The organism is Paenibacillus sp. 2RAB27 (assembly GCF_052115445.1).
GTDB lineage: Bacteria > Bacillota > Bacilli > Paenibacillales > NBRC-103111 > Paenibacillus_E.
In genome coordinates, this window is record NZ_JBFRGR010000027.1 from 1 (window position 1) to 57,671 (window position 57,671).

Genomic DNA, 57,671 nt, shown 5'->3' on the forward strand with positions numbered 1-57,671 from the left:
GTAGAAGTAGAAGTAGAAGTAGAAGTAGAAGTAGAAGTRGAAGTRGAAGTRGAAGTAGAAGTAGAAGTAGAAGTAGAAGTAGAAGTAGAAGTAGAAGTRGAAGTRGAAGTRGAAGTRGAAGTGGAAGTGGAAGTAGGAGTATGGATGGCTGGATCTGAATTGTGATTTAATGGGATGAAAATTTCGTAATTCCCCTATGCKCCATATGAATAGATGGATTTTCTCCAGTTAAATAATGGGATTTTCCGAGCAAAAACAAAATAGATGGAAAACCTCCAGTTAATATGAACCATTTCACCCGATCTGAGCAAAAATGGTCGTTTTAACTACATGTTTTACAGTTAAATGCAGTTTTCGATGAAATTCATCTGAAATAGTTGTATGTTTTCCAGTTAATGCAAATTTGTAAGTAAAGTAGACATCATGGATGGAGTTATCCTTGTCTTGTCTTGTCTTGCCTCACCTCACCTTGCCATTCCCCTCAACCATCATTTATCCTAAAGAGATACAAAGAGTGTAATAAAAAGCAAGGTTCGCAAGAATGTCCCGTTTCGAGCCATGCTCTAGTGATTCTATAATGAAAACGTATCCAGTTGGAATAATAGGCGAACGAGGGGGAAATGGCCATGAAGCAAGGGAGAAAATACGGGGCGGTTTCGATAGGCTCCATTATGTTATTATCAGTTGTCGCAAGTGCATGCAGCAATTCGACGGATCAACCAGAGGCGTCCAAATCCGCAACGGCATCGGCTAGTCCAGTGGCTGCTCAAACGGCAGCAGTGAAAGTAGACCCGTTGGCGAAATATGATCCGCCAATTGAAGTGACGACGGTGCGTTCGGTCGACGCAACTTTCAAATATGCAGCTGGCGATTCGATCGACAGCAATATTTGGACCAAAATTTTCGAGCAAGACTACGGGATTAAAGTGAAGAATACGTGGACTGTCGATTCAACGCAGTACCATCAGAAGCTGAATGTGTCCATCGCATCAGGCGATATTCCAGATTTCCTTGAGGTAAATAAAGAGGAAATGAAGCGTTTGGCAGATGCGGGTCAGTTAGAGGACTTAACAAAATTATGGGCACAATACAGCTCGCAGTATTTGAAAGATATGTTGAACCAAGATGGTGGCGTCGGGATTAAGGCTGCTACAATTGATGGCAAAATGCTTGGCATTCCTCACACGTTCAGTAATGGCGGTATCTCCACAGCTGAAATGATCTATGTACGAACGGATTGGTTGCAGAAGCTGAATTTGCCTGAACCGAAAACGATGGATGATGTGATCAAAATTGCAACGGCATTTGCCAAACAAGATCCGGACGGTAACGGGAAAGCAGATACAATCGGGCTTGCGGTGAATAAAGATTTCTGGGATTATGGACACGGTTCATTGCGTGGCTTCTTTAACGGCTATCATGGGTATACCGATATTTTCATTAAGAATCCATCAGGTAAACTGGTCTATGGTTTTGTTCAAAAAGAACTAAAAGCGCCTTTAAAGAAGCTCCAAGAGCTCTATAAGGATGGCGTGATTGATAAGGAATTCGGCGTTAAACCGCCAGCAAAAATCCAAGAAGATGTAGCAGCAGGACGTGTCGGGCTTGCCTACGGATTAGTATCAGATGGCGGCTATATCCAGAAGGAGAATCACACGAAGGATCCGAAAGCGCAATGGAAAGTGTTCCCAATTGTATCTGCGGATAGTCAGCCAGCTGTACCGCAGCTTTACGATACGGCTGGTACCTTTTATGTGGTGAAAAAAGGATCGAAGCATCCGGAAGCGGCTATTAAGTTAGCGAATATTTATATCAATCGTTTTTACGAAAAATCGTATGCACCGGATCCGAACCCATTCATTACCGATTCGAAAACGGGGATTATGGCAGCGAAATATGCGCCAGTTACGATGGATTCGCTGAATACGAATCTAGATGCCTATCACCAGGTGCAAGAATCCTTAAAGACCGGCGATGGCAGTAAACTTGGATTCCCAGCAAGTGTTCATTTTGATCGCATGACGAAGTTCAAAGCTGGTGATGACACCATGTGGTTTAGCAATATCGTGATGGGCGATGGCGGCAGTTATAGTGTTATTGATCAATATAACAAAGCAAAGATCGGACAATATAATCTGTTCCTAGCGCCAGCAACACCGACGATGTCCGAGAAGCTGCCGACTTTGAAGAAGAAAATAGCGGAAACGTTCACTAAGATCATCATGGGGGATTCCTCCGTCGATGAATTCGACAAGTTCGCTGAAGAGTTCCAAAAGCTTGGCGGCGATAAAATCGAGCAAGAAGTGAACGATTGGTACGCGAAGAACAAATAGGACGATGATGAGCTGCCCCGAAAGTAGAGGAATCTACGGACGGGGTATTTTGTTGTAGGATGGGACAATTTTATCATGCTTGCTTTTTATTATCTTATGGTGAAGCTCGTATATCCAAGCCGCTTAATCTTTTGTATAGTGAGAAAAAGGACGTTTGGGTGGGGAGTTATGCGGATGGCAGGGAGACAGCGACGATTCTCAATACTAGGCAAATTAATAGTTACTTTTCTCATCGTTCTTTCACCTATGTATGTGATCGGTACACAGATTAATGAATGGGGTGCAGGGCTTGTCCGCAAGGAAATTTCCAAATCACTCGAGTCGCAAATTCAGTTCTATCGCTCATCACTCGAAAATGAAATTGACAGAATGGGACGTATCCAACGGCAATACATGAATGATGAAGATTTGGAAGCGCTCAGTGTGACGGCCGATAGTTTAACGGAATATCAGAAACTTGTTATTTTGAAAAGGTTTCAGCAACGTCTCGTCCTATTGAAGGAATCGAGTATGTATATCGAGCGGGCAAGTGTGTACATTCCGCCTATTAATAAAATTATTACATCGACGGATTTAGCAGACAGCTTGCCTCGAGAGCGATTGGATCAATTGAAACGAGATTCTTTCTCGCATAAAGGATTATTTTATCGCGATGGCGACCATCTTTTCCTACGTGAATATTATCCCAGCAACCAGTTGGTGGAAGGGCGCGACCCGATGTTTGTTCTGGAACTGGAGCTTTCCATGCCAGCCATGCAATCGTATTTAGCGCAGATTTCTAATTATGACCAGGGCGGCGCAGCGATCGTTAAAGCAGACTGGGATATCGTTCATACGCAAAATAAAGAGGCATACGCCCCCATTCGTCAGACGGTTCGGGAGCAAATATCCACGTTGCAGATCAAGACGCCACAGATCGTTCAAGCAGCTAATCAGCTTATTAAAATCGGGAATCAACGTCTTCTTACGGTTTCCACGTATTCACCGGCATTAGATTTGATGTTGGTTGCTTTTGTCCCGGAAAAGGCTGTTATGGGGCCGCTTGATCACTATCAGGTTTATTTATATCTCATCTCCTTATGTGCGCTTATTGTCATCGTCCTGTTCTCTATCTATGTGTATCGCATCATTCATCGCCCGCTCAGCAGGCTTGTCCGAGCCTTCCGCAAGGTAGAATCCGGTGATCTACAAGTCGAGCTAACGTATAAAAGCAGTGATGAATTTCATTATTTGTATGCCCAATTCAATAACATGGTCGCACATTTGAAGAAACTGATTTTCGAAATTTACGAGCAGAAAATTCGTACGCAGCAATCCGAACTGAAGCAGCTGCAGTCGCAGATCAATCCGCACTTTTTATATAACAGCTTCTACCTTTTGTACCGCATGACGAAAGCGCAAGATTTCGAGAACTCTACCCGATTCACCAAATATCTCGGCGATTATTTCCAGTACATGACCCGAAATGGCAGTGAGGAAGTCCCGTTGGAGCGGGAGTTAAGCCATGTTCGTGCTTTTGCTGAAATCCAAACCATCCGGTATATGAACCGGATTTCATTTGAAATGGAGCCTTTGCCAGAGGTATGCAAGCAACTTGTTGTTCCACGGCTTATCTTACAGCCAATCGTGGAGAATGCGTATCATCATGGGTTTGATCAGGATCATCAAGATCGTCATCTGCGGATTTCGACCACATGCCATGAGGATGATGACGGTGAGATGCTTGTTGTCATCCAAGTTGAGGACAATGGCAAAGGGATGACCGACGTGGAACTGCGAGATTTCCAGGCTAAGACGCAAGAGGGGCAAGCAACCGAAGAAGTAACAGGGATGTTGAATGTGCATCGACGCTTACAATTAAGGTTTGGCGAGAAGGCAGGTGTGCGGATTCTCAGACGAGAGGAAGGCGGTCTGGTCGTTTCGGTCGTCATTCCATTCGTCGTATAGGGAATTCAATTTGCAAAAAGAGGACGTGATGTCATGCTGACAATGATGATCGTGGATGATGAGCCGCTGGCCGTTCACTATTTGACAGAAACTTTGCTTGAGCTGGAGGACATGGATTTTGAGATGGTGAAAGCTCACTCTGGCAAGGAAGCGATAGAGAAGATGGAAGCCGGGAAAGTGGACATTCTGCTCACGGATATTCGAATGCCGGGGATGAGCGGGATGGAGCTTGCCGATTATACGCGTAAAAGATGGCCGCGCTGCCGCATCATTTTCTTGACGGGGTTTGATGATTTTGCTTATGCCCAGACAGCAATTCGCAACGGGGGCATCGATTTCGTTCTCAAAACAGAGGGCGATGAGGCCATCATTCAAGCGGTGCAGAAGGCAACACAGGATATCGCTCTCGAAATCAACCGTGAAGAGATTCTGAAGCGCTCCCGAGCGCAGCTGCACGCCGCATTGCCGACAATTCGCCGTGATTACTTGCGACAGCTCGTGCAAGGCGAGTCAGAATCGCTAGCCGCTAGGGCGAGGAGGTTCAAGGAGCTGGCCATCGGCCTGCACGCAGGGGGTCCTGTTCTCCTCGTCATCGGACGTTTGGATGAATGGGGATCCTTCGCCGCACCGTCCGATCAATCGCTTCTGTTTTATTCCGTGCATAATATTGCGGAGGAATATTTGAACGGCTCACTCAACATGATAGCGCTTCCGTATGATCGTAATCGGTTTATTTGGCTCGTTCAACCAACCGAGCCAACCGATGAAGGGCAAGAGGAACAAACGATTCGTACGCTTTCCGGCAGCGTAGAGCTTGTTCAGGCGGCCTGTCGGCGGCATCTGAAGGTGCCGGTTTCCTTCCTGCTGGCCTCTAGCTTCTGCACATGGGAAGCCATGATGCAGCGGATCGAGGGCATGAAGCTGCAGTTGGCCTATGGCATCGGGAAAGGCCATGAGATGCTGCTAACCGAGCAACGCAAGGAAGACAAGGAAGAACTGCGCTCCAGTAAGCAATTCTATGAAGAGCAGGATTTGCGAATTCATTTGCACAAAATGGATCTGTTGGAGACTTATTTGGATAACGGTGAAAAAGAAGGTTGTGAGTACCTGTTTGGTGAGGTCGTTAACGCGATCAAACTGTTAGCGTACAACGATAAGGGAGCGGCGCTCGCGTATGAGGCGTTCTCGCATCTTGCTGCTTTTCTTTTATCGTATATCAATAAGCGTCATTTGATCGCACAGCTCGGTGAAGCGTTTCGTATGGAGGAGCTTCTGAATCCTTTTCAGCACAACAGTACGGTAGGGGCCGTTCAATTTCTGGCAGGCATTGCGTTGTCGCTGGCGGACTATAATGGGCTGAAAAAAGCAGAGAGAACAACGGATATGATCGGTCAGATTCATCATTATGTGCATGCTTTTCTGCAAGAGGAGCTCTCATTAACGCGCTTAGCTGAGCTGGTGTATTTGAGCCCGCCATACCTCTCACGCATGTATAAACAAACAACAGGGCAAGGTCTGCTTGACTATATTACGGATGTGCGTATTCAGCGAGCGAAGACCCTATTAATGACGACTGAGCACAAAATCCATGAGATYGCAGCCATGGTTGGATTGGAGTCTGCGGCTTATTTTACAAGACTATTTAAGAAGATTACGGGTCTTACACCACAGGTGTATCGCGACTCGAGATTAACTGGTTAATATAAAGCAAGGGCCGCAATAATGTCCCGTATCGGTGGCATGTTCGTTAATTTTATAATGAAGACATGGAAGAGGTTGGCGATAATCCAGCTTCTTTTTTTCATCCGGTAAGGGGGAGAACATGTGAACAGAATAAAATGGAAAGCACAAATGCCCCTGCATTTGATGCTCATTCCCGGATTGATTGCCATCCTTATTTTTCAGTATTATCCGATGGCCGGCATTGTCATTGCGTTCCAGAAATACATGCCAACACAGGGGCTTTTTCATTCCAAATGGATCGGGATGGATAACTTTCGATATGTAATGGAGTTGCCAGATTTCTACCGTGTGCTTTGGAATACGATCTATATTGCCCTCATGAAAATTATTGTAGGTCTGATCGTACCGATTGTCATTGCCATTTTGCTAAATGAGATCCGAAAGAATGCGGTGAAACGGATTGTTCAGACGCTGGTATATCTGCCGCATTTCCTTTCGTGGGTCATTCTAAGCGGGATCTTATTGGATGTCCTTTCGCCAAAAGAAGGGATCGTCAATGCGGGGCTTCGTGCCTTGGGGATGCAGTCGATTTTCTTCTTGGGAGACAATCAATGGTTCCCGTTCACGTTGGTACTGACGAATGAGTGGAAGGAATTCGGTTTCAGCACGATTGTGTATTTGGCGGCGATCCTTGGAATTAACCCAGCGCTGTATGAGGCAGCGACGATGGATGGCGCGAATCGGTGGAAGCAAACCTTGCACATTACCTTGCCTGGGATGGCACCGATTATCGTTCTCCTGGCGACACTCAGTATCGGAAATGTGCTGAACGCGGGATTTGAACAAGTATTCAATTTGTACAGCCCTATCGTGTATGAAAGTGGAGATATCATCGACACCTTCGTGTATCGGATTGGGATGATCGATGCGCAATACGGGGTAGCAACTGCTGTTGGTCTCTTTAAGTCACTCGTTTCACTTATTCTTATTTCACTCTCGTATACGATGGCGTATCGGTTTGCCAATTACCGCATTTTCTGAGTAGAAGGAGGAAATTCAGCATGATCAAGACAGCGTCTTGGGCATATCGAGGGTTCACCATTGCGAATTATGTGTTTCTTATTAGCTTGTCTGTCCTTTGTGTACTGCCATTAATACATTTGCTGGCGATGTCGCTCAGCTCCAATAATGCCGTTGCCACAGGCTCAGTCACCTTCTGGCCCGTCGAGTTCACATGGAAATCGTATCAATTCATCATGGACAAACCAGAGTTTATGGCTTCTTTCATCATTTCGATCAAAAGAGTCGTGTTAGGTGTCATCGTGAATATGGTGCTGACCATTCTAGTCGCCTATCCGCTGTCCAAGGAAGCAGCGAGTTTCAAGGGCAGAACGGTGTATGTATGGATATTCGTGTTCACCATGTTATTCAGTGGGGGGATTATTCCAATCTATATGACAATGCGATCGCTTGGGTTGTTAGATACGATTTGGGCCTTAATTTTAACGCATGCCGTGCCTGTGTATAATGTTGTTATTTTGCTGAACTTCTTCCGGGCATTGCCCAAAGAATTGGAAGAAGCAGCCCTGATGGATGGTGCTGGGCAGTGGCGAATCCTGTGGAACATTTACTTGCCATTATCGACGCCATCCTTGGCCACACTAACGCTATTTGCGACCGTTTCCCATTGGAATTCGTGGTTTGACGGCATTTTATTCATGAACTCGCCATCGCATTATCCACTTCAAAGCTATTTATATACGGTCGTTGTAGGTTTGGATACATTGATCAAAAGCAACACGGATCTCGAGATGCTGGCGCTCATTTCGGATCGTACGGCCCGTGCCGCACAAATCTTTCTGGGAGCAATACCGATTCTCGTCATCTACCCGTTTCTGCAACGGTATTTCACGAAGGGAATTATTCTTGGCAGTGTGAAGGAATAGCGAATATATAAAGTGCTGCTAATTGTATAAATCGATTGTGAGGAGATGACAGAGATGGCGATAGATCATGTTACAAAAAAACACTTCAATAAAATCAGGCTATTCCAACGTGGAAGCGTCAATCTAGCAGTAATCTGACCGTATGGAATTTGAAAGATGCTAATCTCACGTTGTTTCCACCAATTGAGGCTATTGCTGCTGGAATCGTAGAAGTCAGGGTAAACGAGAAAGAGTATCTGGATCTTACGGATGCTTGCCAAGTGGATCGGATTTATCTAGAGGGAATTACAGGTCGAATAGATCTACTTTGGTAAGTGTGAAAAGGGGGAAATGAGCGATGGAGCTACGAAGTCAGCTAGGGGAAACGTTCGTTTTCCCCGGTACGGAGAAGCAGAAGATGCGTTATCGACCGCATTATGGTGGCAGGGATGTGTCGCTGAGGAGTCATCCGGATGCCACACATCCTGATAACCAGGTATTCCAGCAAGGTATCGACTACGTCGTGGACGGGGAAGATGGAACGATTTCTCGGCTGGCAAGTGGTGCGATTCCGGATTGGCGAGACCATCCCTTGTAAGGACTTGAAAAGTATTTTGAGCGAGGAACGACGAGTAGTAGGCTGTAATTAGAATTAACTGGAAAATGTACTGCTAATTTTGATCGTTTCAGCATTCGGGATGGATTAACTGGAAAATATACAGTTATTTACTGAGGATTCACTCGTAATCGCCAAATAGCTAAAAATTAGCTGGAGGTTTTCCATCTATTGCGCATAATTGGCTCAAATGCAGCAAATTAACTGTAGTTTTTACAGGCATGGTGGTTGCACCTCCGCCTGCCCCAAACAGAAACCGATTAAACCCCCAACCTGAAGCGAACGCTTCAAGCTGGGGGCTTTATGTTAACGAAACCACCAATAAATCGGCACAAACAATACCGATGTTATAATCCCAGCAGCACCMATCGCAAAGCCGCTCATGCTGCCCTCAAGCTCCGAATCCTTCAGCAGTCGTGCTGTTCCGATGCCATGCGCAGCGGTACMCACCGCGATGCCAATGGATAGCGCATCGCGGAAACTAAGCCAAGTCAAAAGCCTTCTGCCGATCATGCTCCCGAACAAGCCTGTGAGCACCGTCAGTACGGCTGTTAGCTCTGGCAATCCGCCGAGATGGCGTGATATCTCTAGGGCGATCGGCGAGCTGACGGATTTGGGCAGCATGCTGAGCAGAATCTCGCGGCTTCCGCCGAGCAGTCCAACAAGTGCGGCGGCGCTGGCAATGGCGGTCAATGACCCTAAAGTCACGGCTGTCAGAATGCCGGCGATGTGCTTTTTGATCAAGCCGGCGTTCTTGTACAACGGAACGCCGAGAGCCACAGTAGCTGGACCTAAGAGCAGCGTGAGTACATCGCCGCCCACTTTGTAGGCGGCATAAGGGATGTGGAAGCTCAGCAGTACCAAGGTGATGAAGCCTGAGCAGACAAAAAGCGGATGCAGCCACCGCCAGCGCTGATGAATAAACTGAGCAGCCGTATAGGCTGCAATGCTGAGCGTGATGCCGAACGCGGGGTTCGTGAGCCAATCGGAGGTGTTCATTTCATCCCACCTTCAACTGTCTTTTGCCCATTTGCACCAGTAGGCATCCGATGCCCTTTATCCTCATTACGTTRCATTTTCGATGTGATAAATGCAGTTACGAGTAGGACAGCCACAGAACTCCCCATAACGCCAACCCCGATCGATAACCAATTTGCCCCGATCAGCGGGAAGAAAGCCATGGTTCCCACGACAAAGGGTAGAAAAAATAGCATCATATGGCCTGTGAACCAATTCGCCGTCGTTTCCACCCATTCTAACTTAATGAGCTTGGCGAAAAGCGCGATGGTAAAAAGAATAAGTCCAATCACATTGCCAGGAAGCGGGATGTGAAAGCTCGTTTGAAGCCAAATGCCAATAAGGTTAAAAGCAAGTAAAATCGCGAGTCCTAGCATAAGGACCTCCTGTCTGTCGTCTGTCGTCTTGCTCTGTCGTGCTGAAGTGGAATACTCTACCGCGCAGGCATGCGTATCCGCACGATCGTCCCTTCACCCGGTTGACTTTCTATGTCAATCCCATACGGATCTCCGAAGTAGAAGACGATACGATCATGCACATTTTTGATGCCAATATGTGTTTCATCGAGTGTATCTGAAGGTTGCGCAAGCCGATTTCGCAGCTGCGCAAGCTTGATTTGATCCATGCCAACTCCATTATCCTTGATCTGGATCAATAAGTCATCCCCCGATATCTCGGAAGATACTTCGAATAGTCCTGCTTGACTGCTCCGTTCCAGTCCATGCACGAAGGCATTCTCGATTAGCGGCTGCAATGAAAAATGCAGAACCTGCAAAGTCTCACTATTCACCGAGAGTTCCTCGCGATACTGAATTTTATCCCCGAAGCGCAGCTGTTGGATTTTGACATACAGGCGAATGTGGATCAATTCTTCTTGCAAGGTAACCGTTTCTTTCCCCGTTTGGATATGAATTCGGAACAAGCGGCCTAGGATACCGACCATTTCAGCGACATCTCGTTGTCCGCTGATAATCGCCTTCATCTGAATCGTTTCCAGCACATTGGCCAGAAAATGCGGATTGATCTGACTTTTCAAAGCGCCATATTGTGCGACTTTTTGCTGTGCTTTGGCCATGGAGGAACGTTCAATATAGTTCTGCAAGTCATCTAGCATTTTGCGGATACCTTGATACAACACACCGAACTCATCCTGCCGATTCGAGTTAAGATCGACATCGAAATTGCCTAAGCCAACCATTTTCACCTTACGGCTTAGGAGAATAATAGGTTTCGTCACGCGCGCGGATAAAATGAACATGAATAATACCGCAGTTCCTAGGGATAGGAAGGCTAGTGCTAATATGATTTTGATCAAAATCTCGGCTTGCTTCGTCATTTCTTTCTCATCGATGGATTGAATGACCTTCCAGCCCGAATAAGGCGAAGTCACGAAGTTAATGTACGAATTGGCCCCGGCAAAATACGCGTAAAAGCTTCCATTTTCAGCATGCAAAACGGTCTGAAGCTTCTGACTCTCTAACGTGATCGGTACATTGGCATTCGCAGTCGACCTTTCGGAATTATAAATACTAGCACCCTGACTATCTATTATGGTGAAGTTGCGTTTACTCGTCTCGGACAATTTCAATATTTCTCGCAAAGAATCCAATCGAATATCGATGAGCATAACCCCGAGTGGCTGCTTACTTCCTACCTTATTAATGACTCTTGCTATGGAAATAACGGGATCCTTGGCATTCACACGATGGAAGGGGAGGTGCGTTCCGAACAGGACGATGCCACCTTTACTTTGCTGTGTCTGCAAGTACCAATCCTCATGGGTGAAATCCTCGACATCGTAATCCGAGCGATTGAAATTAGCTGAGTAAAAGACACGAGAACCTGCGTAAATTTGCACGCTGTCCACATTTTTAATCGTCATTTCGATGGAACTGACAAAGTGTTCAATGGTGTTCCCGTATTGAATGCGTTGATCATTGCTGTTCTCGTCGCCATCCGCAACCCAGTGCTCCAAGGCATTCTGCAGTTGCCCATCCATTTGAGCGTTAAGCGTTCCTTTCTCGATACTCTGTAAATATTGGTCGATGTTGAAGGACAGATTCGTGAGAATCAGGTTCGAGGAGCTCTGGTACTCATTTTTGACGGCTTGGATGGAAAAGAAATAGATAATGACCGAGATAATCAATAAGGGAACGGTGATAATTAGGATCATAAGTACGAATATTTGATGGTTAACATRCTTCATCCGGTATTGCTGCGAAAGCCGCCGCCATGCATTCAAAAGTCTACCACCCCCATTTCTTCCTATAGTCGGATGGCGTCATATTTGTAATGCTTCGGAAGGTTTTGACGAAATGCTTATAGCTTTTATACCCGCACATCGTGCACACATCCGTCACCAAGTACTCTGGCTTCTTCAAGCATTCTTGCGCATAGTGGATACGAATTTCGGTCACAAACCTCATGTAGTTCTTATCTAGTTTTCTCTTGAAAATACGGCTTAAATACGATGGATTATAGAAGAAACGATCTGCCACCATTTGCAGCGTAATATCTTGGTCGATATGCTCTTTAATATAAGCTTCAATATGTTCAAAAATAAGCACATCCTGGTGATTCGTTGAAGAGAACTCATCTCGGTATACTTCGCTGACTTGCACCATCCAAGCTGTTAACCAGCTGAAAAGGGCATCAAGCGTTGGGAAATCATCGACACATGTTAGCTTTAGCAGTTTTTCACTGTAGACGCCTTCGACAGGAATGCCATTCCGGTGGGCAAATCGAACGGTGGTGGAGATGATTTCTTGAATAAAAGCGAATCCACGATCCATTGAAGTGTGGGGCAGATGTATGCGCAAGTCATGTGCGAGTCGTTGCATCAGCTGCTCGATATCCGTAGGATTAGCGCTTTCAAGAGAGGCAATGATACGATTCTTATCCGCTTCTTCAAGAAGTAAACGTGAATCTTTGGCACGAGTCGGCGACTCATTGGCTATGATCGGAAAGAAGATCTGTCGTTTGTCCTGATAAAAGCGTTGATATAGCGCTTGATCCGTTAGACGAAGCAACTGTGTTAATTGCGAGCTATCTGTCGTCATTTTACCAATAGCCATGAAAACGTTGGAATCGCAAGCTGGAAGTGAGACCTGATCGGTATCGTACGCACTTGGTTGATCATCCAATATCGCTACAGCATGGCATTTGGTTTTATCTATATATAAGAATAGTTGTGTGGGAATACTGGAGCTAGACATCGTGTCTAAAGTCGACCGAATGATGCGTTCAGCGAGTTGTTGGAACTCTCTTCTTTCGATAGTTTGAGAGGGATTCGAAGGTAACCAGGTTACCACAAAAGGTTGATACCACGACAAATGATCGAAATCGTTGAGTTGTTGGCGTACGCCTTCCTCCCAAGCTGCATGCTCGTCCTCGAGTAAAAATTTGACTAGCTGGTTGCTTTTATAGCTTTTGTTTTCGTTGGCTTGTTGTTCTAAATCGGTACGTTGGGTCCGTTCATTTCGCCTTTGTTTAAGTGTCGCCATACAGCTAAGAATAGTTGCAAAGCTTTCTTCATATTCCAGTGGCTTTAACAGAAAGGCATGAACGCCGCCAAGACGAATCGCCTTTTGGGCATATTCAAAATCATTGAAACCAGTCAAAATAATAAAGAGGGTATCCGGGAGTGTCGCTCGAATGTGTTCAATCATCTGAAGTCCGTCCATCTCGGGCATGCGTATATCGGTAATGATCAGATCAGGTTGCTCATGAAGTGCTGCGAGCCAGCCTTCCTTGCCATTCTCAGCTTCAACAATCATAGTGACACCAAGCGCTGTCCAGTCAAAATAGTGCTGCAAGCCAGCTCTGATTAGAGGTTCATCCTCGACAATTAGTAGTTTATACATGAAGTTCCCCCAGCTTGTTAGGACTTGAAACCGTGCGGTAATTCAAGTATAACATTAAAATTATCGGAAATGAGGCTCTCATTTGCTAGAAAACGAACAGGTCAGAATACGACTATGAATGTAAAGATACGGGGATTCTCCCCGATTTCAATATCACGTATGCTTAGTGCACGGAATGAAACGAAGCACGTTTATTCCACAAACAATAACGGGGGTGCTCAAATGAGGGCTATGAAAAAAGGATTAATGACATTGATCGGCGTTGCTCTTGTCGGGTCGCAGTTAGTTGCATGTACCAATTCATCTACGAATACACCAGCGAACACAGCCACGAGTACTGCCGAGAGTAAAACAGTATCACCAAGTCCAGTGGCTGCGAAGCCTGTCGAAATTACTTGGTGGAACTTCCCGAATTTTCAACCGCTGGATGGGGAAGTTGGGAAATATGAGAAACAGATTATTGCAGCTTTTAACAAGAAGCATCCAGAAATTAAAGTCAATTTAGAGATGATTACCTTTGAAGGTGGTCCGCAAAAGCTGAATGTTGCCATCGCTTCGAACTCGGCGCCAGATGTGATTTATGATGCTCCGGGACGTATTATCGACTGGGGGAAGAAGAAGTTACTCGCTCCGCTGAATGACATCGTTTCCGAAGAAGTAAAGAAAGATATTACGCCTGCGCTATGGAAGCAATCCATGGTTGGCGATCAGATTTATATGTATCCGATCAATACGGCGCCATTCATGATGGCCGTAAATAAGACGGTATTTGAGAAAATCGGTGCGCTTGATTTGCTACCGCTAAGTCGCCCTGATCGGACGTGGACAGTAGCTGAATATGAGAAAGCGCTTCAAGCAGTGAAAGAGAAAGCACCGGAGATTATTCCAACGGGCTTCTTCGCGAAAAGTACAGCAGGTGATCAAGGAACTCGCGCCTATATTGCCAACTTAGGCGTATCGAGATTCTTAAGTGAAGATAACTCCAAAGTAGCCATTAATACTGACAATGCTGCGAAAGCATTGGACTGGGTAGCTAAGGCGACGAAGGATAAAATTAGTGTGTCCGGTTCTGCTTCCTTGGCAGCTGCGGATGTTAACGATTTATTCTTGCAAGGTAATTTAGCCTTTACTTTGAATTATTCAGCTGTACTAAAAGCGCAGAACGTTCCGCTCAAGAAGGTGCAATTCGAAGATATTCTGCTGCCATTCCCAACATTAGATGGATCTAAGCCAAAGCTTGAGCCGTATTTGGGCGGTATGGCCGTGTTTAACAATGGAAACGCAGACAAGATTACGGCTGCTAAGAAGCTAGTTGATTTTATCGCGAATGATCCCGAATATGCGAAGAAGAATTTGATTCAAACAGGCGGATTATCAGCGCGTACGTCGATTACCGGTCTTTATAGCGATGCCGAATATAAATATGCAGAAACAGCTCGTCAATTCATCACGGATGCACCGACAATTGCCGATGGTTACGCGGAAATTCGTACATTCTGGTTCMCGGAATTGCAACGTGTGTTAACAGGCACAGCAACCGGCAAGGAAGCATTGGATAGCTTTGCAACCAAAGCGAACGAAGCCATCGCGAAAGCGAAGAAAGAGCAAGCAGCTTCTAAATAAGCACGGGGAATGTCCACTGGGAGTAGAGTGCGATTGTACTCTACTCTTTTCATCTCAAAAAAGAAAGGGAGGGAAGAAACATGGAGGTAACGGTTCGTAAAACCAAAGGTTACATACGTCGAGATTGGCTTATGAGCTATGTCTTTTTACTGCCTGCTCTCGGATTCTTTCTGCTTTTTGTTGCCTATCCCATGGTAAAAGGGATCTATATTAGCTTCTTCGATTACTCCTTGCGAACGTTTAATTTTATAGGATTCGATAATTATGTCGATTTGATTCAGAACGAAACGTTTCTGAAATCAATGCGAAATACACTGTTGCTAGTCGTTATAACGGTCCCTATAGTAATCGTTTTCTCTTTATTCGTGGCTGTTTCCATTTACAAGAAAAAAGAGTTTGCTCGTTCATTCTTTCGAGGCGTATTCTATTTGCCAGCCGTTTCTTCTGTCGTAAGTATTACTGTTGTATGGGGATGGATCTACCATCCGAATTACKGGATTCTCAACTATTTAGGGGGATTAATTGGGCTTGAGCCGATTTCGTGGCTGGGCGACCAGCGCACAGCACTGCTTGCGATTATCGCTGTTTTGATCACAACTTCTGTAGGTCAGCCGATCATTCTTTACGTGGCTTCCCTTGGCAATATCCCGACTTCGTATATCGAAGCGGCTGAAATCGACCGAGCGAACCCGTGGCAAATCTTTTTGAAAATTATTTGGCCTATGCTCATGCCGACCAATCTCTATATTATCGTCATCACGACGATCAATACGTTTCAGTGTTTTGCCTTAATTCAATTGCTTACTTCTGGCGGCCCTGTTTATAGTACCTCGACCGTCATGTATGGCGTGTACGAGCAAGCCTTCGTGCTTGGTCATTTCGGCAGCGCCTCGGCTATGGGCGTATTCCTTGCGATTATTATCGGGGTTATCTCGTTGATTCAGTTTAAATTCTTTGGCAGCGATGTTGAGTACTAGGAGGGGACATCATGAAAGTAAACGCTGGGCAAAGGGTATTTAACGGATTTTCTACGCTATTATTGATCCTTTCTACGTTGTTTTTTATATTTCCGTTTTATTGGATTGTGACAGGTGCCTTTAAATTCCAAACGGTGGCTACACAAATTCCGCCAGAATGGTTTCCTCTCAAACCGACCTTACAGAACTGGGCGGATTTGTTTAAGAATCCGGTATGGCGCTGGACGTTAAATAGTTTTATCATTGCTTTGGTTGAAATGTCCGCTGTCTGCCTGGTTTCCGCTTCTGCAGGCTATGTCCTGGCGAAAAAGCTATTCCCTGGGCGGAAAATCATTTTTACGATGTTCATCGCTGCAATGGCTTTACCAAAACAAGTGATTCTTGTTCCGCTATTTACGATGTTGGCCGACTTTGGCTGGGTCAATACGTATCATGGACTTATTTTACCAGCAATTGGATGGCCATTTGGCGTGTTCTTGATGAAACAATTCGCTCAGACTGTACCAGGGGAGTTAATTGAAGCGGCTAAGATCGATGGCTGCTCCGAAATCCGACTATTCTCCACGATTATCTTGCCTTTACTTAAACCAGCGTTAGGAGCGCTAGCGATCTTTACTTTCATTGCATCGTGGAACGACTATTTCAGTCAGCTCATTATGACGAGGTCTACCTCGATGATGACACTGCCGCTTGGCGTAGCGACGATGCAAGGTGAATTTACGACCAATTACGGAATCATGATGGCAGGAGCGGCACTCGCGTCTGTTCCTATGATTACGATCTTTCTCGTGTTCCAAAAAGCGTTTACACAAGGCATTACGATGGGTGCGGTCAAGGGATAAGGGTGTAGTAGGGGAATGGGTACACGCGATATTGATGCTTGGAATTTCTTCAATAATACGTCAAAGATGAATTTTCCTTAACAGATGTTGGACACGTTACTTGGTGTTTAACTGGAAAACCTCCATCTATTTTAACTAGAAAAGCCTGATATTGCAGATTAGATGGAAAAAGTACTGCTAATATACCCATGATTGGCTGTTTCAGCGAAATCAGGCGAAATTAACTGGACAAAATCCATCTAGTTGATCGGAATTGCTAAAACGGGGAAAATTAGCTGTAGTTTGTACAGTTAAAAGTCCCCGGCGGTTCCCGGCGACGCCGTGACCGTTGCGGACAGACAAGAAGCTGATCATAGATCAGCTTCTTTGTCATTTCCCCGCCAATTACCGTGTCGGTAATCGGAAGGCGTAGTGCCAGTCGTGCTTTTGAACACACGCGCAAAATGAAACGAGTTCTTGAATCCGCAGCGCATGGCGATTTCGCCAATGGCTAAGCCGGTTTGGATCAGTAATTCGTTGGCTCGCAGAATGCGATAATGCCATACGAATTTAATCGGTGTGATGCCCTCGTGTTTACGAAACAAGCGAACCAGATGCTCAGGGGACAACCCGACTTCATCGGCAATGCCTTCCAGCGAGAGATGATCATGGAAGTGATGCTCGATATATTGCTTCGCATGGAGAATCGAATGGTGCGTCTGCTGTATATGATTGCTAGTCGATTCCGCAATAAATAGCTGAATAGCTGCCAGTCCGAGGCTGCAAAGGGTCTCTGAAGTCGCACTGTAGCGCAATCTTAAGGAAATCAGGATGTCGGTTAATCGATTCATCTCTTCACTTATAGCTTGTGTATGTGGCAATTGCTCCAATTGGTCGCGTTGCTGCTCCGAAAGCTCGCCAACATGAACGGCAATCCAGCGATGCCAAGTTTCTTGCTCTTTCGCGAACAAGAACTGTTCCTGATGACCAGGCTTCAGGAGGATCACTTGCCCAGGCTGAATCGTATGCGGAACCTCATCAATATGCACGATCATGGAGCCGGTATGCAGCAAAACTAGTTGCAGATCCGCCTGTACACGGGGGCCAAACCGACTGCCAGGTGGGTATACAACAGTTCCGCCAACAGCAGCACGTACTTTAGGGAGGTCAATTGTGGATTCTGAAGTCATGAGCAAGTTCCTTTACAATGAATTAATGAAAGAGAATAGTATTGTTCGCACATTTTGAATATCAATTACAGATATATAATCATCAATCACAGCCATGTTCGAAATGGGAGTACGACTGTATGCTAAGTATATAGCTCGAGCTTGCATTTTGAAAGGGGAATTGGCTATGGAAAGTCAAGTTAAGGATCGATTGGCACCGTTAGGGGAGAAAGAATTGGCGTTTTTTCATGAGCATGGGTATTATTTGTTGAAAAAAGGGTGCAGTGAAGATCTTGTCGATGCCTTTAACGGACACATTCACTCGATCCGCTCAGCAGATGAGATAGCCGAATGGGCGCTCCCCAAAAAAGGCGGTCAGGAAGTAAGCGATAAGGAGCGGTTCTCGGTACGATTATTTAATCCGCATAAACATGACGGCTTCTCGCTACAAGTCATGAAGCTCCCTGTCGTTCGCGGTGCGCTAGCTCAAATGATGGGTGACGAGGCCGTTTGTGTGCAAAGTATGTACTTCTATAAGGAACCAGGCTCCCCAGGCCAAGCGCCGCATCAGGACTATTATTATATCAAGGATGATCCGAAATCGATGATTGCGGCTTGGATTGCTTTGGAGGAACTGGTTGACGAAGAAAACGGCTGTTTATGGGTTATTCCTGGCACACACAAGCTAGGCTTGCTGCCACATGGGAAAGTAACGAATCTCGAAGAGCATGAAAGCTGGACCGATGAAACCGAAGGTGTCGATCTTGCACAAGAAATTCCAGTCGTCATGGAAAAAGGGGACATTTTATTTTTTCATGAGCTGCTCATTCACTCGTCTTACAAAAATCGCAGCAAGGATCGCTGGCGCCGCTCGTATGTGTGCCACTATATCCGCAACGATTCCAGCGTCTTGTTCCGTGAAGATTTGCGTGTCAAATATCCGCTATACTAAGCCAGTCAACGTAGCCTGTCATCTTCGGATGATGGGCTTCTTTCCTCTCTTGCTGTGAAAAAGTAGTTACCTACATTTGGAAAACGCTGATATAATGGATGAGATTCAGGTCAGACTATCGCAACCAGGGGGAGAGCGCATTGTCGTTAATTGAGGTTAAGCATTTAAGGAAAACATTTGAAACCGATGTGAGACGAACGGGGCGATTTGCCACGATTCGGAGMTTAATCAAGCCCGAGAAGCGAGAGATGGTCGCGGTGGAAGATATTTCTTTTTCCATTGAAAAAGGAGAGAGCGTTGCCTATTTGGGACCCAATGGTGCGGGCAAATCGACAACGATCAAAATGTTGACAGGCATCTTGGAACCGAGCGGTGGAAGTATTGAGGTAGCGGGCTTGATCCCGCATAAGAGCAGAAAAATGAGCTCCTATCAAATTGGTGTCGTATTTGGACAACGAAGTCAGCTGCTGTTTGATTTGCCTGTGAAGGATTCTTATGATTTATTAAGGTATATGTATAGCATTTCTTGGGAGCAATACCATAGAAATTTACGTGAATTTGCAGAGGTTCTCGAAGTGGAGCATCTACTTAATCGTCCGGTGAGAACGCTTTCACTTGGTCAGCGGATGCGTTGTGAAATCCTTGCGTCCTTGCTGCACGAGCCGGATATCCTCTTTCTGGATGAGCCTACGATTGGACTCGATGTTGTGGCGAAGGAGCGAATTCGTGCTTTTATCGAGAAGATCAATCGGGAAAAGGGCGTCACGCTGCTGCTGACAACACATGACATGCATGATATCGAACGGTTGTGTCACCGGACGATGATTATTGATAAGGGGCGTCTCATTTATGATGGCAGCTTGCAGCATATTCGTGACCATTATGCGACAGAGCGTCAAATTAAAGCTACCTTTGAAGATACAAGTCTGGCCGAAGCGGCTGCTTCGCTATTCATTGGCTTTGATGTGATTACATGCGTTGAAGAGCGGATGCTCAAAATTTCTTATGATCAGCATCACATTGATACGTCCACATTACTTAAGCATCTGTTAGAGAACGCACAACCGCGTGATCTGACCATGCAAGACGAGAACATTGACGCCTTAATTTCCCGGATCTATCGGGAAGGTATTGCAAGCTCGCCACAGGAGCCTAATCGTGAGTTGGAAGGTGTGGTCGTCAGCTCATGAATACCCTTCAACGACTAGGCGGAATGTCCCGAATTGCGGTTCGCCAGCGCATGCAGTTTCGATTCGATTTTATCATGACACTCGTGTCAACGCTCATGTTCTGTGTCCTTTATTACATGCTGTGGAAAGCGATCTATCTGTATGGCAGCGGGCAGGTGTTGCCTTGGGAGCAATTAATTACCTATGTCATGGTAGGCCAAACGATAAACTTTGCCCGCTGGTCACCTGCAGAACGTGCGCCCACCTATGCTATGGCGTTACGTGTCCGTTCTGGGGACATTGCGCTGGATCTGATCCGACCGGTGGACTTCCAAGTCCAACGATTTGTAGAAGCCGCAGGCTTTTTTGAAGTGGAAATGTTGTGGGTGAATATTCCCGCGCTTCTGCTCCTGATCTTTGGGCTTGGCATTCAATCACCAACGAGCTTAGCTTCCGGAGCGGCCTTTCTATTAAGTCTTATCATCGGTTTCTTGGTGGCGTTCAGTATTAACTCGATTATCATGATGATTTCGTTCATGACCACGAATACGTTCGGGGTACAGTTGGCGAAGCGAGCGATGATGGATATTTTCGCAGGGACGTTGATCCCATTCGATTTCTTTCCCAGATGCCTCCAAACGATCCTAACCTATTTACCTTTTCAAGCGATGGCCTATATACCCTTATCGATTTATACAGGCAAGTTGACGGGAATTCATATGGGGTATGCGCTATTGGAGCAGCTTGCGTGGGCGCTAGTTATGATTGTCATTAGTCGATTGTTGTGGATGAAAGCGGCGAAGCGACTAGCGATTAACGGGGGGTGAGAAGATGTTGGCACCAAAGAGAAGCTTCATGCAGCAGGTAGCGTATCTGATTGGGATGTATGGTCATTTTCTAAAAGTGTATGTCAAAACGTTGGTTGCATATCGTGCGGATACGATCATTGCGGTCATTGCGGGGATCATTGCGCAGGGAAGTACGCTGATTTTTTTGACGGTTATTTTCAAACGCATTCCGATGTTGGCAGGCTGGGACTACAACGAGTTAGTCTTTATGTTCGGACTTGCGGCCACGGGTCGTGCACTGAATCAAACCTTTTTCAATGCGCCTTTCATGCTAACAGGCAACATTCGGAATGGACGAATGGATATGATGATGGTGCGGCCAGTAGGTGTGCTTTTTCAAACCATAGGCTACTCGCAAGAATTGAATGGCGTCGGCCAGTTGATTACAGGCATTGCAATTATGGGCTATGCGGCGTCTCATTTGGATATGAGTTGGACGATCTTGAATGTGTTATATGTCGTCATTGCCTTATTATGTAGTGCTCTCATACAATTCTCTATTCTACTAACGATTAGTGTATTAACGTTCTGGTTTCAGGAGATTCGGTCGCTCATTTATCCAGTAACTTGGCTCTACGATTTTACAAGGTATCCCATGCAAATCTTTCATCCGATTCTACGTGGATTGTTAACTTACATTATTCCGTATTCATTGGCTAGCTTCTATCCAGCGGCTTATCTATTGCGACCAGAACAGTACGGCTGGGCCGCTTGGGGCATTCCAGCCGTAACGTCGGTGGTCGTAATGGGGGCATATTTTATATGGTCGCAGGGGTTAAGGCGTTATTCGAGTGTGGCGGGATAAATTGTTCGTTGCGACTACAGTCGATATACATGGGATACACACCTTCCTGAATGGGAGGAGCGACTTTCATGGTAACAGGAGGTATCACTGCGGTCAGAGGCTCTTGCAAGTTGGAAGCCGTCTGTCTGAGGCGCTTACTCTTCTCGAAAACATCAATGACGAGATAGTACATAATACATAGCACGATAAAACCCAATCCGCAGATTTGTAAGTTTTGCATCCTAGTACGCCTCCTATGAATCATTTTTCATAGATTAACGCATTTCGGATGCGATGTCGCTCGAAAGTCGGTGTCGTTTTCTGACATATTGTCAAAAGGCTCCTAAATGTATCCCTTTTTCTTGACAATACTATTGAGAACCATTATCATTCGTTGTAGAACTTAAATGAAAATGATTATCAATAGGTGACGAGAGTGAACGGCATCATGAGGGGGCTAGTCGATATGGAACATAGCGAGAATAAGATCGTGGGACAGATACGCATGATTTGAATTGGCAACAGCTTACCCAATTCACAGCTTATCACGCGATCAACCCATGGTATACATGACCACCTGCTGCTCGGACACAACATGTGTTAAAGAATGAATTCGAGAAAAAGTGGACGAATAGAGTGCAGAAATTCGGAGAGGACGGACTTCATGGAAATAAATTCGACTTGGCAATCCACTGACTTGCTGTCCCTAAAGTTTACTACGTTGACCGCATCCCGAGAAGGGGTATTGTATGCGGGAACGGAAGGACATGGTGTGGTCCAGTTCTCGCCGTTACGTTCCTGGGAAAGCGCATCTGAAGGGTTGCCAGCGCAAGTTCATGTATACCGATTAGATTGGGTGGAGACGCAGTTATTCGCTTCTACGAGCCACGGATTATATCTTTTAGAGGATGACATATGGCAGCAAACGAGCATCACCGATCCCTGTTATGCGGCGATTGGCTGGGGGGATCGATTTGTTCTCACGGAGAACGGGTTGCTCTGTGGAAATGATGATGAATGGCTGCCGCTGGCCTACCGAGGGAAGAAAACTTATGATTTGTTAGTGACACCTCATTTTATATTCCTGGGCTATGAGGATGGCGTTGCCTTCTATGATTTATTTACGGGAGATTGGTGCAGTATGCCTCTCCATCAAGCGGTGACTAGTTTAGCCGTGTTCAACACGATGCTGGTCGGGACGACGGAACGTGGTGGCTTGATCGTGGGCAATAAGAATGGCGGATTCAATCAACATCGGTTCGATGGGATGTTCTTGAATCGCTTAGTCACGCATCGCGGCGAAGTCTACGTGTGTGCCAATACGGGGCTGTATAAGTTGAGCGAGATCAGTGGCAACATTATTCTGCACGCGTTAAATGCACAAGCCGAGGTGACGGATTTACTGATTTGGCGTGATATGATGGTCATATCTACGCGTGATTCAGGAATTAATTATAAGCATGCCGATAAGTCAGGTTTTCAAACGGTTTTGTAATACATAGAAGCTCCCAGCGATTTATTCGCGGGAGCTTTTTCGTAAATGGTCGTAGGAGAGGACTAACTAAGCATGCCAAATCCGTGGCATGGCTATCGGTTCTTTCCCAAGCTCCGCCCAAATATAGGAAAGCATCAGGCGGGATTTCAAATCTTTAAAATCAGGATCATCCCATAGATTGCGAATTTCACCTGGATCCTCTTGGAGGTCAAAGAGTTCGCCATACGTTTGATTATAGTAGACCGTTAGCTTATATCGATCATTTACATATGTTTTCTGATGAATGGTCGTCTTCTCGTGACGGAATTCGCAAATCGCATGGTCGCGCGCGCGTTCTGCTTGACCTGTCCATACACTGCTTTGGTCGACACCCGTCATGAAGCAAGGGATCGGCAGACCAGCCATGGAGAGGAAAGTAGGTGCGAGATCGACGAGAGATTGGATCGCACTCGACGTTTTACCCGCAGGAACTTGACCCGGATATCGGACGATGAAAGGGAGCTTAATCAAATCTTCATAATGGAAGCCGCCTTTATATTGTAGGCCATGCTGGCCAAAGAAATGACCGTGATCCGTGGTAAATACAACGATCGTATTCTCGGCAAGCCCAAGCTCGTCCAACCGATCCAAAATGCGGCCAATGTGTGCGTCCATGCAGCTGATCATCCCGTAATAGGTAGCCACGAGTTGCTTTCGTTCACTTTCAGGTAGGCGGGAATGCGAGTGATAGCCATGTACGCCATAGCCGCTTTCTTGCAGATAAGAGAAGTCGGGATTCTCTTCTTGTGTGAGCTGAAAGTGTGGTGGATTCTTCTCATGCTCGCCAGGTGTGACAGTTGGGATGGTCAACTTCTCTGGATCATACATCGTGTCCCATGGCGAAGGGACTAAATAGTCGGGATGTGGATCGAAGAAGCTCGACCATAGGAAGAAGCCATCATCGGACTCCTTGTATTGTTCTAGCAGTGCATTCGTTCTTTCAGCAATCCACGTATTATAGTGGAACTCCTCCGGAATAGCCCAATGATGCAGCTGATTAGGGTCCATGGTGCCAGTCGGAGCTAAAAAATAATCCCGCCAGTTCGTGAGCCCTTTCTCCTCCATCCATAGCGCATAATGTTGTCCCACATGAGCTTCATTCGTATGATTCCGTGCTAATTCAACATGGTCAAAGCCATAGAAAGGTTGGTCAAATGCTTTCCAATAATCCAAGTCCTGCAGGATTGGATAAGCTTCTAGTGAGGGATATTCCTCTGTACTTTTGAGCGGTTGGAAATGTGCTTTACCGATCAGTGCTGTGCGATAATCGGCTTTCTTGAAATCTTCACCAACGGTATGTCGATCTTCCAATAGCTTCGTGCCGAGCGTCCATGCACCATGTTGGCTAGGATATTGTCCGGTTATAATGGAAGATCTAGTCGGTGTACAAGTCGGATTGGGGCAATAAGCCCTTGTAAATGTTGTTCCTTCTTGAACGAGTCGATCCAAGTTAGGCGTAGATAGCTCTGGATTAAAAGCGCCAATCGTGTTCCAATGCTGCTGATCACTTGTGATGAGTAGAATATTTGGTTTCTTCAAGGGGCAGTTCCGCCTTTCTTTATTCTTCTTACATGCTAGGTTCAGTATAGAAATACGAGTGGGAAATTAACATGATAGAATGTTAGAAAGTTGTCATTATGTCTACTTTTTCGTAAAATTAGGTGATGAGTTACTTGGGAAAGAGGGGTTCCGAGATGCAAGAGTATGAGATGGAATTTGCCGATGTTTGGTTCGCTATTCCCCACCCTTTTCAAACAGCAAGCGGCTGTTGGATTGTACGAGCAGGGCAGAATATCGCCAAGTCCACGTATCACATAGGGCCCAAAGTGATTGAGCAGACGAGCTTTCATTGGATTGTGCAAGGCAAGGTAAGGGTGACTTCACTTGACCATACCGTTGAATTAAGCGAGGGGGATTTATTTTGCTTATTTCCCGGACGCCCTTATGTATACGAAACGATGCAAACGGAAGACAGTACTTCGCCGTTGAAAATGATTTGGCTAGCAATGGAAGGCAATCAATTACCGTTATTAACAGCGGAGTTTGGCCTAACGCCACAGAAGTATTGGTTACATGGCATGGTGAATAACGAAGTTGGAGAAGCACTGCGAAGCGTGATAGGGGCCATTTCGGGGACGAAGAAAAATATATTTCTCGAACAGCGGACACTTAGTGATCTTTTTTATAAAATGAACCTGCAAGCGAACCGCTCAGCCTCCAAAGAGAAAGAGAACTGGCTCGCTCAGGTGAAGGATTTCTTTGATTTGCACTATACCGAGCATATTCGGGTCGAGGATGCCGCCCACCATTTTGGCTACCATCGGTCCCATGTGTATGCGGCCTTTTTGAAGAAGTATGGCACTTCACCGCAGCGGTACTTAGCCACCAAGCGCTTGGAGAAGGGCGCCGAACTGCTCAAAACCACGTCGTTATCGGTAACAGAAATCGCCTATTCGTTGGGTTATTCCGAGTTATATGCCTTTACACGGGCATTTACGACGTATATGGGGGTCTCACCCCGCAGTTATCGGGGGTAATCTCAAATAAGCTAGGAATATCCGGCAGGCGATACACCATAAATCCTTTTGAAACTCCAAGGCCCCCTAAAGAAACTGGAGTCTTCCTACCCATTAATAACTTAACTGTAAAATATACATCTATTTCCATGATTTACGGCTGTGAATTGAGATTAGATGGAAAAAATGTTGTTATTTTTCGATTAACCGTCAGTTAAACTGAAAATAGGTAGAAATAACTACATATTTTCCAGTTATTTCATTATTGAGGTGAAATATCGCGGATTTAACTGTATTATTTCCATTTATTCACCTGATTGGGTAAACCCATCACAACAGTGTTTTTGAATGATTTTTCCACTGTAGCTATAAGGGTATCATGATTGGAACCCTTCGGAAGGCAAGTAAGGAGAACGCTTTGTTCTAGGCATAGGAATAAAATGAATAACAAGACCGTGTTCCCTTGGAATTTAAGGGAAGCGGTCTATTTCATTTTTGACAGTTGAACGTTGACCATTGTCCTTCAGAATGACATAATCGATGATAAAACGAAATAGGGAGTCGGCCAACTATGGGATTACGTGCAGTCCTTGATACATATCGGCATATGAAGATCAAAAATAAGTTGTCGATTTTGATAACGATGATTATTGCGGTTTCTTTGGCATTTACCATTCTGATCCAGCAATATGTGTTTTCGATCTACGATGGGCAAATTTATGATAAATCTTCACGCGTACTCAATTTATCGTCTACCGCGATTGAAACGGAGCTTAAGCGATTGCAACAGCTCTCCTACCGGATATTAGCAGAAGAACAAGTTCAGGAATGGTTGACTTCTCTCAAAAAGAATCCATCTGATTATGATCGACTCATCATAAGTCAATACTTGGTAGATCGACTAATCAGCTATTCCGGAGAGGAACCTTATTTATATTCCATTCAAATTATGGATGCCAAAGGAAATGAGCATGAGGGCGGCAACATTCTAAGAATGGACGCTGAACGGAAAAGGCACATCTTGAATGTGGCTGCGGAAGGTAATGGGGAAAATCGTTGGATATACCCGGACAGCAATGATTCTGCCTTGATTGCAACGCGGGAAATCCGCTCCTTTCACAAAACGAATTTTGATTTGGACTATTTAGGAACGCTTGTCATTCGAATCAATATTGAGAAGCTTGTACGCGATATCGCACCCGAAGAGGGTGATGTTCTGATTGTTTCCGATGAACATGTGATCTTTCCTAAAGAACCATCCTTCGATTGGAGTCGGATTAGGAAGCCAATGGACGCTGGTAAAGGTTATGAAATCCAGAAAATTAATGGCGAAGAATATTTCATTGCCCAAATCCAGTCACTGAATACAGGTTGGACTTACTTGAACATTACCCCATTTAATCAAATATTTGACCGCATCATCTTTATTAAGGAAATGGTTGTTTTTGTCTTTATTGCTATTTTCGTAGTCGTGATTTTGTTAGGCATACGTTTCTCGTACAGCTTAACTAGGCCCATTGACGAGTTGATGGTGCGGATGAAGCTGGCGGAGAAAGGGAACTTCGAAGAGGCGAATTTATTTCCGCCAGGCGGGCAGGTAGCCATGAATGAAATAGGTCTCTTGCAGCGAAGCTTCCGATTCATGATCGAACGGATTAATACGTTAATTCAGGAGAATTATGCGAATCGACTTCTCATTAAAGAAACGGAATTTAAAGCGCTGCAGTCCCAAATTAACCCGCATTTTCTGTATAACACGTTGGAATCGATTAATTGGATGGCCAAAGTAAATCGACAATCCAAAATTTCCGAGATGGTGGAAGCACTGGCTTATTTACTTCGCCACTCTGTCGATCTGAAGGAACCCATCATTACGCTCGGTGAAGAAATCGATATCGTTCGCAGCTATGTAACGATTCAGAAAATTCGCTTCGAAGAGCGATTGGTGTTCAGGTTGGATGTGCCTGAAGAATTAATGAGTCGGGCTATTCCCAAGCTGACCCTCCAGCCTCTGATGGAGAATGCCATTCATTATGCACTAGAGTCAATCATGGAGCCTTGTGAAATTACAATTCGAGGTTGGAGTACAGAAGATGGCATTTTCCTTGCTGTTGATGATACGGGACCAGGGATTCCAAGTGGCCTTATTGAAAGACTGCGTAGCGGTGAAGTAACGACGAAGGGGAAAGGGATCGGACTCCTGAATATTGATGATCGGATTAAGCTTGCTTTTGGCGAAGCGTACGGAATTCGAGTGGATGAGTCAGCCAAGCAGGGGGCTTCTATCATTTTAAGTTTACCTAAAGGACAGGAGGAATAAGGAATGTATAACGTATTGTTAGTTGATGATGAGCGTATTATCCTGGATGGCATCTCACGTATGGTGGAGTGGTCTTCCTTGCAAACGGAGCTTATGGGGACTGCGCGTAATGGTGTAGAAGCTTTTGAAATTATACAGAGACAAGCGCCTGATATTATCATAAGTGATATTCGTATGCCTGGGATGGATGGGCTTGAGCTTGTGGCGCGTGTGCATGAGGCATATCCACATATTCGTTTCGTGCTGCTATCAGGTTTTGGTGAATTTGACTATGCGAGCAGAGCGATGCAGTATGGCGTTAAGCATTACCTACTCAAGCCAACGAATGAGGTGAAGATCGGGGAAGCGCTGAAGGAAATCGTGGCTGAGCTTGACCAGGAGACAAGTAAAGAGTCGTTCGTTCGGAACATGAAAGCGGAGCTTGAGAAAGTGATGCCGCATGTGAAAGAACAATTTCTCAAGGAGTTTGTGACGAATAAGACGTATGGCAAAGTGGATTGGGACTATTTCCGAAGCTTATTTAAGCTTGACTTTGATTACCAAATTCGACTTCTCTTGTTTCAGTTGGAAGAGGGGTTCGAGTTTGAGCTATTGTTCGCCATCAAAAATATTGCTCAGGAAATCCTAGTTAGTCCTCTCCTCAGTACGACAATTGGGAATCATGTCTTAATTTTACTGGAAGAATCAGATCACATTGATCAGCTCCATGAGCGGATCTACCATATACGAGACACTTTTCAAAGTTATTATAAAAGGGATGTTACGATCGCACTTAGTGAGCCTAGCCACATAACACAAGCAAGAACGCTGTATAGGCAATGCCTTCATTTGCTGAACTATCGCTTTTATTTGGGGGAGGGCAGTCTCATTACTCGTAAGGATACCGAAGGCTCTCAAGAAGCTTCACCGAAGGAGCTGGGTTGGGATGAGGAACGTCTCAATATGTCGGTGAGATCCGGTCATCGTGAGGAAGCGGAAGCAGCGTTACGTGCTTTTATTGGGGGCTTGAAAGAAGCTCAGCTTGATATTGATGTGACGAAATCGTACGTTATTCAGCAATTTGTATCGCTAGTTCGACAGTGCGCACCCGAAGAAATGAATCAGTATTTCACCCAAATTCCCTTGATTGTTGAAATGAACACACTGCAAACGATTCAAACGTTTATGGAGAATGTTGTCATTACGATGACGGAACGATTCTATGGACTTAACAAAGTGAAGCATAGTGCGATTGTTCAAAAGGTCATTGATGTAATCACTACTCAGTTAGGGAACTCCGAGCTCAGTTTGAATTGGGTAGCGCATGAAATGCTGTATATGAATGCAGACTATCTCGGGAAACTATTCAAGAAGGAAACAGGTGAGAAATTTTCCAATTATGTCATGAAAGCAAGAATTAATAGAGCCACCGAGTTGATCGCTGAGGATGCGGATATCAAAATTTTCGAACTCGCTGAACGACTTGGTTTCGGAGACAATCCACAATATTTTAGTCAAGTATTCAAAAAATACCGAGGTTCAACCCCATCKGAGTACATGAAATCGACAGACACCTCTGCATTTTAAACAAATAGGTCTGTATTTTGGATTAACGTTTGCTCCTTCCAGCGGCATAATACGAGTAGAAAGAAAACGATTACAACTTTGGGGAGGAAATGACAGATGAAAAAAGTCATGTTTACAGTAATCTCAGCCGCGTTACTACTTGCAGGTTGTGGTACAAGTGGTTCTAGCGGATCAACAAGCACACCGAGCACAGGCACAAGCCCAGCAGCAAGTGCAGCACCAACGACAAGTGCCAAAGCAGATCCAGTTACTTTGCGTGTTTCTTGGTGGGGCGGACAAGCACGTCATGACTATACATTGAAAGTAATTGAATTGTATCAGCAGAAGCACCCGAATGTGAAAATCGAATCGGAATATGCCGCATTCGACGATTATTGGAAGAAGCTTGCACCGCAGGCTGCTGCGAATGGATTACCTGACGTATTTCAAATGGATATCTCCTACTTGACTCAATACGGAACTAGAGGGCAACTGGAAGATTTGACACCATTTACAACGAGCGGCGTGCTGAATGTGAAAGATATTGCTGAAAACAACATTTCCGGCGGTAAAATTGACGGTAAACTGGTTGCGATGAATGCAGGTTCCAATGCACTTGGCGCTACGATTGATCCGCAAATGCTGAAAGACAATGGCATTACACTGAAAGAAGATTGGGCTTTCGCTGACTTGGACGCAGTTGGCGCGACGCTGAAAGCCAAAGGCAAGTTGCTTGCAGGAGATCTTCGTCATGACGTATACTTCCCATTCTATCTGAGAAGTGTTGGTCAGAAACTATACGCGGCAGATGGAGCTAGTCTTGGTTATACCGATGATAAAGCCTTTGTTGACTATTACACGATGTATAAAAAATTGTATGATTCCGGTTACTTGCTGCCGCTTGATAAGCTAGCACAGAAAAAAGGAACGGCAGAAGACGACGAAATGGTACTAGGCAATGCGCTTGCTACATTCGGTTGGTCCAACCAATTTATTGGTTTCAATACAGCGGCTAAACGTACACTGGATGTAATGAAAACGCCAAGCTGGGGTCAAAACAAAGCCCTATTCTTGAAACCAAGTATGTTCTGGTCTGTGTCCAAAAGCTCTAAGAATAAAGAAGAAGCAGCCAAATTCGTTGACTTCTTGATCAATGATATCGATGCGAACAAGATCATCATGGGCGAGCGCGGTGTACCGGTTTCCTCCAAAGTGAAAGAAGCTTTGATGCCGCTATTGACGCCAGAACAAAAGAAAGTATTTGAGTACGTAGCTTGGGCAGAGAAAAACGCTTCTCCAATGGATCCGCCAAGCCCAATTGGTTCCGTTGAAGTAGAGAAACTGCTTAAAGATACGGCTGAACAAATCATGTACAAAAAATTAACTGTTGAAGAAGGCGCAGCCAAATTCCGTAAGGACGCGAACGCAATCTTAGCTAAAAACAAAAAATAAGCTTGGTCCGAGAGCCTCCGCATGTTTATCGTGCGGAGGCTTTTCATCGTTCAGACGAGATCGTCAGCTTTAGTGATGTTTTTCATCACTAAAGAGCAGGTGGGGAGGCGAATCCGTCGAGGTCGTCAGCTTTAGTTCTCAATCGAAAGTTGAGGCTACGTAACACCCGAGCCTGCCACATCCCACGATAGAAATGACCTTCCAATAGTACGATGTAACCGCTATTATCACTCTGTTATTTATACAAACACAACGGTTTTTTGCCTTCTGGCAGCGAATCAACTCTTTTATAATAAAGGTAGAGAAGAGAGGAAGCGAGGCTTCCGCTTCATAAATCAAGGTTAGGGGTTGATCACCAATGAACAAGCTGCGTTATAACGATAACCTGGTGGGGTACATATTTGCTTCCCCTTTCATTCTGGGATTTCTCATCTTCACACTGTATCCGATCATTTCATCACTTTTTTATTCATTTACGGATTACAACTTGTTTGATGCACCGAATTTTATCGGTTTTGACAACTATGAAAAAATGTTCACCGCGGATGATAAGTATTGGAAATCCGTCAGTGTAACCTTTACGTACGTGTTCGCCAGCGTGCCACTACGACTCGCATTCGCATTAATGGTAGCGGTTCTGCTTAATAAAGCTGTCTCAGGTATCGGCGTTTATCGCTCCTCGTTCTACTTGCCTTCTTTGATCGGCGGCAGCGTGGCAGTTTCCATCATGTGGACGCAAGTATTCGGAGATAAAGGTTTGGTCAATTCCGCACTTGGTGTTATTGGGATTCACACAGATACATCATGGATCGGCAACCCGTCGACGGCGCTATGGACACTGATTGCTTTGTCCGTCTGGCAGTTCGGTTCTTCCATGCTCATCTTCCTTGCAGGTCTCAAAAACATTCCAGCGTCTTACTATGAAGCAGCTAGCGTAGACGGTGCGAATAAAATTCGCCAGTTCTTCAAAATTACGCTTCCGTTGCTCAGCCCAATTATCCTGTTTAACCTGATTATGCAAACCATCTCTGCGTTCATGACCTTTACGCCAGCCTATATCATCTCACGTGGCGAAGGTGGACCGCTGGACAATACATTACTTTATTCTTTGTACTTATACCGCAGAGCATTCCAATTCTACGAAATGGGTTACGCTTCCGCAATGGCATGGGTCATGTTAATACTTGTCGGTATCATTGCACTCGTTATTTTCCAAACATCGAAATACTGGGTTTACTATGAAAACAAAGGAGAGAAATAACATGGCACATTCGATTAACTACAAACGCTTTGGCTATCATCTCCTTTTAGTCCTATGTTCACTTGTGATGATGTACCCAATCATTTGGTTGCTTGCGAGCTCGTTGAAGCCAAATAGTGAAATTTTTTCAACCGCGTACAGCTTGATTCCGAGCAAGATCGCTTGGGAGAACTTTCAAACGGGCTGGAGAGGCTTCGCAGGAAATTCATTTGGTCGCTTTTTCATGAACTCGTTCTATATCGTGATCCTATCTACGATCGGCGCGGTGGTCAGTTCAGCCCTCGTTGCTTATGCGTTTGGCCGTATCCCATTTTTCGGAAGAAACTTCTGGTTCGGTTGTATGATGCTAACGATGATGCTGCCGCACGATGTTACAATTATTCCGCAATACGTATTGTTTGCGAAGTTAGAATGGATTGGATCCTTTAAGCCGATCATCGTACCGCAGTTCTTTGCGATTCCTTTCTTTATCTTCCTGATTATGCAGTTCATTCGGACGATTCCCATTGAGCTTGATGAAGCTGCGAAAATGGACGGCTGTAGCAAATACAGCATCTTTTTCCGGATTTTGGTTCCACTAATCGTGCCAGCGCTCATTACATCAACGATTTTCTCCTTCTACTGGCGCTGGGAAGATTTCATAAACCCGCTGCTTTACTTAAATAAGCCGAGTATGTACCCTGTGTCCCTGGCCTTGAAACTTTTCTTGGATGGAGAGTCAGTGAACAACTGGGGGGGCATGTTCGCAATGGCATCCGCGTCACTGGTACCGATTGTTGTCGTGTTCTTCATTTTCCAACGGTACATTGTTGAAGGGATCAGCACAAGCGGCTTGAAAGGATAGAAGATGAGAGGAGAGCTTATAGACATGCCGAAATTAGTATTTGAGGAAAATGATATCAGATCAGCCATCGACCGTGTGGTAGATCGCACGTTTCGTATGGACTTCGGATGGGATTGGCCAGGAGGTGTCGCATTTTATGGGGTTTGCGAAGCTTATGCGGCAACTGGGAATGAATCGTATCTAACTAGGTTGAAGGCTTGGGTGGATGAAAATATGGAGGATGGCTTGCCGAAGCTTTCGGTCAATGCGGTGTCCATCGGACACTCCCTTCTTACTCTATATGACGTGACAAAAGAAGAGAAATATCTAGACACGGTAAAGGAAATGGCGGAATTCCTTGCGACACAAGCGGAGCGGTTTGGAGAAGATATCCTCCAACATACGGTTAATTCCGAAACGTATAACTTTCCAGAACAAGCTTGGGTAGATACGATGTTTATGGCTGGTTACTTCCTGCTTCGTGTTGGTACACTACTGAATAATGATGACTATTTCGAGCTTGGCTTGAAGCAGTATCATGGACATGAGAACGTCCTACAAGATGCGAGAACCAACCTGTACTATCATGGATGGGACAATATCGCTCAAAATAATATGTCCGCTATGTTCTGGGCACGCGGAAACTCCTGGGCTGCTCTCACGATGGCGCGAGCACTTCATCTCGTTGAAGTTACGCATCCTTCGTTCATGATTATTGATGGCTCATTGCGTGATCAACTAAGCGCACTTGTCCGATTGCAAGATGAATCAGGCTTGTGGCACACCATTCTGAATGATCCGACAGCTCCGCTGGAGACTTCAGGATCAGCCGGAATTGCCACCGCTTTGCTAACGCGCGGCAGACTGTACAACAAATATACACAGAAGTCGATCGACGGTATCTTAGCGCGTATTACCGAGGAAGGCACAGTAACTGGTGTATCCGCGGGAACGGCTGTCATGAAAAATGCAGAAGGCTACAAAGGCGTGCCAGACAAACGCATCCAAGGTTGGGGACAAGGGTTAACCTTGACGTTCCTCGCTGAGGTTTTGCAATCGAAGAAGAATAGCTTTGGGAACGGCTGCTAAGCAGAGAATAGTTGACATCAAACCTCCAGTTCGTTTCGGATTTTACGGCTCATACCGTAATTGTTCGAGATAGCTGGAGGTTTTTGTGTTTTTTCCATCACGGATTATTTCCGGCCAACTGCATCGCTACTGCTATCAAGACTTTATTATTGAACGCTTTCACGGGTATTCGTTTCTCAAATCGTCTTTTCGTCCATAGCCGGAAATGCCCTTTTTGAGATATCATATAGGAATTAGAACACGATATCGGAGGGGGACATACCAATGAAACGAAATCGATTAGGCACTTCGGAGCTCATGGTAGGCGAGGTTGGCTTAGGCTGCATGTCGTTAGGCACAGATCAACGGCTCGCAATCGAGATGATTCATGCAGCATTGGATCGAGGGGTAAATTTTATAGATACGGCAGATTTGTACGAAGAAGGTCTCAATGAAGAAATCGTCGGACAAGCGATTCGTGATCGCCGCCGTGAGGAACTTATTTTAGCCACAAAAGTTGGTAATCGACGAATTCCCGGCCAAGATGGCTGGGCATGGGATGCGTCCAAAGCATACATACTCTCCGCGGTCAAAGATAGTTTGAAAAGGCTGCGTACGGATTACATTGATCTATATCAATTGCACGGGGGTACGCTGGAGGACCCGATCGATGAGACGATCGAAGCCTTTGAACAATTGAAGCGTGAGGGGGTCATTCGCTATTATGGTATTTCCTCGATTCGTCCTAATGTCATTCGTGAATATACAAACCGCTCGTCGATGGTTAGCATCATGAGTCAATATAGCTTATTGGATCGACGGCCGGAGGAAGCCGTGTTGCCTTGGCTTGCCGAGCATTCGATCAGTATGATAGCTCGCGGTCCAGTGGCGAAAGGAATTCTGTCGAGCGGAGGACAGGGGCGGCTTCAGAAAGGATATCTTGATTACACAGCAGAATCACTTTTCACCCTTCATCCCCAATTACAGGAGCTAGCCGATTCAAGTGATCGCAATCTAAGCCAGCTTGCAATTCGCTATGCGTTATCGCATCCAACGGTCGCTGTGACCATCCCAGGAGCCAGCTCGATGCATCAATTGTTGGACAATATCGACGCAGCAGAGGGACCGCCTTTAACAGAAGATGAGGTTACCCTACTTCGTAAGCTAACTCAATTGAATAGATATGAACAACATCGATAAATCTTGAGAGGCCCATGCAACTACGCATGGGCCGACACTTTTCTTTTAGCATGAGATTCAATTATTTCATATTCGCATAGTGTTCTAATAGCTATTAAATAATCAATTCGACGACGGTTTAATCCAAATATCCGAGTGATAAGCTTTCATAAAGTGCAATAGCTTTTCGAGAACCTCAATACCCTTAGTTTCCGCTTCTCTCGCAATATTTAATAGTTTAATAGCGCTATCTGCTAGGATTGGATTCTTTGGCTGACCGCCTTGAGGGAAAGGGAAGATTTCGCGTAAATCACTTAAAGCTTCTGCCACGGTTTCATAATGAGCAGCAGCCTCTGCCGCTTTGCTTCGGACTGTTCGTTCCACGACATTGCTGCCGTCCCATTTGATGGACACTTCTCGAAGGAACTTGACAGCAAATTCTCTAGCATCAGCTGCAACCGCAATGTTGTAAGCATTACCGAACTCGTCAGCGTTTCGATTCTCCATAACTTGGATCCACGCATCATACCCTTTTAGTCCTTGCGTATAACGGTCTTTGAAGTTATATGTCCACTCGCGCCCACGAGCGTGTTCCACAATCATATCCAGTGCCATACGGAGCATCTCATATTTGGAGTGAGGAAGACTATCTTCGATTGTGACTAAAAATAAGACAGGAATTTTAGGTCGACCGAAATCTGCGTATGTAATTGTACCTTCTTGCGAGACATCCTTAGCATTAAAGATTTGCATATCGTCGTCGTAACCGTAAATCAGTCCGAATTCCGGAATAAATAGATCGAAGACGATAGCTGGATAGCCTTTGTCAATAGATCGCTGAATAAGTGCTATCGTTTGCTCCAAATTGTCAGGAGATACAGGTGTAGAGGCTTCTCCCATATTGCTGGTATAGCMCAAGTTGCATAAATTCCTGCGAAGAATATAACCACCAGGAAAAGATGTTGGACCTGCGACGTTTACTTCAATTGGATCGATATTAAGCCGGAAGGCGTGTCCAGTGAACCCCATAACGTCTACAAGGGAAAGCGCTTTTTTATCGGTGTAACTGACCGCTCCATATACGGCACTTGCAGCGGAAGTCATTGTTTTCGTCCAATCACGCTGGATAAGTCGTTCAGAAATCATGTTAGGATACCACCTTCATGATAATGTTAGAGTGGGGGAGAGGCCAGAATGGCACGTTTTGGGCGACCTAATGCTGCTCGTTTCTGTACATAGCTGTTAAGGGAAACACGGATTCGCTCTCGATAGACTTTGGATTTGGATCTGGACAATATGTTGTAAACGTTGGCAGTCGTTGTTTGGAACAGTGAGGCAATCTCGGCTGGCGTCAGTTCATCGAAAAAATGAGCTTCAAATATAGCTCTTTCCCGCTTGCCAAGGCATGAAAGTAAATCGCGTAAACACTGCAACATATCCGCTCGTACTAATGAAACCGCTGGATCATCACGAAACTGTGCTTCTTCCGTAGCAGAGCGGGATAGACGTAATAAGATTTCGTCAATGTCGCTCCAATCGGTATCAACAGTCGACGTGTCTCCAGCTTTTTGCCTGAAGTCAGAGAAAGGTCGTTCCTTGCCATAAGGTCCACCGCGTCGCATTTTCATATATGCCTGGTTGCGAACGATACGTTGAAGCCAAGGAATAAAACGCTCCGGATTCATCAAGGTACCCATGTGTAGGAATGCTCTAATGAGTGCCTCCTGCACAATGTCTTCGGCAAGCGAGCTGTCTTGCGCGATTGTATTCGCCCATCCGAGAGCTTTACTCCGATGATAACGTACTAATTCACCGAATGCCTCTCGATCACCAGAACGCGCGCGCTGTACGAGCTCCTGTTGCTCATCTATTCTAACCTTTTCCAATGACCTGCCATCCTTTCATTCTCCCATTACAATGTTTGATGCCAAAGGACATATGATTTCTATCATTTATTGAAAAAAACGAAAAATATATTTTCTTCCTACAGTAGTTGAGATGAAAAGGGAAGTTTGCATGGATTTCCTAATTCAATTTTATCACGAAACAGGAGGATGAAAATGGAAAGCGGGAATTTATAAAAGCGGTATCCAGGACCTATTTCAGTCCGTGGATACCGCTTTTTTTTCGCTTATGTCCTCACATCATTTGGTTCGCCCATACTGCTTCCCGATATTCACCATACGTCGATACAGCTTACGACTAGACATGTTCTTCAACGGATAGAACTGTGGTCGGGTATTCACTTCTAGAATCCACGGTCTCCCTTTGGAATCAATCGCGACGTCGAGACCCAATTCTCGGAATCCTCGATTATGATCTTCAAAAGCATACCCGACTGCCAAGCCTAACTGCTTCAATTGCGCTTCCCGTTCTTGAATATCAGGATTTGCTCTTGATTGAACTACTTTTATACGTGGGCATAGGAGTACACCTCTTTTTAGACAGCGTATGTGAGGTGTACGCTGCTTGTCAGTACTTATACCCATTGAACCTAGCAAATTTGCATAACGATAACCTCTGAACTAAATTTGTTACCTAGCTGTGAATTGAATCACTTTGTGTTCATATCGGCCAAGTGTTAGCTGCCCCTTAAGGTAGGCTGTTCCTGTAATCGGGTCGACGCCATCACGTGGAAGAGTTACGCTGCCGCCCGCACCGTCCATGTTAACCACGACCCACACATCGCGGTCATCACCATGTCTCGGTGCAACAATGGTACCTGCTGTTACATCAGTACGCAGTTGCACCCCAGCATCATCTGCATATCGCAGGATAAGCTTGTTCAACAATTGCTCGCCTTCCTCGCCGGTCGGCATAGAACCAAGCATGACAATCTTGCCTTTTCCATACACCCGCTCGGTAATGAAGGCCAGGCCTGGTGTCAGCCCCGATTCGACGGTTCCAACGGCGACAGCTTCCTTCGGCTCGAAGACGGAGCTCCAAAGCGAAAGCGGGGCAGCAACGCCAAAGGCGCTGCCGATGGATCCGCTGCCGTCCATGGGGAACGTGTAGACCGTTTCTACACCGGCTAGGTGCTCCAACTCACCGAGTGCAGCATTCGTATGCATGGTGTGTTCTTCGGTGCGTCCGCCAGAGAGAGGGCCAACCACCCATACACCGCCTTCGGCAACGAACGCAGAAGCACGCTTCATCAGATCCGATGAGATATAAGGGAGGAATGGTGTAAACAGCAGCTTGTACCCGGCCAGCTCGGCACCTTCTGGCACGATGTCCCGGTGAAGCCCTAGATGGAGTATCCGCTCGTAGAAGCTGGTTACAAGTCCGCGATGATTGAGCTTTTGATGCGGTTCGGTTTTCAGAAACGCTTTGGAGCGATCCGAATAAGTCATAACAACTTCGGCTTGCGTAGGTCGAGTCGCTAAGATAGTGGCTTCAATTTCTCGTCTAGCCTGCTCGACTTCCAGCACATTAGGGAAACCAACCGTAGGCTTGCCCCATGTGCTGATAACAGAGCCGTGTGGCTGCTCGCAGCCTGCTCGCTGCTGTCTCCAGAGCCAATAACAGAAGGCCTCTGCTCCCAGCGCATAAGCGGCAACAGCTTCCGCTTTGAGATAGCCGTTAGGATGCGGCTTTGCGTAGCTTGCAAGTGAGGCAGCATGGGAGGGACTCGTTTCCATGATCCAGTAATCTCGACCGCGCTTAAAATTCCGCCACAGGTCGTTATTTAATAAGTAGTTCGCTGGATGATCGTAGGTTGCATACGTATCGAACGATGCGAAATCCAATTCGCGGAATAAACGCTCATTATCTACGCTGAAAGCAACGCTGCTATTATGCGTAATCGGTGCATCCGAAAATTGGCGGATTATCGCCGCTTGTGCATCTGAGAACTCCGCAATCTTCTCCATCGAAAATAGTTGGTACATCGTACTGAGGGAAGAGTTGTGCAAGAACGGCGCAGGGCCAGGCTGCGGTACTTGCTCGAAGCTATGATAGTATTCGCTCCAAATTTGCGTGCCCCACGCCTCATTCAACTTTTCAACGGTTTCATAACGCGCTTCCAGCCATTCATGCCACTGTACAAGACAGGTTCTACACATACATTCGGATACATGGGCTTTGAATTCATTATCGATCTGCCAACCGATCAGACCTGGCAAGCGTCCAATAGCCCGTGCAATATGCTCGGTGATAATGGCGGCTTTTTCACGAAAATAAGGATGATTCGTACAAGCATGCTGACGAGACCCATGTCCCATCACTTGCAGCTGCTCATTCACATACATCCGTTCCGGATGACCGTGCGTGAACCAAATTGGCGGTGTTGGCGTCGGTGTACACATAACAGTATCTATCCCATTGTGATGGAGGAGGTTAACCATTTGCACAAAAAATCCAAGGTCAATATTCCCCTCCGTTGGCTCCATATTAGACCAGGCGAATTCGCCGATGCGCACAACATTCATACCTGCTTGCTTCATAAGAACGATATCTTGTTCAATGACCGATTGATCCCAAAGCTCAGGATACCAGGCCGCGCCATGATATAGCTTTTTACCCATTACCATCATCCATCCTTTTCATCAGAAAGTTAGTTTCTACTATAAGTGCTATTTTACTCAGGGGCAATAACACATTCTTGCTGGGTAAATTAGGAAGTTTCAACTGTTTTGACGGGTTTGCACTTTCTTGATACAACATGAATTTAACCAAATGGAAGGGCTTACAAGAATGTCTGATAGGCGGTAAATCACAGACGATGCATAATAGGGCTACAAACGCTCACAAGGCGATCATGACATGGAGGTGAAAAGGATGAAGCAGGCAGCTGCTCCTAACAACAGAGAGCTGATTCATGTGACCGAGGCGAAAGGGCTTCGCAGATCACAGGTGTGGGCAAGGTTGCGCAAGGATAAGTGGATCTATGCATTGTTAACACCAGGCTTATTGTATTTCATTATTTTTAAATATGTGCCCATGTGGGGCGTGCTGCTTGCCTTTAAGAATTATCAGCCTTTTCTTGGCTTTTGGAAGAGTGACTGGGTTGGCTTGGAGCATTTTCGTGTGTTTTTTCAAAATCCAGAGTTTGTCATGCTCCTCCGCAATACGTTGTTGCTTTCGTTATATAATTTGGTGTTTTACTTTCCGGCACCGATTGTGCTTGCACTCCTATTAAATGAAATCAAAGTCAATATGTATAAACGAACCATTCAGACATTAATTTATGTGCCGCATTTCATATCATTAGTCATCGTGGCCAGCTTAACTTATGTTTTTCTAACGACACAAGACGGATTGGTTAATGAGCTTTTGCAGAAATATTTGGGGCACAAAATTGACTTTTTAGCTAGTCCAGAATGGTTCCGGCCGATGATTATTATGCAAACGATTTGGAAGGAATGCGGGTTTGGTACGATTATCTTCCTTGCAGCGCTTGCTGGAGTCGATGTGGAACAATACGAAGCATCCATCGTGGATGGCGCTAACCGCTGGAGACAGCTGTGGCACATTACACTGCCGTCGATTCGCAGTACGATCGTCATTCTGCTTATTTTGCGGATGGGGGATGTATTGGACAACGGATTTGAACAAATTTTCCTCATGCTGAATCCATTGAACAGGGAAGTAGCTGAAGTATTTGATACCTACGTCTATATGATGGGGATTACGCAAGGAGCATTTAGTTATAGTACAGCTGTTGGATTGTTTAAAGCGGTCATTGGCGTCATCTTGGTACTCGGCGCGAACTGGACAGCGAAGAGGTTCGGACAATCCGGCATTTATTAATACGAATATGATAGGTAAAGGAGGAGAGGGGTTTTGGCAAAGCAATATAAGAGCGTTCCCGGAACCATCTTCGATGTAACGAATTATGTTGTACTTGGCGTTATAGGGATCGTTGCCATTCTACCATTTCTATATGTCATAGCAGGGTCGTTCGCTTCGGATGCAGAACTGACACAACGTTCCGTGTTTCTCATACCAGAGACGTTTACTTTATCTGCTTATCGCTTTATTTTCTCAACAGATACGATTTTGAAAAGTATTGGGGTATCGCTGTACGTAATGGTTCTTGGTACCTTTGTGAACTTGTTCTTCACCGTTACGATGGCGTATGCCTTATCGAAGCGTGGGTTAATGGGACGAAATACGGTGCTGAATCTAATTATTTTCTCCATGCTGTTTGGCGGTGGCTTAATTCCAACCTTCTTGGTTGTACGTCAGCTGCACATGTTGGACACTTACTGGGCTTTAATGATCCCTGGCGCGATTAGCGCTTTTAACTTGATTATTGTCAAAAACTTCTTCCAAGAGATACCTCCCGAATTGGAGGAAGCTGCGAAGATTGATGGCTGTACAGAGCTTGGGCTTCTGTGGCGGATCGTGCTGCCGCTATCAATGCCCGTATTGGCCACTTTCACTTTATTTTATGCCGTAGGTCATTGGAATAACTTCTTCTCAGCATTACTGTACATCAACGATCCCTCCAAATGGCCGCTGCAAGTCATGCTTAGACAGATTGTTTTACTATCTCAGGCGGCAGCAGGGGATATCAATGCCATGGATCCGAATTTCGTGAAACCGCCCGAGCAATCCATCAAGATGGCTGTTATCGTCGTGGGCACCATTCCAATTTTGCTTGTCTATCCGTTCCTGCAAAAACATTTTGCCAAAGGGGTCTTGATCGGCTCGGTCAAGGGGTAACGGATTACGATAAAGGCAAGTCCATAACTTAGAGGAGGCATGTTTAGATGAAGAGAAATGCGAAAAAATGGGTTGCCGCAGCAACCGTAGGCACAGCTGTCATGACAACAATCGTTGGTTGCAGCAGTGACAAAGAGGGAACAGCAACACCTGCAGCATCCGCCTCAACCACACAAGCAGCTACACCGACCAAAGCACCAGAAAATCTAGCCCCGCTGGATCTAAGCATCATGCTTCCGATCTTCAAAACGAATTTCCCGAAAGATGATGGTCCTGTTACAACAGAAATTGAGAAGAAAACGAACACCAATATTCATCTGGAGTGGGTCCCGAACGCTTCCTACACAGATAAATTTAATATTACATTGGCTTCAGGCAAGCTGCCTCAGATCATTTATGTTGGTGATGTAAAGAACCCGAGTTTCGTGAATGCGGCCAAATCGGGAGCGTTCTGGGAAATTGGGAAATATTTGAAGGATTACCCGAACCTCAGCAAAGCGAACCAAGTCATTATGAACAACTCTTCGGTCGATGGTAAAAACTACGGTATTTACCGTGGACGTGCTTTGGGTCGGAATGGGATCAACTATCGTAAAGATTGGTTGGAAGCTGTTGGTATGCAACCTCCAAAAACGATTGATGATTTCTACAACATGCTCAAAGCGTTTAAAGAAAAAGATCCTGACAAAAACGGCAAAGACGACACATACGGCATGGTATTGGTCAAATGGACGGGGCAATGGGCAAGCGGCTTTGATATTATGAAACTCTGGTTCGGTGCACCGAACAAATGGGGCGTTGTAGACGGGAAGCTCGTACCTGAGCATCAAACTGCCGAATATCTGGAAGCCCTTAAATTTATGAAGAAGCTATATGATGAGAAGTTAATTAATCAGGATTTTGCTGTGTTTGATTCAGCGAAGTGGAACGATCCAATTGCCAACAATCAAGCAGGGGTCATCGTAGACGTAACCGACAATGCCGCACGTATGGATGATAAAATACATGCAGCGCTTGCCAAGGATGGCAAAGATAATCCGAACATTCATTATGTAGATAATATGATTGGTGTCACAGGCAAAAATGGCTTGAAAGCATTGCCTACCTCCGGATTTGCAGGTATTCTAGCTGTTTCGAAATCCACAGTGAAGACGGAAGAGGAACTGAAGCGTGTACTGAAATTCTTAGATCAAATGAATGAGCCTGATCTTCAAACGTTAGCTGGCTACGGTATCGAAGGCAAGCATTATACGAAGGATGGCGACGCGCTTGTGGTGAGTAAAGATACAGCTCTTCTCGAGTCCGAAGTCGAAGGATTGAACCAAATGCTGCCATTTATTCCGGAAGATCGCGGCTTGAAAGTGAAGCAAACACCGCTTCGTTTGCAAACGACGAAGATTCAAAAAGATGCAGAAGCGAACATTGTGGCCAATCCAGTTGAGCCATTCATCTCCAGCGTGTACTCGCAAAAAGGTCAACAGCTGGATAACATCATCAACGATGCGCGTATTAAATTCATCGTCGGTCAAAGTGACGAAGCGGCTCTGAAGGCTGCTTTTGAAACTTGGAAGAAATCGGGTGGTGATGATTTGGTGAAGGAAATGAACGATTTGTATGCTGCTGCGAAGAAATAGTAGTTTGAAACAAAGACCAGTCCACCACTAGGAATAGTGTGTAAGACTGGTCTTTGTTTATATAAATGTGCTTAAAAGCTCAGTCAAAACTTGTCTGCTGAACATAAGATGATAAGAATAACTACTTTTAAAGGATGCGTGAGCAGCATGAAACCTTTACATCAGTCCAAAAGTAAACATAAACGCAGTCATGCCGTACAAAAATCAGCAGTCAKAACATCGTCAACGATCGCTGCACAAGCAGCGGCTCATTTAGGAACACCGGTATGTATTGGGCTTAAAGATGGTTCCGTATACTATGGGATTTTGGAAGACATTGAGGCTAATCAAGTCATTCTCCAAGGCTTCAAAGCAACAAAAAAACTTCCCCGCAATAAAAACAAATCCAAAGCCCAAATCTCTAGTTTAGGCAGCTTAGGTGGATTGGGTAACATGCTTGGGATGTTAGGCGGCGGAGGGCTTGGCGGCTTGCTTGGTGGAGGAGGATCAGGTGGAGGTCTTGGGGGGCTACTTGGCGGAGGTGGTTCTGCAGGCGGCCTCTTTGGAAACATCGGCAGTTTTATGAAGATKGGCATGGGTGTTATTTCGTTTATAATGCCATTAATGAAAAATTTCTTTAAGTGACGAGCAGCTGTCCCACTCTAGCCCAACTCAAGTCTGTCTCTGCACCGGCAGCAGCTTCCTGACAATTAGGGAGCTGCTTTTTTACGGACGTTGAGTTGGCGTGGAGAAACTGAATCTCCCTCACCACTGCATTTTAAACACAAAAAGTCGGAAAAGTCATGTATTTCCTCTGGAAATTAACTTCCATTCATACACCAATCGGTATACGCTCTAAGTTGAAGTCTTCGCTCCAAACTAAACTTTCGAACGGTTGGTGAGAGCATGTTCCGAGCAATGAAAGAAGGTCTGGCAAGAAGTTTAAGCAAAACGATGGGTGGACAAGGTCGTTTTTACAAAAAGAGTCTGATAACGATCTTCATCGTCTCGGGTATTCCTGGGCTACTGATGGGCGTCCTCGTGTATTGGATGGCAGGTGGGCGTGTGGAAAGTGAGCTGCTTCAACTCCATTATCGGCAAATTGAACAACGGTCACAAAATATCGACGACCAGTTAGGCAATCTGGAGCTGCTGCTATCCCATTGGGCGTTCGATAATAAATTTGACTATAGTTTAAATGGGTTTGATTTTGTAAGGAATTTCGAACGGACTCAGGATATTACCAGAACGCTGGTCGCCATGCAGGGATCTAATGCGATGGTGAAGCATGCTGAATTATACGTGGGTGGAACAAGCTCTGTTCTGTTCAACCCTGAATATATGAAGATCGATAATCGTACAGCAGCGACAGCTTCTAGATATGAACCTCTCATCCACGGTCAAAATACGACCTACTGGACGCAATGGTCATTTGATGCGAATCGTCCGGATAACAAAGATTTAACGCTCGTTCATCAAGTTCCGGGTGGAAGTTTGAAACCGTTCGGGGTCTTAGTTTTCCGTTTTGATAGTCAGAAGGTGGCCAATATGCTCAATACGCTAACGCCTTATGATGGCGGGGAGACGTTTCTGATTCAGAACGCTGGTGAACTGTTCGTTTCAGCAAACGGGCATACGTCGTCATCTCCATTTGTAAGCGCTCTTCGTGACAAAATTGACTCACTAAAAGGAAATAAAGGTTCCTTTTTTATGGATTGGAAAGGCTCTACATACACGGTATCGTACGGTAGTTTGGCCAGAATTGCGGAAGATTGGACCTATGTATCCGCATCGCCGATTTCGAGTATCACATCACCGGTAGTCTTTATTTCCAAGTTGATTATCACGGTAAGTCTTGCTGTATTACTACTTGCGGCTATTCTCGCATGGCTGGCTTCACGTCGCATTTATTTGCCTGTCAAAAGGCTTGTTGCGATGCTGGGTGGAAACACGACTCACCACGAAAATGCAGACGAATTCACATTGCTGGAGTCGAAGTGGATGAATTTGCATAACGAGAGTCTCGAGCTGAACACGAAGCTGACAGAACAGCTTCCCCACCTCAAGGACAGCTTTCTGCACCAACTGCTGCAAGGATATTTGAATGCGTATTCAGAAGATGATTTACGACATCGAATGGAGCGTTTTAAGTGGGACGTGAAGCATAAACAATTCGTTGTCCTCTATGTCCAGTTGATTGGGATGTCGAGCATGGAGGGGAACTTCCGGTTAGGTGAAGAGGGACTTGTTACTTTTGCGGCCGTGAATATGATTGATGAGCTGGCGGCTCAGTATTTTGACAAGTGTCATACCCTAAACTTTCACGATTTAACAGCGGGTATTCTTCTCATCCTGCCTGAGGATCAATCTTATACGGAAGCCACCCAAGCTTTTAGTGACGATTTGAAACAGTCGATTAACCGTATTTTGAAAATGCGCATGACCATGGCGATCAGCCGGCCAGTATCACTGATTTCAGATGTCCCAATCGCATTTGAACGAGCGAAGCAAGCGGTTAGCTATCGTTACTTCGACAATGTTAATCAGATTATCGATATGGAGCATGACAATTATGCAGGAGATGAAGACATGGAGTTGCAATATCCATTTACACAGGAGCGGGAGCTCATTCAAGCCTTACGGACAGGAAAAGAAGGGGAAGCAAGTGAGATGCTGGTGTCTTTCCTGGAGGTTTTAACCTGCAAAGKGGCCAAAGAAATTGAGGTTCAGCAAGGGATGCTGCATTTGCTTGGCAATGTTCAGCACGCCATCATGGTATCCGGAATTAATCCGAATCGCCTCTTCAAGGGTGCGAACTTATATGAACAGCTTTCCCAGATTCGAGAGTCTACAAGAATTCTTGCCTGGTTTCAGGATAAAGTGCTAAGTCCCTTCATGAGGGAGATGTCTGGTCGTTCGGACGCGCAAGTGAAACGCATTATCGAACAAGCGATGATTTATTTGCAAAATAATTACAGACAAGATATATCGCTTGATAATTGTGCGGAGCATACGGGGACGAATCCATTTTTTCTTAGCAGATCCTTTAAGCAAGTGACCGGCAAAAACTTTATCGATTACTTGACGGAGCTGCGCATGGATAAAGCCAAAGAACTGCTAAGAGATTCGGAAATGCGAATCAATGATGTCGCCGATCAGGTCGGATACCAACATACGTATTTCAATCGGATTTTCAAAAAGCTGGAAGGCATGACGCCAACGCGCTATCGTGAGCTCAGTCGAACAACTTAGCAACAATGTATGAGTTTGCCAATAAAGTGCAAACCGCTAAATCGCTGTTTAGCAATAATGTCCGCTTGTTCGCAAGAGATCTCCTTTCTACAATAGGGCTACATGTGAAAAGGAGATGATTCGCTTGGCTTCGAATTCGGCAATTAAGCTGCGTTGGTTAAACAAAGAGGCATCAAAGCCTGTAGGGATAACGTGGGGAATACCATGGCGTGAGGGTGAGCTTGGACGCGATGAGTCATTGCGGTTGGAAACGGATGACGGCCAAGGCGCTGTTCCGGTCCAAAGCTGGCCGACGGCTTACTGGCCGGATGGCAGCGTGAAATGGTCTGCGCATGCTTCGGCAGTCCTTCCCGGTTCTGGTGAAGGGTTTGCTATTCGCAAAGGCAAGGGTCCCGAGTCGGATAAGCAAATTACCGTAACGGAAACGGATGATACTATTACGCTGGATACAGGCGTCATGATTTGCACAATAGGCAAGCAGGGGAAACAATGGCTTCGCAGCATCGTTCGTGAGGGCAACGAAATATGCAGTGGCGGCGAGTTGATTGGCTTGAAAGAAGGACTGAGCGAGGCGTCGGGGGTACGGATAAGTCGCGAAGAGACTTTCGAAAGCCGTGTCCTACGCGCTATTGTTGAACAAGCCGGACCGATTCGGGCCGTCGTTAAGCTGGACGGCAGACTCCGCTCGACGACGGGAACAAGAGAGTGGCTGCCTTTTACAATGCGTATGTATGTGTATGCGGGGCAGGAAACAATTAAACTCGTGCATACGTTTCATTATGATGGAAATCCTCATGAGGATTTCATTAAAGGCCTAGGCATTCGCTTCGCGGTGCCGATGAGAGGGGCCCAATACAATCGGCATATTCGTTTTGCAGGGGATCGTGGCTATTTCAGCGAATCACCCAAAACCTTACATACCCGTCGAACCAAAGGGAAGTATAGAGCGTTATTTGAGCGTCAAACGGCAGGCGAATTAACGACATTTGACCCCGCAGAGGATGCGTATTTCCTTGGGCTGCTGGATGATTCGGCAACGTGGGATAGCTTTAAAATCGTACAAGATTCATCCGAGCATTACCGTATTTGGAAGCGGACGAAACCCGGATGCAGCTGGGTCAAGGTAACAGATGGCGCGCGCGCTGGCGGTCTGGGCTATGTCGGCGGTGAAGGCGGCGGCTTAGCGGTGGGATTGCGACACTTCTGGGAGAAGCATCCATCTAGCTTTGAGGTACATGGTACAGCAGCTTCAGAGGCTGCATTAACGATCTGGTTGTGGTCCCCGGACGGGACACCGATGGACCTTCGCCATTATGATACAGAAACACACGTGGAATCTTCGTATGAAGGGGCTGAAGAGTTACGGGCAACACCCTACGGAATTGCGAATACGAGTGAATTGATGCTGTGGTGTACGAGCGAGACGCCGGGCATGGAGATGTTGCAGCACATGCAGGAAGAGTCGCAAGATCCATCCCTTCTTATTTGCGAGCCTGGGTATTATCACGAGTCAGGTGCCTTTGGCTATTGGAGTTTACCAGACCGTAGTCATCCAGTGAAAGAGCAACTAGAGAATAGGCTGGATGGCATTATTACCTTTTATCAAGATGAAGTTGAGCAACGAAAGTGGTATGGATTCTGGGATTATGGCGATTACATGCATAGTTATGATCCTGTCAGGCATGTATGGAACTATGATTTAGGCGGTTGTGCTTGGCAAAATACAGAGCTTGCGCCCAACATGTGGCTATGGGTGATGTTCCTGCGGACGGGTCGAGCGGATATCTTCMGGATGGCAGAAGCGATGACTCGGCACACAAGTGAAGTAGACCTGTACCATTTTGGCGAATATGCGGGACTCGGCTCTCGGCATAATGTGGTCCATTGGGGCTGCGGCTGCAAGGAGGCTCGCATCGGGATGGCGGGCTTACATCGGTACTTCTATTATTTGACCGCCGATGAGCGGGTCGGGGATATTATGGATGAAGTGCGTGATTCGGATTTCACCACGGTGAATTTGGATCCGATGCGCGCTTACTTTCCGAAGGATGAGCATCCAACGCATATCCGTGTGGGACCGGATTGGGCGGCTTTCAGCTCGAACTGGATGACACGTTGGGAGCGCTATGAGGATACGTCGTATCGGGATAAAATCTTGGTGGGCATCAATTGTATTAAGGATGCTAATTATGGGCTTATCTCTGGCCCGACCTATGGGTATGATCCGAAAACAGGTGTACTCTCGCCACTTGGTGACGATAATTGGGGCAGACATTTGGCCATTTGTATGGGAGGACCGCAGGTGTGGTTCGAACTTGCTGGCATGTTGAAGGATCCCGAATGGGAAGACATGATGGCGGAGCTTGGCGTGTATTATAATCAAACACAGGAGCAGAAGGATAAGCTGACCCATGGTCAGATATCCACGAATAATTTCGAGCATCCTGTGCTCAGTGCAGCAATCACTGCGTATGGAGCCTTTTATAAGCGGGACGATGAGACGGCTGAGAAGTGTTGGGCTATTTTGCTGGGAAGCGCATTCGCTAAGGTTGATCTTCAGGAGGAAGCGTCTATCGTCACGCATGTGGATACTTTGCAAGAGATCGATTGGATGAGTACGAATGAGGCCGCACAATGGTCATTGAATACGATTATCGCACTTGAGCTTATATCGGATTGGCTACCTCAATAGACAGGAGAGATGGGCTGTGGAACAAGCGAGCAAAGAGCCTTATTTGATTGGTAAAATAGACATTCGTGAGGCTGGTCCGCGCTGCAAAATGCTTCTAGGCGACCTGAACGGTGACGGTCGCATGGAGATGCTGTTGGTGCATCCTGACAACCGTCAGGATGTTCGATATATTCCCCATCAGGTGCAGTGCCTGACGGCATTTGATCTGGAGGGCAATCTGCTGTGGCAGACAGGCAAGCCCGATTCCGGAGCTGGAAGTGCAGGGTCCGACTACCCTGCACAAATCGCTGACATCGACGGCGATGGTCAGCTAGAAGTACTTTGCGTGATGGATGGGCGCTTTCTCATCCTGAACGGGAGGACTGGCGAGGTGAAAGCCTCGCACGAGCTGCCGCATGAGCACGCCCATGATTGCATCATCGTGGCGAATTTGACTGGCGGGGCATATGCGAGTGATATTATCTTGAAAGACCGCTATCACACGATGTGGGCGCTCGATCGTCATTTTAATCTATTATGGACGCATGAAGGAAATCCTGGTCACTTCCCATGGGTATACGATTTGGATGGTGATGGGAAAGACGAGGTCATGGCTGGCTATGATCTGTTGGACCATGATGGTCAGAAGCTGTGGAGCTGTCAGGATCTCGATGATCATGCTGATTGTATCTGGGTCGGAGATGTGAATGGAGATGGCCATCCAGAGTTAGTGATCGGCGGAAGTGTCACAGTGATGTATGACCGCTTCGGCAAAGAGCTCTGGCGCTATGAAGGCTCGATTGAATCGCAGCATATCGCCTTGGGCAGGTTCTGCAGCGATAAACCTGGGTTGCAAATTGCTGGGTTGGATCGACTCGTCCGTGAGGATGATGGGAAGGGATTGAAGGGGAAGGACGGTTTGTTTTTGCTGGACAGTGAAGGTCAAGAGATCTGGAAAGAAGATCGTCAAACCGATGGTTGGTTGACGATTATTGAGCCACTTCGCGGATGGAAAGCTGATGCTGCAGATCTGATCCTTGCTTATCGCAGAGGCGGTGGTGTATGGCCATCCTTATATGATGGGGAAATGAACGTTGTTGTTGAATTTCCGCTAAATGGATATGCTGTTCATGCCGATGTATGTGGTAGTGGGACAGAGCAAGTGATCATTTATAATGACGGAACTGCCGCCATTTATGCAAGTAGGCCGCTTGCATTGCGAGAGGGACTATCCGGTACACAACTGCCGCAGCCCAAACGTTTGTCCAGCTCAACCTTATATCCTGGCGGCGAAATTCCGTTATAAGAGAAAGGAAATCTACGATGACACACGCATTGAAGTTCGATTTCGGGGTCGGTAGTGCTGACATAGGATATACGAAGATCACCCCACTTACTCAGTACGAGAAATCGGTAGGATATGGATTTAGCCATGTGAAGAATGTGCATGCCAAGGATCGAGAGGAGCCTAGCGCGTTGCGCAGAGATTTCTGCATCCCGCTGGACACTTCGTTTCTGGTGGATGTTCCTGACGGGACCTATCGCGTTTCGATCCTGTTAGGCGATGAGATCGCTGAAACAGAAACAACAATTACCACAGGTGAAGGAAGGCTTGTGCTTCATAAGCAACGTACTTCGGCGGGGCATTTTGCCCGTTCGAGTTTCTCTGTATGGGTGACAGGTTCTCAGTTGAAGCTTACGTTCACAGGTAGAGCACCGCGCATCAATGCGCTGGAAATCGAGCCTGTGCCTACAGCTTGTACGCTGTTTCTAGCAGGAGATTCAACCGTGACCGATCAGCCGACTGACGGGTATCCGTACGCAGGCTGGGGACAAATGCTCCCCTTATTCGTCAAAGCAGATGCAGCGGTAGCCAATTATGCCTTGTCGGGACGCAGCTCCTTGAGTTTCATAGGCGAAGGTGTCTTGGATACGATTTGGGGCAAAATCAAGCCCCACGATTACCTGCTCATCCAATTCGGTCACAATGACCAGAAGCCGGATGAAGCGCGGTTTACGGAGCCATTTTCCACCTACAAGGAAACGCTGAAAATCTATATCGACGGCGCTCGGGAGCGAGGCGCATATCCGATTCTGATCACATCCGTGCAACGACGGTTTTTCGAGGAAGATGGTACGCTGCGTGATACACACGGCGATTACCTGATCGCGATGCGTGAGTTGGCTGCGGCGGAAGAAGTGCCATTGATCGATCTTGCAGCTAGCAGCAAGGCATTGTTTGAAGCTTTAGGGCCAGAGGGAACGAAACGGCTATTCATGTGGCTGGCGCCAGGTGAATTCATGAATTTCCCGGATGGCGTGGAAGACAACACGCATTTCCAGCAGCAAGGCGGGATTGAAGTCGCGAAGCTGGTTCATGCCGGCTTGAAGGACTTGAATCTGCAGCCGCTCAGCTTGTATTTGCGGTGATTCAGGGCGCACCATTGCTGCCCAAATAGAGTGGAAAAGGAGCTAAGCGTGTTTGCGCTTAGCTCCTTTTCTTTGTGGATTTGTGGCTACGGCGATCGCCTCGAAGCACCAGACTCATCGCGCGTAGCGCTGAAAAACACGCTTACAGCAGTGTTATGCGCCCGAATCGCCATCTCCCCGAGCTGTAACGATCAAAAACACGCTTACAGCAGTGTTATGTGCCCGAATCGCCATCCACCTGCGCTGTAACGATGAAAACACGCTTACAGCAGTGTTATGTGCCCGAATCGCCATCCACCTGCGCTGTAACGATGAAAAACACGCTTACAGCAGCGAAATGCGCCCGAATCGCCATCTTCCAACTTGCCTCCCACCCCCACCATCGCGTTGCCACGATGAAATAAATGGTCAAAGATGCAAAAATACACTTATTTTAAGCGAGATAGGCTGAATTTAGATGAATTAGTGCAAAAAGGCAACCTTTTGGACCAAAAAGTCCCAAAATAATCCAACCCTCCAGAAATAGTTGCCTATTCGCACGTATTTCAGCAAGTTAAGCTACTCCGATTTAAAAGGATGCTCTTTTGCACTTTTGAGGCCCACACAAGTGTACACGACTCAAAAAAGAAAAGTTGGAGGAGTAACGATCTGGTGTATTGTTCTTCCATCTTCACAAAAAAAGAAGCCCCCCGCCACTTCCATGGCTTATGGGGGACCGTTTTTTCTTTGACTACTGAATGTTGATGTTCGTAATCAGCGCACCTGTGCCTTTCAGCGTTATGGCGTGATTTTGCACCAAATTGGACATGTTGCCAGTAATAGTTACGGATGAGGACACGTTGTAAGTCGTTGTTACGTTGCTTCCATTTGTTCCTGTTTGGTTAATGGTGATTGTGGCGATTTTACCTTGATTCGTAAAGGTTACACTGTTAAATGTGCCAGACACACTAAAGTTCTGAGTGTTACCATTGGTGAGTTGCGTGACTTCCGCATAGATGGCTGAATTATTGTAGGAGCGGATTTTGACAATATCACCTGGTTGCAAAGCTGAACCGCTGACTTGGGTGCCGCTGCGATAGATGAAAGCTTTGTCGTTCAAATTAATCGCTTGCGCCTGATTGCCACTGACAAGCACGATGAGATTGTTTGTAGCTGAAATGATCGTACCTGTGAGCTGGGCAATGGTTGGCTGTGTAACCGAGGTGCCATCAGCACGCTGTAGGACTTCGGCATGGAGCACAACGCCGTTATAGTAATGCACTTTAATCACTTGACCTGGCAGCAATACGCCGCTTGTCGTTTGAACACCATCGGAGTAGATCGAGGTGTTTGCGTGAAGCTGCAGGCTGTAAGATTGTCCGCCACTCGTGAGCGTGAGTAAGTTGTTGCTGATCTGGCCAGCAATCGTACCGGTCATCTCACCTGTCGTCGTTACCGGAGAGACACTTTTGGTTACTTCAATAACAGCAGCCATATGATTGTAAGCGTACGTTGTTAGGATATCGCCAACCTGAAGCGCTGAAAGAGTTGTAAATGCACCATTTTTGTAAACGATGGTATTACTGTTCAGTGATACGCCTTGAAGTTGGTTAGACGTGGTTAGAAGTAACGTATTATCACTAATCGGATAAGTCATCGTGCCGGTTAAAGTCGAAGCGAAATTCGTTGGTGTTCCAACGGTGCCCACAGATTGCGTGACTTCTACATAACTGATGCCATAGTTGTAGGAGCGCGTGCTTACGATGTCACCTACTTGCAAGCCTGCGGCCGTCGTCGGAGTGCCATTACGGAAGTAAAGCACATTGCTATTCAAAGGAAGGGAAATCGTTTGCCCATTAGTTAAAAGGGTGAGTGTATTACCAGTTACCGCTGAAGATACCATGCCCGTTTTTACACCTACAGCTTGAGTAGGCGTTGTCGGGTTGCCGCCAGTTGGCTGGGAAACTTCAATGTAAATGATGGAATTGTCGTTGGAACGAATCTTAAGGACGTCCCCAATTTGCAAAGCGGAAGGACTGACTTTGGCACCATTTCGGTAAATAAAAACATCGGGATTTAATGTCAAATTAATGTTTTGACCGTTCGTTCGGACGGTTAGTACATTACCATTGACTGGCGAGACGACAGTTCCTGTCACGAGTCCATCAATGCTGCCCGGCAATTGATTGCCTGCACGATCCAACAAGGCGGCAATTTGTGCACGAGTTACAAGCTGTTTAGGGCGGAATGTATTGTCCTCAAAGCCGTTCACGAGACCTTTATCGACGGCAACCTTAACATATCCCACCGAACCCGCAGGTACGCTAGATGCGTCGGAGAAAGGAAGCCTTGCGTTCATGTTGGCTTCAGCTTCGTCTTGAAGCTTCAAAGCTTTCACGAGGAGCGTTGTGGCCCAGAGGCGATCAGCAGGTTGATTTGGATTGACGTTCGTATCGGTTTCGGCGAAAAGATCGTTCTCCAATGCGACAGCTACGTAGCCGACGGCCCACGCAGGTACATTGGCTGCATCATTGAAATTCAGCTTAGTCGCTTTTTCTTGATCGGATTCGGCTTGATCGCGGAGTCCMATTAACCGTACAGCTGCTGTAATGGCCTCAATGCGTGAGACCGTTTCTTGCGGTTTAAAAGTACCATCGGGATACCCATCGAAAATACGCCTAGAGACTAGACTCATAATGTAGCTTAAGGCCCAATCGAATTCTTTCCCTTTGATGTCTTTGAAGTCAAATTTGATAGGTGCTTGTGGGCGTTTGTCATACGATTGGCGTGCGTTGTTGTTACGATCATCGTCCTTGTGGTCGCGACCGTTCTGAGCGAAGGCTGTTGTGCCAGTCGTCATAACAAGTGTGAGGGCTAGCGTGGGGATAAGCAGTTTTTTCATTCGCGAATGCTTCATCTTCTTCTTCTCTCCTTAATAAAATATATGAGTAGAAAATTGCGACCCTGCGGTGCGTGCTTGAGTTAGTCAATCTTACTAACAGCATTCGGGAGTAGATGGGTTTTTCTGGGTGTTGATTTTAAAAAAAGGAAAATTAAATTCAACTGAATCGGTTTCTATCGCTGAATATCATTAGCTTGGTTGCGCTTTCGCGATTTAGAAGCTATTTCTTGGTGTATTTTCAAAGATTCCGCTACAATCTTCGGTCTTATTTCCTAAAAAAAGTAATATATTTTTCTTAAAACAATCCGAATTGAGAAGGAAAATAAAGCTGTATGAAGTAAGTAATAGAAGGTAAATATTTCTGGTTCAACGCTTGTTGCCCACTGATCTCTCACCCGTCAGTAATCCTAGCATAGTATGTAGGAAGGTGGTGATGAAAAGTGACAAATACAATTGAGGGCTGGATAATTTACACGTTGTGGGGTATTTTTGGCTTCATGTTGATTGATTTTCTGATTGCGTTCTTCAAATCCTTCTGGGTTGGCTCCTTTGGTCCTACACTCGTGTTAGGTTATTTGAAAGATGTCCTATACTATGTGCTGCCACTGACGGTCCTATTATCTATGATTTCTTTCGATCCAACAGGGTGGATTGTGGTGATTTTCTATTTCATTTGCGGTCTCGCTGTGATGACCAAGTACGTGCTCGATATTATTAAAAGATTCCAATAACCGTTGCTGTGGCCCTGCTTCTTGCGGGGCCAAGAATGTTGTTTTTTCATAGGGATATTCAAACTTAATCATATGAAGGAAGTGTAGCCATGAGGAGATATCAATGGATTAGATGGCGAAAGTTCATCCTCTGGCTAGCAGCCATCGTGTTGTTTGGCGGGCTGCTATGGGCAGGTGGGCCAACCGCTTGGGGGATAGCAATAAGTGTCGCGTCGTTGCTGATGCAACTGGTATTCGCTATGGCCTTTATGATCATTCAATTTGTTGCCTTGTTCTGGTTCCTTGCTCGAGGACGAACGTATTGGATTCTGCCTGGAGAAACCGGATCGACATGGGATGATTATCGTGGAAACCCTGAAATTGTGGAAAATGCGAAACGGATTGTTACCCTGCTTAAAGGTGTCAAAGAGTTCAAGGAAATGGGCGGCGAAGCTATTCGCGGATTATTGCTTTGTGGACCGCCAGGAACAGGGAAGTCATATTTAGCACAGGTTATTGCGAATGAAGCACAAGTTCCTTTTGCTTACGCGTCTGCACCAAGCTTTCAGAATATGTTCTTCGGTGTAGGTAACCTCAAGGTGATGGGGATTTACAAAAAGGCCCGCAAGCTTGCGCGCGTCTACGGCGCTTGTATCATCTTTATTGACGAGATCGATGCGATTGGGATGAGTCGTCAAGGCGGCGGTGGCGGTATGGGCATGGGGATGATGGGGATGGGTGGAGGTTCAGGCCTTCTGAACGAGCTGCTCCTGCAAATGGACCCACCTAATATTGATACCTCCAAAATTGTAAAGATGCTGCGCTCTCTAGGACTACGTCGTAAAAAGGCAGAACGCCCGCCAGTGCTAACGGTAGCTGCTACCAACTTGCCTGATGTGCTCGATTCAGCCTTGCTGCGACCAGGTCGTTTCGATCGACAACTCTGGGTGGATGTACCGGATTACGACGGTCGGGTTGATATTTTCCAATACTATTTGAAAAAGGTCAAGCTGGACGCATCGTTAACTGCGGAAAAAGCGGGTCTTGATTCCATCGGTTACAGCCCAGCTCAAATAAAACATATCGTCAACGAAGCTGTTGTTATCGCACATCAACGTGGCGCACAGGCGGCGAGTTATGAGGACTTCCGAGCCGCTATGGAGACTTATGAGTGGGGGCTCAAACAACCGCTTCGCTCGATGCGCGATGATGAGAAGCGGAATGTCGCTTATCACGAAGCGGGTCATGCAGTGGCACAATTTCTGTTGAAGCCTCATGAACGAGTTTGGAAAGTGACGATCATTCGACGTGGGGGCGCTCTTGGACTTTCGGCTACGAAAGAGACCCATGAGCGATATAACCGCAGCGATTCAGAGATGTTGGCAGAGATTCAGGTTTGTCTGGCTGCCCGTGCGGTAGAAGATGAATTTCTTCACAAGAAATTAAACGGCGTAACGTCAGATTTGCAGCATGCGACCCAAATTGCAGGTGCGTATCTGGGGATGCTGGGGATGGGCGATGAACTATTCAGCTTCTTAGCGGTCGGTTCGCGGACGGATGGACTTAAGGCACTGCGGCCACAAATTAATGAGCTGCTCAAAGAGCAAATGCTCGAGGTCAAGAAGCTCGTAAACGAATATACAGAGTTCGTCCACAAGATCGCGGAAGAGCTGCTGAAACGTGAAGATTTGACAGGTGATGAAATTGAAGAGATCTTCACTGAGCTTTATGGCGACTCGCGTCCTAGAGCAATTGAAGTGAAGCCTCTGCGGAAGTTTACGCTTGAAAAATCACTTGTCGTGATTGACGACATGGAAGAAGATCTCAAGGATTCGTAATCGGATGGACATTCCATCCTTTGAATTGCCTCCTTTTTGGCTATAGTGGTCAGAGGGAGGCTATTTTTTTTTGGCAAAAGATCGATTAAGGCTATCTAGAGAAGAAACTGAATCAAAGGAGAATTCGATCATGGACTATGATGCTATTGTAGTTGGAGCAGGACTCGCGGGTTTAGTGGCAA

At 46.0% G+C, this 57,671-nt stretch carries 47 protein-coding genes (1 of these 47 running past the window's edge); 34 read left to right on the top strand and 13 right to left on the bottom strand.

Features of this window, described 5'->3' with window-relative positions; genetic code table 11:
• The first annotated feature begins 626 nt into the window (after window positions 1–626).
• The 7 genes from AB4114_RS26850 (at window position 627) to AB4114_RS26880 (ending at window position 8,486) form a co-directional block, all read left to right on the top strand.
• Window positions 627–2,333 (top strand): extracellular solute-binding protein, encoded by a 1,707-nt coding sequence (locus AB4114_RS26850; RefSeq protein ID WP_441991215.1) that lies wholly within the window; start codon window positions 627–629, stop codon window positions 2,331–2,333.
• Window positions 2,334–2,507: 174 nt separating this feature from the next.
• On the top strand, window positions 2,508–4,280 hold the full coding sequence (locus AB4114_RS26855) for a sensor histidine kinase (RefSeq protein ID WP_441991216.1): 1,773 nt from the start codon (window positions 2,508–2,510) through the stop codon (window positions 4,278–4,280).
• Window positions 4,281–4,313: 33 nt separating this feature from the next.
• Window positions 4,314–5,981, top strand: coding sequence for a response regulator transcription factor (locus AB4114_RS26860; protein ID WP_441991217.1), 1,668 nt, complete (start codon window positions 4,314–4,316; stop codon window positions 5,979–5,981).
• A 150-nt stretch (window positions 5,982–6,131) separates the two neighbouring features.
• On the top strand, window positions 6,132–7,004 hold the full coding sequence (locus AB4114_RS26865; RefSeq protein WP_441991276.1) for an ABC transporter permease: 873 nt from the start codon (window positions 6,132–6,134) through the stop codon (window positions 7,002–7,004).
• Between the two features lie 20 nt (window positions 7,005–7,024).
• Complete coding sequence (locus AB4114_RS26870; RefSeq protein ID WP_441991218.1) at window positions 7,025–7,909, top strand: carbohydrate ABC transporter permease; 885 nt, start codon at window positions 7,025–7,027, stop codon at window positions 7,907–7,909.
• 170 nt (window positions 7,910–8,079) lie between these two features.
• Window positions 8,080–8,223, top strand: coding sequence for a hypothetical protein (locus tag AB4114_RS26875; protein WP_441991219.1), 144 nt, complete (start codon window positions 8,080–8,082; stop codon window positions 8,221–8,223).
• A gap of 23 nt (window positions 8,224–8,246) precedes the next feature.
• Complete coding sequence (locus AB4114_RS26880; RefSeq protein WP_441991220.1) at window positions 8,247–8,486, top strand: hypothetical protein; 240 nt, start codon at window positions 8,247–8,249, stop codon at window positions 8,484–8,486.
• 324 nt (window positions 8,487–8,810) lie between these two features.
• Here the strand turns inward: AB4114_RS26880 and AB4114_RS26885 are convergent, their stop codons facing one another.
• The 4 genes from AB4114_RS26885 to AB4114_RS26900 are packed head-to-tail and all read right to left on the bottom strand — an operon-like array spanning window position 8,811 to window position 13,384.
• Complete coding sequence (locus AB4114_RS26885; protein ID WP_441991221.1) at window positions 8,811–9,503, bottom strand: LrgB family protein; 693 nt, start codon at window positions 9,501–9,503, stop codon at window positions 8,811–8,813.
• Window positions 9,500–9,898 carry a CidA/LrgA family protein gene (locus AB4114_RS26890; RefSeq protein WP_441991222.1) on the bottom strand — a complete coding sequence of 133 codons (399 nt, stop codon included), beginning with the start codon at window positions 9,896–9,898 and terminating at the stop codon, window positions 9,500–9,502. Before AB4114_RS26890 ends, AB4114_RS26885 begins: the two co-directional genes overlap by 4 nt.
• 56 nt (window positions 9,899–9,954) lie before the next feature.
• Window positions 9,955–11,763, bottom strand: coding sequence for a cache domain-containing sensor histidine kinase (locus AB4114_RS26895; RefSeq protein ID WP_441991223.1), 1,809 nt, complete (start codon window positions 11,761–11,763; stop codon window positions 9,955–9,957).
• Between the two features lie 4 nt (window positions 11,764–11,767).
• Window positions 11,768–13,384: a response regulator transcription factor gene (locus AB4114_RS26900; RefSeq protein WP_441991224.1), complete on the bottom strand. Its 1,617-nt coding sequence runs from the start codon at window positions 13,382–13,384 to the stop codon at window positions 11,768–11,770.
• Window positions 13,385–13,606: 222 nt separating this feature from the next.
• On the opposite strand from AB4114_RS26900, the gene AB4114_RS26905 reads away from it, so the two are divergent.
• From AB4114_RS26905 to AB4114_RS26915, 3 genes are all read left to right on the top strand, one after another.
• Window positions 13,607–15,007, top strand: coding sequence for an ABC transporter substrate-binding protein (locus tag AB4114_RS26905; protein WP_441991225.1), 1,401 nt, complete (start codon window positions 13,607–13,609; stop codon window positions 15,005–15,007).
• 80 nt (window positions 15,008–15,087) lie between these two features.
• Entirely contained in the window at window positions 15,088–15,984 is an 897-nt protein-coding gene (locus AB4114_RS26910) for a carbohydrate ABC transporter permease (protein ID WP_441991226.1), read from the top strand.
• Between the two features lie 11 nt (window positions 15,985–15,995).
• On the top strand, window positions 15,996–16,826 hold the full coding sequence (locus tag AB4114_RS26915) for a carbohydrate ABC transporter permease (protein WP_441991227.1): 831 nt from the start codon (window positions 15,996–15,998) through the stop codon (window positions 16,824–16,826).
• Between the two features lie 350 nt (window positions 16,827–17,176).
• Here AB4114_RS26915 and AB4114_RS26920 read toward each other — a convergent pair whose 3' ends face one another.
• Complete coding sequence (locus AB4114_RS26920) at window positions 17,177–17,995, bottom strand: AraC family transcriptional regulator (RefSeq protein WP_441991228.1); 819 nt, start codon at window positions 17,993–17,995, stop codon at window positions 17,177–17,179.
• Between the two features lie 166 nt (window positions 17,996–18,161).
• Between AB4114_RS26920 and AB4114_RS26925 the strand changes: the two genes are divergently transcribed.
• The 4 genes from AB4114_RS26925 to AB4114_RS26940 all read left to right on the top strand — a co-directional run bounded on the left by AB4114_RS26925 (window position 18,162) and on the right by AB4114_RS26940 (window position 21,748).
• Window positions 18,162–18,926 carry a phytanoyl-CoA dioxygenase family protein gene (locus AB4114_RS26925; RefSeq protein WP_441991229.1) on the top strand — a complete coding sequence of 255 codons (765 nt, stop codon included), beginning with the start codon at window positions 18,162–18,164 and terminating at the stop codon, window positions 18,924–18,926.
• Window positions 18,927–19,066: 140 nt separating this feature from the next.
• Window positions 19,067–20,116 carry an ABC transporter ATP-binding protein gene (locus AB4114_RS26930; protein WP_441991230.1) on the top strand — a complete coding sequence of 350 codons (1,050 nt, stop codon included), beginning with the start codon at window positions 19,067–19,069 and terminating at the stop codon, window positions 20,114–20,116.
• Window positions 20,113–20,922 (top strand): ABC transporter permease, encoded by an 810-nt coding sequence (locus tag AB4114_RS26935; RefSeq protein ID WP_441991231.1) that lies wholly within the window; start codon window positions 20,113–20,115, stop codon window positions 20,920–20,922. The genes AB4114_RS26930 and AB4114_RS26935 overlap by 4 nt, the downstream gene beginning before the upstream one ends.
• Before the next feature lie 4 nt (window positions 20,923–20,926).
• Window positions 20,927–21,748 (top strand): ABC transporter permease, encoded by an 822-nt coding sequence (locus AB4114_RS26940; protein ID WP_441991232.1) that lies wholly within the window; start codon window positions 20,927–20,929, stop codon window positions 21,746–21,748.
• Here AB4114_RS26940 and AB4114_RS26945 read toward each other — a convergent pair.
• Entirely contained in the window at window positions 21,702–21,968 is a 267-nt protein-coding gene (locus AB4114_RS26945; RefSeq protein ID WP_441991233.1) for a hypothetical protein, read from the bottom strand. The two genes, AB4114_RS26940 and AB4114_RS26945, sit on opposite strands and share 47 nt — an antisense overlap.
• Before the next feature lie 423 nt (window positions 21,969–22,391).
• On the opposite strand from AB4114_RS26945, the gene AB4114_RS26950 reads away from it, so the two are divergent.
• Window positions 22,392–23,222 carry a hypothetical protein gene (locus AB4114_RS26950; protein ID WP_441991234.1) on the top strand — a complete coding sequence of 277 codons (831 nt, stop codon included), beginning with the start codon at window positions 22,392–22,394 and terminating at the stop codon, window positions 23,220–23,222.
• A 66-nt stretch (window positions 23,223–23,288) separates the two neighbouring features.
• On the opposite strand, the gene AB4114_RS26955 is transcribed toward AB4114_RS26950, so the two are convergent.
• A complete protein-coding gene (locus tag AB4114_RS26955; RefSeq protein ID WP_441991235.1) occupies window positions 23,289–24,800 on the bottom strand; it encodes a sulfatase family protein in 1,512 nt (503 codons plus the stop codon).
• Window positions 24,801–24,955: 155 nt separating this feature from the next.
• On the opposite strand from AB4114_RS26955, the gene AB4114_RS26960 reads away from it, so the two are divergent.
• The 8 genes from AB4114_RS26960 to AB4114_RS26995 all read left to right on the top strand — a co-directional run bounded on the left by AB4114_RS26960 (window position 24,956) and on the right by AB4114_RS26995 (window position 35,446).
• On the top strand, window positions 24,956–25,798 hold the full coding sequence (locus AB4114_RS26960) for an AraC family transcriptional regulator (protein ID WP_441991236.1): 843 nt from the start codon (window positions 24,956–24,958) through the stop codon (window positions 25,796–25,798).
• Window positions 25,799–26,348: 550 nt separating this feature from the next.
• Window positions 26,349–28,097, top strand: a complete 1,749-nt coding sequence (locus AB4114_RS26965) for a sensor histidine kinase (RefSeq protein WP_441991237.1) — start codon at window positions 26,349–26,351, stop codon at window positions 28,095–28,097.
• Window positions 28,098–28,100: 3 nt separating this feature from the next.
• Window positions 28,101–29,663 carry a response regulator transcription factor gene (locus tag AB4114_RS26970; RefSeq protein ID WP_441991238.1) on the top strand — a complete coding sequence of 521 codons (1,563 nt, stop codon included), beginning with the start codon at window positions 28,101–28,103 and terminating at the stop codon, window positions 29,661–29,663.
• A 96-nt stretch (window positions 29,664–29,759) separates the two neighbouring features.
• The gene (locus AB4114_RS26975; RefSeq protein ID WP_441991239.1) at window positions 29,760–31,094 is read left to right on the top strand and encodes an ABC transporter substrate-binding protein; all 1,335 of its coding nucleotides are present in this window, start codon (window positions 29,760–29,762) and stop codon (window positions 31,092–31,094) included.
• Window positions 31,095–31,452: 358 nt separating this feature from the next.
• On the top strand, window positions 31,453–32,355 hold the full coding sequence (locus tag AB4114_RS26980; protein WP_056613083.1) for a carbohydrate ABC transporter permease: 903 nt from the start codon (window positions 31,453–31,455) through the stop codon (window positions 32,353–32,355).
• Between the two features lie 67 nt (window positions 32,356–32,422).
• Window positions 32,423–33,199: a carbohydrate ABC transporter permease gene (locus AB4114_RS26985; RefSeq protein WP_441991277.1), complete on the top strand. Its 777-nt coding sequence runs from the start codon at window positions 32,423–32,425 to the stop codon at window positions 33,197–33,199.
• A 24-nt stretch (window positions 33,200–33,223) separates the two neighbouring features.
• Complete coding sequence (locus AB4114_RS26990; RefSeq protein WP_441991240.1) at window positions 33,224–34,267, top strand: glycoside hydrolase family 88/105 protein; 1,044 nt, start codon at window positions 33,224–33,226, stop codon at window positions 34,265–34,267.
• A 264-nt stretch (window positions 34,268–34,531) separates the two neighbouring features.
• Window positions 34,532–35,446 carry an aldo/keto reductase gene (locus AB4114_RS26995; protein WP_441991241.1) on the top strand — a complete coding sequence of 305 codons (915 nt, stop codon included), beginning with the start codon at window positions 34,532–34,534 and terminating at the stop codon, window positions 35,444–35,446.
• A 102-nt stretch (window positions 35,447–35,548) separates the two neighbouring features.
• Here the strand turns inward: AB4114_RS26995 and AB4114_RS27000 are convergent, their stop codons facing one another.
• From AB4114_RS27000 to AB4114_RS27015, 4 genes are all read right to left on the bottom strand, one after another.
• Entirely contained in the window at window positions 35,549–36,571 is a 1,023-nt protein-coding gene (locus AB4114_RS27000) for a hypothetical protein (protein ID WP_441991242.1), read from the bottom strand.
• A gap of 26 nt (window positions 36,572–36,597) precedes the next feature.
• Window positions 36,598–37,311 carry an RNA polymerase sigma factor gene (locus tag AB4114_RS27005; RefSeq protein WP_441991243.1) on the bottom strand — a complete coding sequence of 238 codons (714 nt, stop codon included), beginning with the start codon at window positions 37,309–37,311 and terminating at the stop codon, window positions 36,598–36,600.
• Window positions 37,312–37,569: 258 nt separating this feature from the next.
• A complete protein-coding gene (locus tag AB4114_RS27010) occupies window positions 37,570–37,914 on the bottom strand; it encodes a YheC/YheD family protein (RefSeq protein WP_441991244.1) in 345 nt (114 codons plus the stop codon).
• Window positions 37,915–37,959: 45 nt separating this feature from the next.
• Entirely contained in the window at window positions 37,960–39,951 is a 1,992-nt protein-coding gene (locus AB4114_RS27015; protein ID WP_441991245.1) for a beta-galactosidase, read from the bottom strand.
• A gap of 253 nt (window positions 39,952–40,204) precedes the next feature.
• On the opposite strand from AB4114_RS27015, the gene AB4114_RS27020 reads away from it, so the two are divergent.
• From AB4114_RS27020 to AB4114_RS27055, 8 genes are all read left to right on the top strand, one after another.
• Entirely contained in the window at window positions 40,205–41,176 is a 972-nt protein-coding gene (locus AB4114_RS27020) for an ABC transporter permease (protein WP_441991246.1), read from the top strand.
• A 33-nt stretch (window positions 41,177–41,209) separates the two neighbouring features.
• The gene (locus tag AB4114_RS27025; RefSeq protein WP_171637394.1) at window positions 41,210–42,094 is read left to right on the top strand and encodes a carbohydrate ABC transporter permease; all 885 of its coding nucleotides are present in this window, start codon (window positions 41,210–41,212) and stop codon (window positions 42,092–42,094) included.
• 47 nt (window positions 42,095–42,141) lie between these two features.
• Window positions 42,142–43,728 (top strand): extracellular solute-binding protein, encoded by a 1,587-nt coding sequence (locus AB4114_RS27030; protein ID WP_441991247.1) that lies wholly within the window; start codon window positions 42,142–42,144, stop codon window positions 43,726–43,728.
• 147 nt (window positions 43,729–43,875) lie between these two features.
• Window positions 43,876–44,352, top strand: coding sequence for a hypothetical protein (locus AB4114_RS27035; protein ID WP_441991248.1), 477 nt, complete (start codon window positions 43,876–43,878; stop codon window positions 44,350–44,352).
• Window positions 44,353–44,613: 261 nt separating this feature from the next.
• Complete coding sequence (locus AB4114_RS27040; protein WP_441991249.1) at window positions 44,614–46,959, top strand: helix-turn-helix domain-containing protein; 2,346 nt, start codon at window positions 44,614–44,616, stop codon at window positions 46,957–46,959.
• A 115-nt stretch (window positions 46,960–47,074) separates the two neighbouring features.
• Complete coding sequence (locus AB4114_RS27045) at window positions 47,075–49,651, top strand: exo-rhamnogalacturonan lyase family protein (RefSeq protein ID WP_441991250.1); 2,577 nt, start codon at window positions 47,075–47,077, stop codon at window positions 49,649–49,651.
• Window positions 49,652–49,739: 88 nt separating this feature from the next.
• Entirely contained in the window at window positions 49,740–50,936 is a 1,197-nt protein-coding gene (locus AB4114_RS27050) for an FG-GAP-like repeat-containing protein (protein WP_441991278.1), read from the top strand.
• Window positions 50,937–50,953: 17 nt separating this feature from the next.
• Window positions 50,954–52,060, top strand: coding sequence for a rhamnogalacturonan acetylesterase (locus AB4114_RS27055; protein ID WP_441991251.1), 1,107 nt, complete (start codon window positions 50,954–50,956; stop codon window positions 52,058–52,060).
• Window positions 52,061–52,334: 274 nt separating this feature from the next.
• On the opposite strand, the gene AB4114_RS27060 is transcribed toward AB4114_RS27055, so the two are convergent.
• Window positions 52,335–52,472 (bottom strand): hypothetical protein, encoded by a 138-nt coding sequence (locus AB4114_RS27060; RefSeq protein WP_441991252.1) that lies wholly within the window; start codon window positions 52,470–52,472, stop codon window positions 52,335–52,337.
• Between the two features lie 318 nt (window positions 52,473–52,790).
• The gene (locus tag AB4114_RS27065; protein WP_441991253.1) at window positions 52,791–54,956 is read right to left on the bottom strand and encodes an S-layer homology domain-containing protein; all 2,166 of its coding nucleotides are present in this window, start codon (window positions 54,954–54,956) and stop codon (window positions 52,791–52,793) included.
• A 425-nt stretch (window positions 54,957–55,381) separates the two neighbouring features.
• Between AB4114_RS27065 and AB4114_RS27070 the strand changes: the two genes are divergently transcribed.
• From AB4114_RS27070 to AB4114_RS27080, 3 genes are all read left to right on the top strand, one after another.
• Entirely contained in the window at window positions 55,382–55,672 is a 291-nt protein-coding gene (locus AB4114_RS27070) for a hypothetical protein (RefSeq protein WP_441991254.1), read from the top strand.
• 89 nt (window positions 55,673–55,761) lie between these two features.
• Window positions 55,762–57,489 carry an AAA family ATPase gene (locus tag AB4114_RS27075; RefSeq protein ID WP_441991255.1) on the top strand — a complete coding sequence of 576 codons (1,728 nt, stop codon included), beginning with the start codon at window positions 55,762–55,764 and terminating at the stop codon, window positions 57,487–57,489.
• 130 nt (window positions 57,490–57,619) lie between these two features.
• Window positions 57,620–57,671 carry the 5' portion of an FAD-binding dehydrogenase gene (locus AB4114_RS27080; RefSeq protein ID WP_441991256.1) on the top strand. Its footprint extends 1,622 nt past the window's final position, so 52 of the gene's 1,674 nt are visible here — the first part of the coding sequence; its start codon is at window positions 57,620–57,622; its stop codon lies off the right edge, out of view.

Excerpts from the sequence above, each read along its gene's own strand:
- AB4114_RS27055 (WP_441991251.1), top strand. The coding sequence starts at position 50,954 with ATGACACACGCATTGAAGTTCGATTTCGGGGTCGGTAGTGCTGACATA.
- AB4114_RS27075 (WP_441991255.1), top strand. The coding sequence starts at position 55,762 with ATGAGGAGATATCAATGGATTAGATGGCGAAAGTTCATCCTCTGGCTA.
- AB4114_RS26965 (WP_441991237.1), top strand. The coding sequence starts at position 26,349 with ATGGGATTACGTGCAGTCCTTGATACATATCGGCATATGAAGATCAAA.
- AB4114_RS26985 (WP_441991277.1), top strand. The coding sequence starts at position 32,423 with ATGATGTACCCAATCATTTGGTTGCTTGCGAGCTCGTTGAAGCCAAAT.
- AB4114_RS27020 (WP_441991246.1), top strand. The coding sequence starts at position 40,205 with ATGAAGCAGGCAGCTGCTCCTAACAACAGAGAGCTGATTCATGTGACC.
- AB4114_RS26940 (WP_441991232.1), top strand. The coding sequence starts at position 20,927 with ATGTTGGCACCAAAGAGAAGCTTCATGCAGCAGGTAGCGTATCTGATT.
- AB4114_RS26925 (WP_441991229.1), top strand. The coding sequence starts at position 18,162 with ATGGAAAGTCAAGTTAAGGATCGATTGGCACCGTTAGGGGAGAAAGAA.
- AB4114_RS26850 (WP_441991215.1), top strand. The coding sequence starts at position 627 with ATGAAGCAAGGGAGAAAATACGGGGCGGTTTCGATAGGCTCCATTATG.
- AB4114_RS27050 (WP_441991278.1), top strand. The coding sequence starts at position 49,740 with ATGCTTCTAGGCGACCTGAACGGTGACGGTCGCATGGAGATGCTGTTG.
- AB4114_RS26915 (WP_441991227.1), top strand. The coding sequence starts at position 15,996 with ATGAAAGTAAACGCTGGGCAAAGGGTATTTAACGGATTTTCTACGCTA.
- AB4114_RS26950 (WP_441991234.1), top strand. The coding sequence starts at position 22,392 with ATGGAAATAAATTCGACTTGGCAATCCACTGACTTGCTGTCCCTAAAG.
- AB4114_RS26900 (WP_441991224.1), bottom strand. The coding sequence starts at position 13,384 with ATGTATAAACTACTAATTGTCGAGGATGAACCTCTAATCAGAGCTGGC.
- AB4114_RS26945 (WP_441991233.1), bottom strand. The coding sequence starts at position 21,968 with ATGCAAAACTTACAAATCTGCGGATTGGGTTTTATCGTGCTATGTATT.
- AB4114_RS26865 (WP_441991276.1), top strand. The coding sequence starts at position 6,132 with ATGCCCCTGCATTTGATGCTCATTCCCGGATTGATTGCCATCCTTATT.
- AB4114_RS26855 (WP_441991216.1), top strand. The coding sequence starts at position 2,508 with ATGGCAGGGAGACAGCGACGATTCTCAATACTAGGCAAATTAATAGTT.
- AB4114_RS27030 (WP_441991247.1), top strand. The coding sequence starts at position 42,142 with ATGAAGAGAAATGCGAAAAAATGGGTTGCCGCAGCAACCGTAGGCACA.
- AB4114_RS26980 (WP_056613083.1), top strand. The coding sequence starts at position 31,453 with ATGAACAAGCTGCGTTATAACGATAACCTGGTGGGGTACATATTTGCT.
- AB4114_RS26880 (WP_441991220.1), top strand. The coding sequence starts at position 8,247 with ATGGAGCTACGAAGTCAGCTAGGGGAAACGTTCGTTTTCCCCGGTACG.
- AB4114_RS26935 (WP_441991231.1), top strand. The coding sequence starts at position 20,113 with ATGAATACCCTTCAACGACTAGGCGGAATGTCCCGAATTGCGGTTCGC.
- AB4114_RS26870 (WP_441991218.1), top strand. The coding sequence starts at position 7,025 with ATGATCAAGACAGCGTCTTGGGCATATCGAGGGTTCACCATTGCGAAT.
- AB4114_RS26960 (WP_441991236.1), top strand. The coding sequence starts at position 24,956 with ATGCAAGAGTATGAGATGGAATTTGCCGATGTTTGGTTCGCTATTCCC.
- AB4114_RS26995 (WP_441991241.1), top strand. The coding sequence starts at position 34,532 with ATGAAACGAAATCGATTAGGCACTTCGGAGCTCATGGTAGGCGAGGTT.
- AB4114_RS26975 (WP_441991239.1), top strand. The coding sequence starts at position 29,760 with ATGAAAAAAGTCATGTTTACAGTAATCTCAGCCGCGTTACTACTTGCA.
- AB4114_RS27015 (WP_441991245.1), bottom strand. The coding sequence starts at position 39,951 with ATGGGTAAAAAGCTATATCATGGCGCGGCCTGGTATCCTGAGCTTTGG.
- AB4114_RS27010 (WP_441991244.1), bottom strand. The coding sequence starts at position 37,914 with ATGGGTATAAGTACTGACAAGCAGCGTACACCTCACATACGCTGTCTA.
- AB4114_RS26990 (WP_441991240.1), top strand. The coding sequence starts at position 33,224 with ATGCCGAAATTAGTATTTGAGGAAAATGATATCAGATCAGCCATCGAC.
- AB4114_RS26920 (WP_441991228.1), bottom strand. The coding sequence starts at position 17,995 with ATGACTTCAGAATCCACAATTGACCTCCCTAAAGTACGTGCTGCTGTT.